The sequence below is a fragment of the Bacillus sp. ISO11 genome (assembly GCF_003458115.1).
GTDB classification, from domain to species: domain Bacteria; phylum Bacillota; class Bacilli; order Bacillales; family Bacillaceae_G; genus Bacillus_A; species Bacillus_A cereus.
In genome coordinates this window covers 1-57,671 of sequence record NZ_QXCO01000005.1, presented here as the reverse complement: position 1 = coordinate 57,671, position 57,671 = coordinate 1, and the positions used below count along the sequence as shown (strand labels likewise).

The window sequence follows — 57,671 nt, the reverse complement described above, 5'->3', positions numbered from 1 at the left end:
AGGTGCAAATAAATGAAACAAAGTATGGTATTCAGTCCTACATTACGTGAAGTTCCAGCTGATGCTGAAATTAAGAGTCATCAGCTATTACTTCGTGCAGGTTTTATGCGTCAAAATGCTTCTGGTATTTATAGCTTTCTACCATTTGGATTAAAAGTATTACACAAAGTAGAACGTATCGTTCGAGAAGAAATGGAGCGCGCAGGAGCTGTAGAATTATTAATGCCAGCTATGCAAGCTGCAGAATTATGGCAAGAATCAGGTCGTTGGTATTCTTACGGATCTGAATTAATGCGTATGAAAGATCGTAACGCTCGTGAATTCGCATTAGGAGCGACACATGAGGAAGTAATTACGGATCTTGTGCGTGATGAAGTGAAATCATATAAAAAATTACCGTTAACATTATACCAAATTCAAACAAAATTCCGTGATGAGCAAAGACCTCGTTTCGGCTTATTACGTGGAAGAGAGTTTCTAATGAAAGATGCATACTCTTTCCATGCTACACAAGAGAGCTTAGATGAAGTATACGATCGCTTATATAAAGCATACTCTAACATTTTTACTCGCTGTGGCTTGAATTTCCGTGCAGTTATTGCTGATTCTGGAGCAATGGGCGGAAAAGATACACATGAATTTATGGTATTATCTGATGTTGGTGAAGATACAATTGCATACTCTGACACATCTGATTATGCAGCAAACATCGAAATGGCTCCTGTTGTAGCTACGTATACGAAGAGTGACGAAGCAGAAAAAGCACTTGAAAAAGTAGCAACACCAGACCAAAAAGCAATTGAAGAAGTATCTGCATTCTTAAACATTGCAGCTGACAAGTGCATTAAGTCTATGGTGCTTAAAGTAGATGAGAAATTAGTAGTTGTACTTGTTCGTGGTGATCACGAAGTAAACGATGTGAAAGTGAAAAATGTATACGGCGCTTCAGTTGTTGAGCTTGCTTCTCATGAAGAAGTAAAAGCATTATTAAATTGTGAAGTTGGTTCATTAGGACCGATTAATGTAACAGGTGATATCGAAATTATTGCTGATCACGCTGTAGCATCAATTGTTAACGGATGTTCAGGAGCGAATGAAGAAGGGTTCCATTATGTAAATGTAAATCCAGAACGTGACTTTAAAGTAAGTCAATATACAGATTTACGCTTTATTCAAGAAGGAGACCAATCTCCAGATGGAAACGGAACAATTCTTTTCGCACGCGGAATTGAAGTTGGTCATGTATTCAAATTAGGAACTCGTTATAGTGAAGCAATGAACGCAACATTCCTAGATGAAAATGGAAAAACACAACCACTTATTATGGGTTGTTACGGTATCGGTGTATCTCGTACAGTAGCAGCAATTGCAGAGCAATTTAACGATGAGAACGGCTTAGTTTGGCCAAAAGCGGTAGCACCGTTCCATGTGCATGTAATTCCAGTAAATATGAAATCTGATGCACAACGTGAAATGGGTGAAAATATCTACAACTCATTACAAGAACAAGGCTATGAAGTGTTATTAGACGATCGTGCAGAACGTGCAGGTGTTAAATTTGCAGATGCAGATTTATTCGGTCTTCCAGTTCGTGTTACAGTTGGTAAAAAAGCAGACGAAGGTATTGTAGAAGTGAAAGTACGTGCTACAGGTGAGTCTGAAGAAGTAAAAGTAGAAGAACTTCAAACATATATTGCAAATATTTTAAAATAAGAAGAGGTACCTCGTAATGGGGTACCTTCTCTTTCTTTGTAAACGTATTTTGTAAAAGAAGAGGTGAGAAATCTTTCTTTGTGGTACGTTTCAATTTATAATAGCAAATGGAAGGAGAGTGCTTATGTCTTTAACAAATGAACAACAAGAGCGATTTCAAATTTTGCTCCAGCAGTTGCAAATACCAGACGACCTTATAAATCAATATTTACAAGGCGGTGGTATTGAAAGGCTCGTTATTGATAAAGCGAATAAAAGTTGGCATTTTGATTTACAAGTGCCACGTATTTTGCCTACAGAATTATATGAATTGCTAGAAACAAAGCTTAAGCAATCATTTTCTCATATTGCAAGAACAACATTTGCATTAGAAACAGAGAATAAACAATTTACAGAAGAAGAAGTGAGGGCGTATTGGCCGCTTTGTACGGAACGAATTACATTTTCACCTATGTTCGCATACTTAAAGAAGCAGCTTCCACAGGTGAATGGAGTGAAGTTGTTAATAAATGTAAATAACGAGCTGGAGTCTACGGCTTTAAAGAAAAACGTTGCGAAACCAGTAGGGGATCAATACGAAGTTTTTGGATTCCCGCGTTTTCAGTTAGACACACATATACAGCAAAATACAGAAGAAATGCAAAAGTTTCGTGAACAAACGCAGCAAGAAGACCGTGAGCGTGTTATACAAGCTATGGAAGAAATGGCGAAGAAGCAAGCTGAAGAAAGCAGCGTTGTGTATGAAGGACCGATTACACTCGGGTATCTTATTAAGCCAGATGAAGAGATTACACCGATGCGAGAAATTCAAGATGAAGAAAGAAGAAAAACGGTTCAAGGATATGTCTTCCATGTAGAAACAAAAGAGCTTCGTAGTGGGCGTACGTTATTAACTTTAAAAATAACGGATTATACGGATTCTATTATGATCAAAATGTTCTCGCGTGACAAAGAAGATATTCCAATGCTGCAATCCTTGAAAAAAGGAATGTGGGTGAAAGCGCGTGGTTCTGTTCAAAACGATACATTCGTTCGAGATTTAGTAATGATTGCAAATGATATTAATGAAATAACAGGACCGTCTCGTAAAGATAAAGCACCAGAAGGCGAAAAACGAGTAGAGCTGCATCTCCATACTCCGATGAGTCAAATGGACGCTGTCACTCCAGTTTCTAAGCTTGTTGCTCAAGCTGGTAAATGGGGACATGAGGCTATCGCGGTTACAGATCATGCCGTGGCTCAGTCCTTCCCAGAGGCGTATTCTGCAGGGAAGAAGGCTGGTGTTAAAGTTATATATGGTGTAGAAGCAAATCTAGTTAATGATGGTGTACCGATAGCGTATAACGAAGCGCATCGTTTACTTGCAGAGGAAACGTATGTTGTTTTCGACGTTGAGACGACAGGTTTATCAGCTGTATACGATACAGTCATTGAGTTGGCTGCCGTAAAAGTAAAGGGTGGCGAAATTATTGATCGCTTTGAATCTTTCGCAAATCCACATCAACCATTATCAGCGACGATTATTGAATTGACAGGTATTACGGATGATATGTTAACTGATGCACCTGAAGTGGACGAAGTGTTTAAAAAGTTTGAGGAATGGATGGGCGACCATACACTTGTTGCCCATAACGCGAGCTTTGATATGGGCTTTATTAACGTAGGTTTTAAAAAGGCTGGACTAGAAAAAACGAATAATCCAGTTATTGATACGTTAGAACTTGCACGATTTTTATTCCCAGAAATGAAAAATCATCGATTAAATACGATGTGTAAAAAACTTGATATTGAATTAACACAACATCACCGTGCGATTTATGATACAGAAGCGACGGGATATTTACTTGTGAAAATGTTGAAAGACGTAATTGAAAAGGGATTTGAATATCACGATCAATTAAATGATAGCATGGGACAAGGGGATGCGTATAAGCGTGGCCGTCCAAGTCATATGACGTTACTTGCCACATCAGATGTTGGATTGAAAAATTTATATAAACTTGTTTCATATTCTCACCTTAATTACTTTTACCGTGTACCACGTGTGCCGAGATCACTATTAAAAAAATATCGTGAAGGGATTTTAGTAGGAACGGCTTGTGATAAAGGTGAAGTGTTCGAGGCAATGATGCAAAAGGCACCTGAAGAGGTAGAAGAAATTGCCCAGTTCTATGATTACATTGAAGTAATGCCTCCAGAGGTGTTGCGTCATTTAGTAGAACGTGAGCTTGTTCGAGACGAAGGTCAATTAAAAACAATTATTTCTAACTTAGTAAAACTAGGTGAGACGTTAGATAAACCAGTTGTTGCTACAGGAAACGTGCATTATTTAGACCCTGAGGATGCGATGTATCGTAAAATTTTAGTCAGTTCGCAGGGCGGAGCCAATCCGTTAAATCGACATTCATTACCGCCAGTACATTTCCGTACAACTGATGAGATGTTAGAATGTTTTTCATTCTTAGGTGAAGACAAAGCGAAAGAAGTTGTTGTAACAAATACACAAAAGATTGCGTCATTAATTGGTGATGTGCATCCAGTAAAAGACGATCTATACACACCGAAAATTGAAGGTGCTGATGATGAAACGCGTGATATGAGTTATAAAATGGCGCGTAGCATTTATGGTGAAGAGCTACCGGAAATTGTAGAAGCACGTTTAGAAAAAGAATTAAAAAGTATTATTGGGCATGGATTCGCCGTAATTTATTTAATTTCACATAAGCTTGTGAAGAAATCGTTAGTAGACGGATATCTAGTAGGTTCGCGTGGATCGGTAGGGTCATCATTTGTTGCAACGATGATGGAAATTACAGAAGTAAACCCATTACCACCACACTATGTATGTCCGAAGTGTAAGCAATCAGAATTCTTTAATGATGGTTCTGTAGGTTCTGGTTTTGACTTACCAGATAAAGAATGTCCTGCTTGTAATATTCCATATGTAAAAGATGGACATGACATTCCTTTCGAAACGTTCCTTGGATTTAAAGGAGATAAGGTGCCCGATATCGATTTGAACTTCTCCGGGGAATACCAACCACGTGCCCATAACTATACGAAAGTACTGTTCGGTGAAGACTATGTATATCGTGCAGGAACGATTGGTACAGTTGCGGAAAAAACTGCTTACGGATATGTAAAAGGTTATGCAAATGATCATAACTTAACGATTCGAAATGCAGAGATTGATCGCTTAGTAGCAGGGTGTACCGGTGTAAAACGTACAACAGGACAGCATCCAGGCGGTATTATCGTTGTGCCAGATTACATGGATATCTTTGATTTCTCACCAATACAGTACCCAGCTGATTCAATTGGTGCTGAATGGAGAACAACGCATTTTGATTTCCACTCGATTCATGATAATTTATTAAAACTTGATATACTAGGACACGATGATCCGACCGTTATTCGTATGTTACAAGATTTAAGTGGTATTGATCCGAAAACAATCCCAACGGATGATCCAGAAGTAATGAAAATTTTCTCTGGTCCAGAATCGTTAGGGGTAACGGAAGAGCAAATTAACTGTAAAACAGGTACACTTGGTATACCAGAGTTTGGTACAAAATTCGTAAGACAGATGTTAGAAGAGACAAAACCGACGACATTCTCAGAGTTAGTCCAAATTTCTGGACTATCACATGGTACTGACGTATGGCTTGGTAATGCAAACGAGTTAATTTATAACGGTACATGTACGCTGAGCGAAGTTATCGGTTGTCGTGATGACATCATGGTATATTTAATCTATCAAGGTCTAGATCCATCATTAGCCTTCAAAATCATGGAGTCGGTTCGTAAAGGTAAAGGTGTACCGGAAGAATGGGAAGAAGACATGAAAAATAATAATGTACCAGGTTGGTATATTGATTCATGTAAGAAGATTAAATACATGTTCCCTAAAGCCCATGCGGCTGCTTACGTACTTATGGCTGTACGTATCGCATACTTTAAAGTACATTTTGCACTGTTATTCTATGCCGCATATTTTACAGTTCGTGCAGATGATTTTGATGTAGAGGCAATGGCGAAAGGTTCAGCATCTATACGTGCAAGAATTGATGAAATTGCTCAAAAAGGATTGGATGCAGCGCCGAAAGAGAAAAGTTTATTAACAGTACTAGAAATGACACTTGAAATGTGTGAGCGTGGATACTCATTCCAAAAGGTGGATTTATACCGCTCACATGCAACAGAATTTATTATTGATGGAGACACATTAATTCCTCCATTTAATGCGGTACCTGGTCTTGGTACAAACGCAGCTTTAAGTATTGTGGAAGCACGTAAAAATGGAGACTTCTTATCAAAAGAGGACTTGCAGCAGCGTAGTAAGGTTTCGAAAACAATTATTGAGTATTTAGATAGTCAAGGTTGTTTAGGAGATTTACCGGATCAAAACCAGTTATCACTGTTCTAGTAGGTAGGAAAAGTCTTTGCAAATCAACATTTCCTATGATATACTATTAACCGAGATAACCATGTCATGTATATTGTGTAAAGAAAAGAGTGGGGAAACCCACTCTTTCGTGTTACTATCTATGTTTTCTCTACGTAGATAGGTAAAAGATTTCTGTCGTATATACATATTTTGTTACAAGTTTTACTTCTTAAATTTGGTAATACTAAGACAGATAATCCCTGCTGAACAGCAGGGGCTTTTGTTAGCTAACGAGAAAGAATAAGATAGACCGTTTTTAAAGTGGCGGGGTCTTCTTCTTTTAAATGGTACATGACGGCAGGAAGGAGGCTGTTTATGGATAAGAAAGTCACAGAAGTTGTAGAAGCATTTGCGCAGCCGATCGTTGAAGAGTTAAATCTTGAACTTGTAGATGTAGAGTATGTGAAAGAAGGACAAGACTGGTTCTTACGCGTATTCATCGATTCTGAAAAGGGAGTCGACATTGAAGAATGCGGTGCGGTAAGTGAACGTTTAAGCGAAGCTTTAGATAAAGAGGATCCAATTCCTCATCTTTACTTTTTGGATGTATCATCTCCTGGAGCGGAACGCCCATTAAAGAAAGAAAAAGACTTCCAGCAAGCGGTAGGAAAACAAGTGGCAATTAAAACATATGAGCCGATTGATGGTGAAAAGATGTTTGAAGGAAAACTGCTTTCTTACGATGGTACAACAATAACATTATTATTAACAATTAAAACACGTAAAAAAGAAATCCAAATTTCGATGGATAAAGTCGCAAATGCGCGACTTGCTGTTACGTTTTAGTTAGAAGGGGGATCTTCATGAGCACTGAGTTATTAGATGCTTTGCTCGTATTAGAATCTGAAAAAGGCATTAGCAAAGACATTATTATTGATGCGATTGAAGCAGCTTTAATCTCTGCTTATAAGCGCAATTTTAATCAAGCACAAAACGTTCGTGTGAGCTTTAACCCAGAAGTGGGAACAATTCAAGTTTTAGCACGTAAAGACGTAGTAGACAATGTGTTTGATCCACGTCTTGAAATTTCTGTAGAGGAAGCAAGACAAATTAATCCAAACTACCAAGATGGTGACGTACTAGAAATTGAAGTAACACCAAAAGACTTTGGTCGTATTGCAGCACAAACTGCAAAACAAGTTGTCACACAACGAGTGCGTGAAGCAGAGCGCGGTGTTATTTACTCTGAGTTTAGTGACCGTGAAGAAGATATTATGGTAGGTATTGTACAACGTCAAGATGCTCGTTTCATTTATGTAAGCTTAGGAAAAGTAGAAGCTTTATTACCTGTAAGTGAGCAAATGCCTAATGAGCAATACAAACCACATGATCGTATTCGCGTATTCATTACGAAAGTAGAAAAAACGACAAAAGGACCACAAATTTACGTATCACGTACACATCCTGGTCTTTTAAAACGTTTATTCGAAATGGAAGTTCCTGAAATCTATGATGGAACTGTAGAAATTCGTTCTGTAGCACGTGAAGCTGGCGATCGCTCTAAGATCTCTGTATATGCAGAGAACACTGATGTTGATCCAGTTGGTTCTTGTGTAGGACCAAAAGGGCAACGTGTACAACGCATTGTAGACGAATTAAAAGGTGAAAAAATTGACATCGTCCGCTGGTCAAATGATCCAGTTGAATATGTTGCAAATGCATTAAGCCCATCACAAGTTGTTAAAGTACTTGTAGATGAAGAAGAAAAAGCGACAACAGTAGTTGTTCCAGACCACCAGTTATCATTAGCTATCGGTAAGCGTGGACAAAATGCACGTCTTGCAGCTAAATTAACAGGCTGGAAAATTGATATTAAGAGTGAGTCTGATGCGAAACAACTTGGTATTGTAACAGAAGAAGATAGCGTAATCGCATTTGGATTCGATTCAGTGGAAGACGAAATCGAATAGAGGTGATGAGTATGAGCAATCGAAAAGTTCCGTTACGAAAATGTGTTGCAACGCAAGAAATGAAATCAAAACGAGAGCTCGTTCGCATTGTTCGTTCCAAAGAGGGAGAAGTGTCCATTGATTTAACTGGGAAAAAATCAGGACGAGGTGCTTACTTGTCGAAGGACAAGGAGAGCATTCTTCAAGCTCAAAAGAAAAATGTTTTGGAACATCATCTAAAAGCGAAAATCGACGGTTCTTTATATGAAGAGCTTCTTGAGCTTGTTGAGAAGGAGTCGAAATAAGTGTCCGATTGGAAATCGTTTTTAGGACTAGCAAACCGGGCTCGGAAAATTATTTCGGGTGAAGAACTCGTTTTAAAAGAAGTACGAAGTGGCAAAGCAAAACTTGTATTGCTATCTGAAGATGCGTCAGTAAATACTACAAAACGCATCACAGATAAAACTACGTACTACAACGTACCAATGAGAAAGGTCGAAAATCGACAACAATTAGGGCATGCGATTGGGAGAGATGAGCGAGTCGTTGTAGCTGTGTTAGATGTAGGCTTTGCGAAAAAGCTGCGTAGCATGCTCGATACAAATTACCGGGGGTGAAGGTATGAGTAAAATTCGAGTGCATGAATATGCAAAAAAACATAATATCTCAAGTAAAGATCTTATGACAAAACTAAAAGAAATGAATATCGAGGTTTCGAATCATATGACAATGTTAGACGATGAAGTAGTAAATAAATTAGATAATGAATATCAAACTGAAAAACCTTCTGTTGCAGATGAGTTTGAAGTAGAAGAAAAAGTTGTTCGCAGTAAAAAGAACAGCAATAAGAAAAAGAAAAAAGGCAAAGGAAACGAAGACAAACGTCAAGAGAACTTTGCTGGTAGACAACAAACTCAAATTGTAGAAACACCAGATAAAATTACTTTCTCTGGAAGCCTTACAGTAGGAGATCTTGCTAAAAAATTAAGCAAAGAGCCATCTGAAATTATTAAGAAGCTCTTCATGCTTGGAATTATGGCAACAATTAACCAAGACTTGGATAAAGATACAATTGAGTTAATTGCTAACGACTACGGTATTGAAGTAGAAGAAGAAGTAATTGTAAGCGAGACTGAGTTTGAAACATTCATTGATGAGCAAGATGATGAAGAGAACTTAAAAGAACGTCCAGCTGTAGTTACAATCATGGGACACGTTGACCATGGTAAAACAACATTACTGGATTCTATTCGTAACTCAAAAGTAACTGCAGGCGAAGCGGGTGGAATTACTCAGCATATCGGTGCATATCAAGTTGAAGTAAACGATAAGAAGATTACATTCTTAGATACACCTGGTCACGCAGCATTTACAACGATGCGTGCTCGTGGGGCACAAGTAACGGATATTACAATCCTTGTTGTTGCAGCGGATGACGGTGTTATGCCACAAACGGTTGAAGCAATTAACCATGCGAAGGCAGCAGGAGTACCAATTATTGTTGCTGTGAATAAAATGGATAAACCAGCTGCAAACCCTGATCGCGTAATGCAAGAACTAACTGAATATGAATTAGTTCCAGAAGCTTGGGGCGGAGATACTATTTTCGTACCAATTTCTGCAATTCAAGGCGAAGGCATTGACAACTTACTAGAAATGATCCTTCTTGTAAGTGAAGTAGAAGAATATAAAGCAAATCCAAACCGCTATGCAACTGGTACAGTAATCGAAGCACAGCTTGATAAAGGTAAAGGAACTATCGCGACATTACTTGTTCAAAATGGTACGCTTCGAGTTGGAGATCCAATCGTTGTTGGAACTTCATTCGGACGTGTTCGTGCAATGGTAAGTGATATTGGTCGTCGTGTAAAAGTTGCTGGTCCATCAACTCCTGTTGAAATTACTGGTTTAAACGAAGTACCACAGGCTGGAGATCGTTTCATGGCATTTGCTGATGAGAAGAAAGCTCGTCAAATTGGTGAATCACGTGCACAAGAAGCGTTAGTTGCACAACGTGGTGAGAAATCTAAATTAAGCCTTGAAGATTTATTCCAACAAATCCAAGAGGGCGATGTAAAAGAAATTAACTTAATCGTAAAAGCAGACGTACAAGGTTCTGTTGAAGCGATGGCAGCATCACTTCGTAAAATTGATGTTGAAGGCGTAAAAGTTAAAATCATTCACACTGGTGTAGGTGCGATTACAGAATCTGATATCATTTTAGCTTCTGCATCTAATGCAATTGTAATTGGATTTAACGTACGTCCAGATGTGAACGCGAAGCGTACAGCTGAATTAGAGAACGTTGATATTCGTTTACACCGTATTATTTATAAAGTAATCGAGGAGATTGAAGCAGCTATGCAAGGTATGCTTGATCCAGAATTCGAAGAAAAAGTAATCGGTCAAGCAGAAGTTCGTCAAACGTTTAAAGTAACAAAAGTTGGAACAATCGCAGGTTGTTACGTAACAGACGGTAAAATTACGCGTGATAGTGGCGTACGTATTATCCGTGACGGCGTAGTAATTTTCGAAGGACAACTTGATACGTTAAAACGTTTCAAAGACGACGTAAAAGAAGTTGCACAAAACTATGAGTGTGGTATTACAATTGAGAGATATAATGATCTTAAAGAAGGGGACATCATTGAAGCGTACATTATGGAAGAAGTGAAGCGATGATTATCGCTTCACTCTCATTCGAGTGTATGATTTACGATGTGCATTCTTTAAAAGAGAAACGTGCAATTTTACAACGTGTGTTAACTCGTGTAAAACAGCGCTATAATGTAGCTGTTTCTGAAGTTGGGCACCAAGATGTATGGCAACGTACAGAAATTGCAGTTGTTTCCGTATCCTCAAATCGTGTTATCTGTGAGAAAGAAATGAATCGTGTACTTGAGTACATCGATTCATTTCCTGAAATTGAACGTACAATAACACATTTGGAATGGTATTGAATGAGGTGAAGAGTTATGAAATTACGTGCGAACCGTGTGGGCGAGCAAATGAAAAAAGAATTAGGCGACATTATCAGTCGTAAAATTAAAGACCCACGTATTGGATTTGTTACAGTAACTGATGTACAAGTGAGTGGTGATTTACAAATTGCTAAAGTATATATTTCTGTTTTAGGTGATGAAGAACAGAAAGAAAATACTTTAAAAGGTTTAGCGAAGGCAAAAGGCTTTATTCGTTCAGAAATTGGCCAACGTATTCGTCTTCGTAAAACACCAGAAATTACCTTTGAGTTTGATGAGTCTATCGGATATGGTCATCGAATTGATACACTTTTACATGAAATTAATAAAGACGGTAAACGTGAAGAATAATGGATAGACATTTGTCTATCCATTTTTTCAATGCAAAATAAGTTTTGGATATTTACTACGAGAGAATTATGATGAGGTGAACATATATGGAAGGTGTAGTATTATTACATAAGCCAAAAGGCATGACATCACATGATTGTGTATTTAAATTAAGAAAGATATTGCGAGAAAAGAGAATTGGTCATACGGGAACATTAGACCCTGATGTAACAGGAGTATTACCAATTTGCGTTGGAAGAGCAACGAAAATTGCACAATTTTTAACAAGTGAAACGAAAACATATGAAGGTGAAGTAACATTAGGGTTTTCAACGACAACTGAAGATGCTTCTGGTGAGGTTGTTGAAACGAAAAATGTAGATCGTACTATTACTCGTAAGGAAGTAGAGAAAGTCCTTGCGGAATTAACAGGCACGATTGAACAAATGCCACCAATGTTCTCGGCTGTAAAAGTAAACGGGAAAAAATTATACGAATATGCAAGAGCAGGGCAAGAGGTGGAACGTCCAGTTCGTACAATTACAATTCATGAATTCATATTACTTGATGATCGTGAAGTTTTTGAAGGAGAAAATATTTCATTCCGTTTCCGTGTAACGTGTAGTAAAGGAACATATGTAAGAACGTTAGCTGTAATGATCGGGGAAAAACTTGGTTTCCCATCACATATGTCGCACCTTATAAGAACGGCATCTGGTGAATTTTTATTAGAAGATTGCATATCATTTGAAGAAATTGAAGAAAACGTGCAAAATGGAACAGTAGAGTCTATCTTCATTTCAATTGATGAAGCATTAAGTAAGTTTCCAAAAATGGTTGTAGATGAAAAGCAAGCAGAGAAAATAAAGAATGGTATGTTCTTAAAAAATGAATTAGAAATAACAGCACCATTTATTACAGTGTTTGATAAAAATGATCGTTGCTTAGCAATTTATGAACATCATCCGAAACATCCTGGTATGTTAAAGCCGATGAAAGTACTTGTGAATAATCAAGAACTAAAGCTATAATGAATTATTGGAAGGATTATTACAGAAAAAGGTGAATTCAAGCGTGAAACTTATTCATTTAACTCATCCACATGAACAAAATAAATTAGAATTACCACCTACTGTAATGGCATTAGGATTTTTTGATGGCATTCATTTAGGACATCAATGTGTAATTCGAACTGCGAAAAAAATAGCGGACGACCGAGGATATAAAAGTGCAGTTATGACATTTCATCCTCATCCATCTGTTGTTTTAGGAAAAAAGGATGCGCATGTGGAGTATATTACACCGATGCGCGATAAAGAAAAAATAGTCGAAAGCTTAGGAATCGATATATTATATGTAATTAAATTTGATGAATCATTTGCAGGGTTATTACCGCAACAATTTGTAGATGATTATATTATTGGTTTAAATGTAAAGCATGTAGTAGCAGGGTTTGATTATTCATATGGACGTTTAGGAAAAGGAAAGATGGAGACTTTACCATTTCATGCAAGAGGGGAGTTTACACAGACTGTGATTGAAAAAGTTGAATTTCAAGAAGAGAAAGTAAGTTCTACAGCATTACGAAAGTTAATTCGAAATGGCGAAATGGAGCAAATTCCATCTATTTTAGGTAGAGCCTATACTGTAGCGGGAACAGTTATACACGGCGACAAACGTGGACGTCAAATTGGTTTTCCAACAGCTAATGTAGGTTTAAGTGATGAGTATTTATTGCCACCTGTAGGTGTTTATGCAGTGAGATTAAAAGTTCACGGTGAATGGTACGATGGTGTATGTAATATTGGATATAAACCGACTTTTAAAGAAGATGAGCGTCAATTATCAATTGAAGTGCATTTATTTGAATTTAACAAAGATATATACGATCAAAATGTTACAGTAGAGTGGCATATGCGTATAAGAGCAGAAAAGAAATTCAACGGTATTGATGAGTTAGTTGAACAAATCGCAAAAGATAAGAAAACAGCCCAAGAATATTTTGTGAGCGAAAAGAATATACTTGCTTTTTCAAATGAAAAGTAGTATTCTATGTTATGTACTTTATGACAACCATTGCTTGGCATTGCGACTCACCGACGCTTGCTAGGTAATTGGGGGTTTAATTAATAGGAGGTGAAATAGGATGGCTTTAACACAAGAGCGTAAAAATGAAATCATTGCACAATTTAGAACTCATGAGACTGATACTGGTTCTCCAGAGGTTCAAATTGCTGTCCTAACGGAGCAAATTAACACTCTAAACGAGCACTTACGTACTCACAAGAAAGATCATCATTCACGTCGTGGTCTATTAAAGATGGTTGGTAAACGTCGTAACTTACTAACTTACCTTCGTAATAGCGATATCACACGTTACCGTGAATTAATCACAAAGCTTGGCTTACGTCGATAGTCAAAGAAGCGGGAATATTCCCGCTTTTTTGTTAGGTAAAAATATATCTTCTACGCTTTATAGCTTACTTAATTTTAGGCAATACTAGAGGTAGAATATTGTGATATACTATCCATTTACATAGAAGAATTGAATACTTTAAATTGAGAGGGGTACTTAAATGAGTCAAGAAAAGCAAGTCTTCTCGATAGATTTAGCTGGTCGCCAGCTAACAGTTGAAACTGGTCAGCTTGCAAAACAAGCGAACGGAGCAGTATTAGTAAGATATGGCGATACAGCGGTTCTATCTACAGCAACTGCATCAAAAGAAGCAAAAAATGTAGATTTCTTCCCACTTACAGTAAACTATGAAGAGCGTTTATATGCAGTCGGAAAAATTCCTGGCGGTTTCATTAAACGTGAAGGTCGTCCAAGTGAAAAAGCAATTTTGGCAAGTCGTTTAATCGACCGTCCAATCCGTCCACTTTTCGCAGATGGTTTCCGTAACGAAGTACAAGTTGTCAGCATCGTAATGAGTGTTGATCAAGATTGTTCTTCTGAAATGGCAGCTATGCTTGGTTCTTCATTAGCGTTATCGATTTCAGATATTCCATTTGAAGGTCCAATCGCGGGTGCAACAGTTGGTCGTATTAACGGCGAATTCGTTATCAACCCAACAGTAGAACAGCAAGAACAAAGTGATATTCACCTTGTTGTAGCTGGTACGAAAGATGCAATTAACATGGTTGAAGCAGGAGCAGATCAAGTGCCTGAGGAAACAATGTTAGAAGCAATTATGTTTGGTCATGACGAAATTAAACGTCTAATTGCATTCCAAGAAGAGATTGTACAAGCTGTAGGTAAAGAGAAATCAGAAGTGAAACTTTATGAAGTTGACGCTGATCTTAACCAAGCTGTACGTGAAATGGCTGAAGAAGATATGCATTCAGCAATTCAAGTACATGAGAAACATGCACGTGAAGATGCAATTAACGAAGTGAAAAAGCGTGTTATTGAGCATTACGAAGCGCAGGAAGCTGACGCTGATACATTAGGACAAGTAAATGAGATTTTATATAAAATTGTAAAAGAAGAAGTACGTCGTCTTATTACAGTTGAAAAAATCCGCCCAGATGGCCGTAAAGGTGACGAAATCCGTCCATTAGCATCAGAGGTTGGCATTTTATCTCGTACACACGGTTCTGGTTTGTTCACTCGTGGACAAACACAAGCATTAAGTATTTGTACATTAGGTGCATTAGGCGATGTGCAAATTTTAGATGGTCTTGGTGTAGAAGAATCAAAACGCTTTATGCACCATTACAATTTCCCATCATTTAGTGTTGGTGAAACTAGACCAATGCGTGGACCAGGTCGTCGTGAAATCGGTCACGGTGCACTAGGAGAACGCGCACTTGAGCCTGTAATTCCATCTGAAAAAGATTTCCCATACACAGTACGTCTTGTATCTGAAGTTTTAGAATCAAATGGTTCTACTTCACAAGCAAGTATTTGTGGTAGTACTTTAGCAATGATGGATGCTGGTGTTCCACTTAAAGCTCCAGTTGCAGGTATTGCAATGGGTCTAGTTAAAACTGGTGAGCATTACACAATTTTATCTGATATTCAAGGTATGGAAGATCATTTAGGTGATATGGACTTTAAAGTAGCAGGTACAGCACAAGGTGTAACTGCACTACAAATGGACATTAAAATCGATGGTCTATCTCGTGAAATTTTAGAAGAGGCATTACAACAAGCGAAAGTTGGTCGTGTGCACATTCTAAATCATATGTTATCTGTTATTCCAGAGCCACGCACTGAATTATCAGCGTACGCTCCAAAGATTATTACAATGACAATTAATCCAGATAAAATCCGTGACGTTATCGGACCGAGCGGTAAACAAATCAATAAAATTATTGAAGAAACTGGCGTTAAAATTGACATCGAGCAAGATGGCACAGTATTCATTTCTTCAATAAACCAAGAAATGAACGACAAAGCTAAGAAAATTATCGAAGATATCGTTCGCGAAGTACAAGTAGGTGAAATCTACGAAGGAAAAGTGAAACGTGTTGAGAAATTCGGTGCTTTCGTTGAATTATTCAGCGGTAAAGATGGATTAGTTCACATTTCTGAACTTGCACTTGAGCGTGTAGGTAAAGTAGAAGACGTTGTAAAAATCGGTGACGTAATTACGGTTAAAGTTATCGAGATTGACAAGCAAGGTCGTGTTAATCTATCTAGAAAAGTATTGCTAAAAGAAGAGCAAGAAAAAGAAGCTGCTAAAGAAGAAAACAAACAAGAGCAGCAATAAGCGAAAGCCAGTTTAACTGGCTTTTTTTGTTATGTAAAAATATGATTTATATATATTTTTATGTCAGTATAGGTATAGTTTTCATTATAACGCTCAAATTAACAAAGATAAGAAGAAAAATGTTTTTTTATATAGTTAATTTGGGAGGGTTTATATGAAAGTTCGTATATTGGCATACATATGTATATTTTCTTTATATGTCAGTTTAGGCTCTTATTCTGTTTTTGCACAGGATAACTTATATGAAGAAATTCAAAAGCATGCAAAACAATATGAGATTGCACCTCAAAATGCGATGATTGATAAGATATGGAAAGCAACACCAGGATATAATGGAAGACAAGTTGATATGGAAGCATCCTATAACAATATGAAGAAGCTAAAGGAATTTGATCAAAAACACCTTGAATTTAAGGAAGTATCACCGAGTGTCCACTTAGAAGATTTATCACCTGCTCCAATTTATAGGGGGCATCCGAATAAAAAGATGGTGGGATTAACAATAAATGTGGCATGGGGAAACGAGTATTTGCCTCGTATATTAGAAATATTGAAAAAGCATGATGTGAAGGCGACTTTCTTTTTAGAAGGACGTTGGGTGAAAGAAAATTTACGATTTGCAAAAATGATTGTCGATGCAAATCAAGAAGTCGGAAATCATTCTTATACGCACCCTAATATGAAAACGCTATCGTCTGATGAAATACGAGAGCAGTTACAAAAAACAAATCGAATGATTGAAGCTGCTACGAATCAAAAGGTGAGATGGTTTGCCCCGCCGAGTGGAAGTTTTCGGGATGAAGTCGTGAAAATCGCTGATGATTTCCAAATGGGAACGATTATGTGGACTGTCGATACAATCGATTGGAAGCGACCTGAGCCAGATGTACTATTGCAGAGAGTAATGAGAAAAATACACCCAGGTGCTATCGTATTAATGCATCCTACTTCGTCAACGGCAGAAGCATTAGATACAATGATTAAAAAATTGAAGGAACAAGGATATAAAGTAGGGAATATAACAGAATTACTGGATGAAAAACGTGTGGATTAAATACATTTGCATGACATTCATCCTTAAACTTGTTATCATTAAATAATAGCACTTATTTAGAGAAACTGGCAGTAGGAGGAAAGTTTTTGATTAAAAAATATACTTGTAAAAATGGTGTAAGAATAGTTATGGAGAATATACCAACTGTAAGATCGGTTGCGATTGGTATTTGGATCCATGCGGGATCAAGAAATGAAAATGAAAAAAATAACGGGATTTCTCACTTTTTAGAGCATATGTTCTTTAAAGGGACAGAAACACGTAGTGCACGCGAAATTGCAGAATCATTTGATAGTATTGGTGGGCAAGTGAATGCTTTTACTTCAAAAGAGTACACTTGTTACTATGCAAAAGTGCTAGATGAACATGCTAAATATGCTTTAGATGTATTAGCTGACATGTTCTTTAATTCAACATTTGATGAAGAAGAATTGAAAAAAGAGAAGAATGTCGTATGTGAAGAAATTAAAATGTACGAAGATGCTCCAGACGATATTGTGCATGATATGTTAACGAAAGCAACATATGAAACGCATCCGCTTGGATATCCTATTTTAGGAACAGAAGAAACACTTGATACGTTTACAGGTGATACGCTACGCCAATATATTAAGGATCATTATACACCTGAAAATGTAGTTGTTTCAGTTGCAGGAAATATTGATGAAGCCTTCTTACAAACGGTAGAGCAATATTTCGGTAGTTATGAAGGAACAACAAACCGTGAACAAGTACATAGTCCAATTTTCCATTTTAACAAAGTAGCACGTAAAAAGGAAACAGAACAAGCTCATTTATGTTTAGGATATAAAGGCTTACAAATGGGACACGAAGATATTTATAACTTAATTGTATTAAATAACGTTTTAGGCGGTAGTATGAGTAGCCGTTTATTCCAAGAAGTACGTGAGCAACGTGGGTTAGCTTACTCAGTATTTTCTTACCATTCTTCTTATGAAGATACAGGTATGTTAACACTGTATGGTGGAACAGGTAGTCAACAATTAGATACACTGTATGAAACAATGCAAGAAACATTAGAAACATTGAAAAATACAGGTATTACAGAAAAAGAGCTTATTAATAGTAAAGAGCAATTAAAAGGAAACTTAATGTTAAGTTTAGAAAGTACGAATAGTCGTATGAGCCGTAATGGTAAAAATGAATTGCTACTTCGTAAGCATCGTTCACTTGATGAGATTATCGAAAGTGTAAACACTGTAACAAAAGAAAATGTAGATGGGTTAATTCGTAACATGTTTACAGATGAATTCTCTGCAGCATTAATTAGTCCAGATGGAAAACTTCCAAAAGGAATAAAACTATAATCAACTTTTACGATGTATCTGAAAATAACCTTCTCTCTTTTTAAATGAGAGAAGGTTATTTTTTTTATACATATAGAATAGGTACTAATTATAGACAATGCAAATGAAAAATTTAGTAGGGGAGTGGAGTGAGTATGCGATTAAGTGAATTAAGCGGTAAAGAGGTTGTAGATATAGAAAAAGCGGAAAAAATGGGAGCCTTAGGTTATATGGATTTAGAGATTAATGAGAAAGACGGACAAATACAAACACTTATAATACCTGTAGGGAAGTGGGGAGGTTTTAAAAAGGAACCACAAGAAGTAAGAGTGGCATGGAGTCAAATAAAGAAAGTCGGACACGATATGCTTCTTTGTGATAGTATAGATCGTTCAAATTCGGAGTGAAGGATGGCCATTTTGGTCATCTTTTTTTGTATCTACATAGAAACCTGATAAATCATATGTGTATTTGGATTTTCAATCACCATAAACTCGTACATTACATATGATGTGGAGGAAAAAGAAAAAGTAGGCACTTTTCTTATAAATGACAGAAAAAGAAGGTGAATTAGGGAATGTTGACTGAGATGCATATTGCTGTCATAGGAGGAGATGCAAGGCAGCTAGAAGTAATTCGTAAGCTAGTTGAATTGGATGCGAAACTTTCTTTGATAGGTTTTGATCAGTTAGATCATGGTTTCACAGGGGCAGCAAAAGAAAGTATACAAAATTTAGATTTCACTTCTGTAGACGCAATTATTTTGCCGGTTGCCGGTACAAATGCCAAAGGAGAAGTAGATACTATTTTTTCAAATGAAAAAGTTTCAATAACGAAAGAACAAATTGAAAATACACCAGAACACTTTACTATATATTCAGGTATTGGTACACCTTACTTGGAAAATCTCGTATCTACTACGAATCGAAAACTTGTTAAATTATTTGATCGTGATGATGTAGCAATATACAATTCTATTCCAACGGTAGAAGGTACATTAATGATGGTAATTCAACATACCGACTATACAATTCATGGGTCCAATGTAATGGTTCTAGGATTTGGGAGAACAGGAATGAGTGTTGCGAGAGCATTTCAATCATTAGGAGCCCATGTCAAAGTTGGAGCAAGACGATCTGAACATATTGCACGTATTACAGAAATGATGTTTTCTCCTTTTCATATGCAAGACATAGAGAAAGAAGTAGGAAATATCGATATTGTAATTAATACGATTCCGCATCTCGTTGTAACAGCGAATGTTATTGCAAAAATGCCAGCTCATACGTTAGTGATTGATTTAGCTTCTAAACCAGGCGGTACCGACTTTAGATATGCGGAAAAAAGAGGAGTCAAAGCATTGCTAGCACCTGGATTACCAGGTATTGTTGCCCCAAAAACGGCTGGGCAAATTTTAGCAAATGTTCTTTCTCAGTTATTAGCAGCAGATGCAATTGCAAAGGAGGAGGAAAAGAAATGAGTTTGAAGGGGAAACGAATTGGTTTCGGATTTACAGGTTCACATTGTACGTACGAAGAAGTAATGCCTCATTTAGAAAAATTAATTGCTGAGGGAGCAGAAGTACGTCCTGTTGTTTCTTACACTGTTCAATCAACAAATACTAGATTTGGAGAAGGAGCAGAGTGGATTAAGAAGATTGAAGAAATAACAGGTTTTAAAGCAATTAATTCAATCGTTGGTGCAGAACCACTAGGACCTAAAATTCCACTAGATTGTATGGTAATTGCACCACTAACAGGGAATTCTATGAGTAAATTTGCAAATGCAATGACAGACTCTCCAGTATTAATGGCAGCGAAAGCGACGTTAAGAAATGGCAAGCCTGTCGTATTGGCTGTTTCGACGAATGATGCTCTAGGGCTTAATGGAGTAAATCTAATTACACCAACAAGGTGACGACAAAGCATAAACGCTTATATGTCGCCATCTTGAGGGAGCTTAGGGTAAAGCACAAGTTCGAAATCATCAAGCCTTTGCCACTTTTCCTTTTTATAAACAGCCTTTTCTAAAACTGACTTTAGGAGGCTGTTTTTCTTTTTGGGATCATCTGTTTTAAAGTACAGATCAAGAACATGCTCCACTTGAGGTATTGTGTCTTTCTTGACTTTTTCCTTCTTAATTTCGGTTTTAATTTCTTTCTTTAAGTTTTCCATAGTGGAAGTAATTTCAGTTATACGGTCAGAAACTACATTCGAGCGTTCTAAAAACATATCGACAGTATAAACGCCGCGTTCTAATAAATCATGTAAATTATTTTTTTGTTTTTGGACATCCACTAATTCTTTTTCAAGCTTGCGTAATGCAGCTTCATTCATTTGAATAACTTGTGTTTCTTTTAATTTGTCATCTTGCTTATGTTTTTCAAAATCAGCTTTATAATTGATGTACCATTCTTTTAATGCCTCGAGTAAACGCTTCTCAATTAATTCAGTATAACTTGATTTGTTTTCACAACCACGGTGTTTACAATCCATCGTTTCTTTTCGATTCTTTGGATAACGTTGTACCATGCTATAACCACATTTACTACATTTAATAATGCCAGCTAGAGGATTTTTAATTCCATTCGTATTATAAGGAACGTGATATCTTGAGTTTAATTTCTCTTGTACTTGTTCAAATAAACTTTCAGGTATGATTGGCTCATGTTTGCCATCAGCAATAATCCAATCTGATTTTTCTTGTCTTGCACAACTACGTTTCACAGCGTCAGGACGTTTTACTTCTTTTCTCTTTTGCCAAGTCACCTTTCCGATGTATACATTGTTTTTTAATATATCTAAGATGCTGTAGGGGTTCCATTCATTACCTAGCTTACTTTTGTAGCCAAGGTCATTTAACTTGCTTCTAATTGCATTTGCTCCCATATCCTCATTTGCATACCAATCAAATATCATTCTTACAACTGAAGCTTCTTCTGGATTAATCGTTAAAGTACGTTCTCGCTTATTTAAGCGATGGATATCATATCCGAATGGTGCATGTGTACCAAGGTAATTCCCAGCCTCTACACTGGCGACACGACCTCGTTGCATACGGCGTGTAATAATCTTTAACTCCTTACGAGCCATAAAAGCTTCAAATTCGCTGTATTCTTCATCCCACTCATCATTAAGGTCATAAGTCTTCCTAGGTGTCATAATCTTCGTATTCGAGCGTTTAAACGTCTCTAAAATGATTCCTTGCTCTTTCATACCACCACGACCTAAACGATCCATATCCATACAAAGAACAACATCATATTTGTTATCTTCAATTTCTTCAAGCAGCGCTAACATCTCAGGGCGTTTTACTAAGCTCTCACCAGATACGATTTCCTCACGGACAGATAAAACATTTAAGTTCATTTCCTTGGCAATTTTCAGCAGGGTAGTGCGGTGCTTTGCTAATGTTTCTCCTTCGCCTCGCGCTTCGGCTTCGAGATCGGCACGGGATTTTCGTAAGTAAATTGCGGTTTTCATAGCATATCCTCCTTTTAATAGTTATTATAAGCTTTAATGATGAATATAGAAGCGTTGTTTTCTATGAAGGAAAAAGAACATTTGTTCTTTTTGACTTGAAAAAGAAAAGCCTATAAAGGCTTTCAAGTATTTTATTTGGTAGTTAATGTACCTCAAGCGAGTTTTGTATCTTATAATGCCATTCTGAAGTTTCTGCAGCTATTGTAAATTTGTATTCTCCAGATGTAGTAAAGAGACAATTTCGTTTAGGGCGTTATTTACATTATGTAGATTTATTTATTAGATAGATCAATTTTTTTGTATAAGCGCCATTGATCTTTGTCAGGGTTATATAAATAAGCCTCATTTAGAGTAACTGTATAATCTGGTTCTACTAATACCCATTGATTATCTTTTCGAGTGTATAGATGTATTAATGTTAAATCTTGAATTTTAGTATAATCTATAGGAGTCATTGTATAAAATGATTTTTGTTGTTTGTTAAGATTATAAAGGAATAGTATAGAAGCAGATAAGACTGCATATAGAGCGGGCTCACCTATTAAGATAGACAAGTTATTTTCTATTATTTCAACCTTACTTTGACTTTGACTTTGTTTAAATAAATTACTAATTACAATACAATGGAAGTACGAGCAATTAAAGATTAATATAAGGAAAATTGGCATAAGAAAAGTTTTTTCAATTTTCGATACGAAAGGAAAGAATATTTTATATTTTATTTTCTGAGTGTTTACTCTGTTTTTTTCCTCCAATGTTATTGACCAGGAAAATACATAGGCAATGTATATAATAAATACTACACCTACTAAAATAAGCATTATTAACATGAATAAGTTAGAGTGGAATCCTCCCCACATATTGGAGAGAATGTACCATACTAACATAGAAATATTAAATAAGATATAAGTTAGAAAGAATAAAAATATGTCTTTAACACATCTCTTTATAAATCTGTTTTGTTTTGGTTCAAAGGCTATATCTAAGTCGTTTTTACTGATATATCTGAAGATAAACGACAAAATAACTGGTATTGGGATGATTTTTAGGACAGTGTTAAATAGGTCTAAATATTTATTCATAGTTATAGTCTCCTATTTTTCAACTATCAAGTATTGATAGTTAACTTTTGTAATTCATTTAATTTCACCAACTACGTTCTAACCATTTAAATCATTTTCATAGGTGCTTACTAATAAAACAAATTGGATAATTTAATAGAATTTCGTGTTTTACTTTAACCATGGTAAATTTTCAAACGAGCGAATCCACCTGGAACCCCATGAATCTCCGCAACTTCTTGAATAGATAAACGAGTATCTTCGTATTCAGAAACCATTTCATCAGTTAGTAACAACTCCACAGCAAATGTATTTGCTTCAATTTCTAAACGATCTACCGAAAAGAATGTTTGGTTACGTAAGAAAGGGGTGTTTGCTTTAGGATGAAGTACAGCATGCCCTAATTCATGTGCACAAACAAATCGTTGAGTGGTTTCGTTAATTTGATTATTAATATGAATAAATTTAAATCGTTTATAAGTGTTGTAAAAACCAAGGGTATTCCCTAAGTCTTCAAACAACACAATGATATTTTTTTGCCTAGCAATTTCAAATGGATCTATTGTTTGATATTTTGCTACGATGTTTAATACGTACTTTTTGATGTCCATAAATTCACTCCACTCAATCTTTTTTATATTTGTTTGGAGTGAATTTTTGTTTTGCTAATTGTTTTGCCATGCGCATTGAGTTTTCCAGTGAAATGCGAATCATTTCTTTTGTGTGTTCATCAATTGGTTCTCCATCAAACATTAATGCTTCTTCACTGTTTTCTAATTGTTCTAATGTTTTTTCTAAATCTTTCGCAATATCACGCTCTTCCTTTTCCGATAAGCCTGGTGTCATGTTAGACAATAATTCCTTTTTTTCAGTTCTACCTAATAGGTAATCAGTTGAAACTTCAAAGAAATCAGCAATTTTTTTTAAAGTATCGTAATCGGGTTCACGTTGTCCTTGTTCATAATTGGCCAACTTTCCTCTTGAAAATCCCAACCTATCAGCAAGATCATATTGGCTTAGTTTCTGATTTTTCCTGAGCTCAGCAATCTTCTTTCCAAGCATAAATTTTCCTTCTTTCTAAATAAGAGTAGAAGCTTTTTTCTTAATTATAGAAACGTATAGTTTCTAAATCCACAAAGGAAACGAAAAGTTTCTAATAAATATTGACAGAAACGAAATGTTTCTATATATTGGAGGTGTAAGGAAACAAAATGTTTCTTAAAGGAGGGGGTATTATGGATAATAAAAGAATTAAAATGATTAAATTAAGAAATGGTCAATCGAGAATAGAAGTTGCACAAAAGCTTTCAATTACACCTCAGATGTTAGGTGCTATTGAAAGGGGTGATAGGACACCTTCTTTAGAATTGGCTAAAAAAATAGCGGAGCTCTATAAAACAACAATTGATGATCTTTTTTTTAATTAAAAAGGAAACAAAACGTTTCCTTGGAGGTGATTAAATGCCATCAACTAACATGGCAGTACCAACAGAGCCGTCGCATAAACATATAAAAAGCACTTCAAGAGGTGATACCATGAGCCAACAAGAAGAATATGCGGCGACTTATGAATTTGGAAAAACGAAAGTCCATGTTGTGGCTCCTGAGCCAAAATCACAAAAGGATATTGATAAAATCCGTCAAGCATATTATAAGGCTGGTTGGGCCATCATCAAAGAAATACAAGTAAAAGAAAATGTTGAGGAATAGTTCCTCTCTTTTTATACGAAAAGTAGACAAGTTACATATGTACTAAGTTCATTGTAACCATTTGAAAACTAAATATGGAGGCGAACAGATATGGGAACAAGTATATACTGCAATTCAGCAATAGGAGAATTATTACAGAATGCTAGGGAATGTTGTGACAATGTTCAGCTGAAAACGAAGAAAGGGCTATCTAAGTACCTTGGTATTACACACGAAAGATTAACCCGTATTGAATCTGGACTTTCTAAACCAGAATTTGAACTTGCGATGGATTGGTGCCATGCAACAGGAGCAAAGTTAAATCAACAAGCAATCAAACATATTTATGGTGTTGGATTGCCGCCTACCGATCCACGATTAACTCAAGATGTAAATCTACAATTAATGAACTACATTAAGCAAGCTGAAGAGGGAATTGCGGCAGCAAAGGAAATCATGAACTTACAAGTTACAACAAGGTCATGGAAGCATGATGAAAAAAAGAAACATGAATACGCAGTTCATGCAAAAGAAATTTTCGATACAATCCAAGCTACTCAATGTGTAGTACAAGCTCTTGAGCAAGTTCATTTTGGCATTATGGAGCAAATACAAAGAAGTTGGTTGCAAAAGGCTATGGCGGAGAACGTTATTATTCAATCGGTGGATAGCTTAATGAATTTAACAAAGGTGCTGTAAAGGAGGAAGGAAAATGACAGTAGATTATAAGAAACCTAGCTTAAAAGAATATAAGGAATTAATTCGATATGACGCAAAACTAACTGGTGAAATAAAAATAGCAGAATTACTTAATGAGGATTCAAAAACAGTTGAGTTAAAGCAAGAGAAGAAATTGTTGGGGATTCGAATCAAAATTATTGAAGCATCATTTATTTTGAAACATAAATGGGTAAATAAAAAAGCTACCGCCTAGACAACAGTAGCTCTGAAAAATATCGTAAAGCAATTATAACATTATATAAATCATTTGGACAAGCCACTGTGCTTGTCGTTATGACCAGAAAGGGATTTTTCCTCCCACACCTCTACAATGTTCCTTTCTGGTTGTAACGATGCGTACAGCATTAATTTAAATAGAAAGGAGATGTAATTCATGAACGATAAAAACAATCGTCTTCATGATCTAGTTCTTCCTGGAGATTTTTCATTTGCGAATAAACTTCGTAACTGTATGAGTGAATGTATTCATAACATGTTTAATGCAGAATCAACCGAAGAATCAAATCACTGGGAAGAAGAGCTGGAGCGATGTATAAGGGAATTTAAAATGCTGCGTGATACAAAAGAGGAACATGAGGCATCGATGAGTTATCGTGTAGTGATTAAAGATTTAAGAGCAAGAGGAGTTAACGCTTCGTTAGTAACACGTAGAAAATAAAAAGATCTATCACTTGGCAGAGTGATAGACAAACGGTCTTGCAAAAGATCTTAGGATTAATTATATCAAATTAGCATTCGTATAACAACGGAGTGTGCTACATGTTTTTAGACAAATCATTACATAGGGTGTTGCTGAACCCTAAAGTGTTTCAACAAGCAACATCAGAGCAACACCTAATTTACTTAGTAAAACAATATCTCAAAATAGGATACAAGAATTATCGCTTATTACGTGTAGAGGGCGGATTCGCGATATGTAAACGGGAGGATGAATAATATGGCAGTTTATAGACCAGTACATGTTTCATTTTGGCAGGATTCATTTGTTTTAGATCTTACACCGGAGGAGAAGTATTTCTACTTATATTTGATGACAAACAGTAAGACGTCTCAATCAGGAATCTATGAGCTTCCACTTCGTATCATTGAAACTGATACAGGATATAACCGTGAAACTGTTATGAAGCTATTAGAACGTTTTGCTGAGTATGGAAAAATTAATTACAACCAAAAAACAAAAGAGTTGTTCTTAATCAACTGGTTGAAATTCAATCCAATTAAAAATGTAAACATTGAAAAGTGTGTTTTAAAAGAGATTCAATCTGTGAAGGACCAGGATTTTTTAGTTGATTTCTATGAAACTTGCTTGCAATTAGAACGAGAACAAGATTTTAAAATCCCTCGTATTAAGGAGTATTTATCGGTCCGTTTGGAGGGGCTTATAAGGGGCTTCCAAGACCCTAGCAAGGAAGAAGAAAAAGAAAAAGAAGAAGAAAAAGAACAACAACAAGAACGCGCAGGCGCGGAAGAAGTTATTGAGGTTAATCCAATTTCTTTTTACGAGCAAAACTTCGGATTCATTACACCTTTTATCGCAGATGGTATTTATGCTTGGATAGATGATTTAAATGCAGAGCTAGTTATTAAGGCTATGGAGATTGCTTTAGAGAAAAATACGAGAAACATGTCTTACGTAAATACGATTTTAAGAGATTGGCATCTTAAAGGATTTAAAACAGTAACTGATGTTGAGGCAGCTGATAAAGCATTTCGTGCTCAGCGATTAACAAAATCTCAGCAACAGACAAAAGCACCTTATCAACAAAAAGGCTTATCGGAAACTACTAAAAACGTAATACAGCAGCAACAAGCATGGGAGCAGAACATTCCAACAGAAGAAGAACTTGCAGTACTTAACCAACAGAATGCGTGGTTGGCCAAATGAGTAACGATATGATTCGCAATGTTGAAGCTGAACAAAGTGTTTTAGGTAGCATAATCCAAGAAGGCGATTTAATTAAAGATTGTCAGCTAAAGGTAAAACAGTTTTCTTTACCAACACACCAAGTAATTTTCAAGGCAATGAGAGAATTAGAGGATGCTGAGGTTCCGATAGATCTTGTTGCTCTCATTGGAAAATTTGATGAAAGCTTTATGCATCAAATTGGCGGAATCGAATTCTTTGTAAACTTAACAGAAGTTGTAACAACAACTAAGAACTTCTCGTATCACGAAGGTTTAGTGATTGAAGCTTGGAAGATGAGACATGCTCAGGAGGTTGCTGGTAACTTATATAACCGCCTTCAGCAAGATAGGGATATGAGTGCTATTAGTACATCAATTGATGAATTAAGCGCCATTGAAGAAACGGGTTACTCAGATGAATTTAACTTGAAAGATACGCTGGTTGATCTGTATAAAAAAATGCAAATTGATGTCGGGGATTTAACCGGTATTCCAACTGGTTATGACGACTTGAATAGAATGACAGCAGGGTTACAAGAAGGTGATTTAATTATTGTTGGGGCCCGACCTTCAATGGGGAAAACAGCATTTGTATTAAACGTTGCTTTTCATGCAGCAAGTGCTCATACAGCAACAGGAATCTTTTCAATAGAGATGGGAGAAGAGCAGCTACTAAAGAGAATGATCTCAAGTACTGGAAATATAGATGCTACGAAATTAAAGAATCCTAAGAAGCTATGTAATTTAAAGGATTGGGAAAAGATTAGTCAAGCGATGGGATTAATTAATGATTTGCCATTAGAAATTTACGATAAAGCAAATGTAACGATGCAAGAGATTTATGCAAAGGCTAGGAAATTAAAGCGTAAGTACCCTGATAAAAAGGTGTTAATCGCAATTGATTATTTGCAGCTTATTGTAGGGGATCCAAAGCATAGAGGGAACCGTATGCAAGAAATCGGTGAGATTAGTCGTAAGTTAAAACTGATGGCAAGGGAATTAAATGTATGTGTAGTTGCATTATCACAGTTAAGTCGTGCTGTAGAAAGTAGGCAAGATAAGAGACCGTTGCTATCAGATTTACGTGAAAATGGTCAAATTGAGCAAGATGCCGATTTAATCGCATTCTTATACCGCGAAGATTATTATGATCGTGAAACGGAAAATAAAAACATAACGGAAATTATTTTAGCGAAACAGCGAAATGGTCCAGTTGGTGTTGTTGAACTAGCATTCATTAAAGAATTTAGCAAGTTTGTAAATTTAGAGAGAAAGTTCAATCATCAACAGGAGGCTTAATCATGTTGTTACGTCAGGAAGTAGAACGTAGAAAACTAATAATCATTCGTAAATTATTGGGGTTAGGATTAACTGAAATTAATGGACAAACATTAGATCAACTAACGTTAACGCAGCTTGAAGGTATTGGAGGGGAAAAACAATGCCAAAGCAATTAACAATTTTTGATGTAGAAGCAGTTGTATCATTTGATCCTAAGAAAGCTCATATTCACCGTTTGAATTCAAAATTACGGTATGCAGATGTGGTTGTACAAATACCACGTCAGGCCAAAGCGATTGATGAATTAAAACCAACGACAGCGCCTGATGAACGTTATGAGTTGTTTGAAGATTACACAATTGGGATTTGGCGTTATAAGCGAGTGGAGGATAAGCAATTTGTATGGGAAGAAGCAGAAAAATTGTGTAAGCAAGCAAGGGATGAAAAAAAGCCGATTCCAATTCGGCTCCATTTATCACTGGAACAATTATTTGTTCCAGAAAATGTTGTGCAATATCTATAGACAAATAAAAAAAAGCTGAGATCACTCTCAACTTACTCCGACAAAGTAATTATAACATATGGGAGTGATCTTGGTGGGAATTAGAAAAGAAAATCTTGTTGAAATGACAGCTGAAATAGATTTAAAAACAAACGGAATATATATTGTTAAAAATGGTCAGGTTCAGCTAATAGAACCACCTCAAGGTGGATTTGGTGAACAATCATTTGTATATCAAAGTGGAAAAGTAATTCGTATGGAAGAGCGAAAAACACAGCTACTTTAATAAAATTTGAATTTTGTATAAAAACCGAACTATAAAATTGTGGCCATTAAAAATTTGAAAGCGAAAAACGAACGAAATCATGAGTATGGATCACTATATGTCCGTAGTTTGAAAAGGTGGGGCGAAAATGGAAAGTAAACAATATCAATACGAATACCTGCAAGGGCAATTAGATGAGGCAGAAGCGACTTATAGAAATATAGTTTCAATTATGGATGACATGATTGAAGAACCAACTAAATTTACTTTAGATTGGATCAGTGAGCTGGAAGAGTTTTTGAAGGAACATGGCAGATTATAAAACAAGCCAAAAGCGTTATTTGGTTGAAAAGTAAATTGACAAAGGGTGAAAGATCTAGGGTTTTGCATGGATGATAGAAGGTGAAAAAAATCAACATAAAAGACACTCTATTATGTATAAGAGATTATCTTTTATGTTGATTGGATAACTATTTAATATGTAATTTTTCTTTTACTTTTGAAGGTAAATCGTCTTTTTGAACTTCTTCGTAGGATTTTATCTCTCTATGATTTATCTCTGTATTGTTGTTATCTTTTTGATCGACATAAAGGCGTATGAAGGCATTTTCTTTAAGTGGTTTATTTTCGGATTTTACACTTCCAAATGTAACTGTTTTTTCTACCCCATCCTTATTATAAGTAGATAAAGTATAGAATCGTTGGTTCCTTTTTATTTCACCATTGTTTGTAATTTGTACATAGTATTGTTCTGTTCCCATTCTATTTATAGTAGGTGATCTTTCACATCCAATAGCAAAACTAGAAAACAGTGCGAGTAATACAGATATAACTAATGATTTTTTCATATAACTCTCTCCTTGTTTTTGTATATAGAAAATTATAGTAAAGAGTTTATAGTGAAAAAATTGATTTTAGTGACATTAATATTACAAAACTGTAAGGAGTAGCTCATTAAGGATTTTTAATAAAATAGTTATTTAATAGAATTTTGATAAAAAGCGATGATTATTAAATCGCTCCATGATTAATGACCATCGCTTATGTATTGAAAAGTTATTCAGTTATTTGAAATATAGTTTCATCAGGTCTGGAGAATCCATACAATTTTCTTGCGAACTTTAAAATACCTTCTTCGCTCTCTGTTAAAGTTTTAATATCGTTTTCAAAATAACGTCCTATAAGTTCTAATTCAGACATTTTTTTCTTTTCTTTATTAAGTGTAATTTGTTTTTCTTGAATCATTTGTTCTTGCTTGTAAATAGAGATTTGAATGGAAATAGCCATAGGTAGCATAAAAGCAAGCGCTAATAAAAGACGACGTCTTAACTTTTTATTCGCTTGTGGATTCTTGTTAGGATTAATTTGTTTTTTTGTTATGAATTGTTGTGGTGGTGAATTTGGAACACTCCCCATTTTAATGCCTCCATTACTTATGTATAGAATTTAAATTGCTTAAAAGTATTATATATGCTAAATAAATACTTTTGAACCTATTTGGGTAAAGAGAAGTTTTATGAGATTTAATTAAAATTCTTATTTAATTAAAAAATCGCGTACAAAAAATGTACACGATTATATAAAAACTATGTCTTGTCTGCTCTTTGCATTTTATGTTTATTGTATGTAAAACGTGATACATCTAAATAAATTAAAAGAGCACTTTTAAAAGTGCTCTCTGACTAAAAATAAGGTTGAAAAAGAACACCCAAGATATTATATGTATGTTTTTTAGATAGGTGTAATTTAAGAATGAAATCTTTGTTTAAATAAAAAGAGCGCTAATCGAGAGCGCTCCTTATGCCTCATTATAACGACAGTGACGAACTCACATTATATAGAAAGGCACTATTATTGTATGTCAAAGTCTGAGATTAGTGAATGGATTTAGATAAAATCGTTATTTGAGAGAAAGGGATTATCTGAGATGAGTTTCAGCTAATCCCGAACCAATCATAGAAAGGAGAATGTATATGCAAGCGAAGACAATGCCTAGAATTATTAAACTAATAAAAGCAAATGTTTTGGCTGTACCTTTCGGAGCCAAAATAGCCAAAACAATTGAGATAGGTATCAAAATTAGAGGAGGACCGGCAAAATACAGATTGAAAAATAAGAACGCAGTTAAAAACATTGAAATGAAACCAAAGTATTCTCTCATTACGTTATCCCTTCTCGAAAAGTAAATAATACAGATTATACCATAGAGAAAATGAATCAAAGTGATTTTTCAATAAAAACGCTATTTGATATGTAAATGTAAGAGCACTTCGGAAAGTGCCCTTCTGTAACGACTATCCACTCTAAAAAGAAATGATGCAATATATCATATGAAGTTATGTTTGTTTAATTGTGTGTCTTTTGTATAAAAACTTCATTTTAAAACAAAGGGGAATAGGAAATGAAAATGTTGGATCTATGTTCGGGAATTGCAGGAATAAGCATGGCAGCGGATTGGGCTGGAATTGGAACGGCAGCCTTTTGCGAAATAGAAGAGTTCAATCAGAAAGTGCTCAGAAAGAACTATCCTAACATTCCTATTTTCCCGGATTTATATAAACTTACGAAACAATCATTAATAGATGGAGGTGTAGACGTTGATTCAATTGGAGTTATTTCAGCAGGATATCCCTGTCAGGGAGAAAGCATGGCAGGAAAGAGAAAAGGTGCAGAAGACGAAAGATGGTTATGGCCAGAAGTCTTCCGACTCATTAGAGAACTCGGACCCACTTGGTTTGTTGGAGAAAATGTTGCTGGACACGTCACAATGGGCTTGGACACCGTGCTCTCCGACTTGGAAGAAGAAAACTACTCGACAAGGACGTTTGTATTACCGGCTGTCAGTGTCGGCGCGCCACATCAAAGATACCGGACATTTATTATTGGCCACTCCAACGACAAGTCAAAATTACAAGCCGATCCGAGAGTTGTGCCCTTCAGAAGCAAACGGGAAACACGGAAAGACACTACCAGGATCAATAGGGGAACATATATTGGGAAGAAAATCAACCCGCAGTTTGTGGAATGGATGATGGGACTGCCACAAGATTGGACGAAGATAGATTAAGATTTTTAGGGAATGCGGTTGTTCCCCAGCAGATTTATCCGATATTTGAAGCGATAGCAAAGATTGAAGGTTTATTATAAAAATTTCATTTTGTATTAAGTTGGAATATAAAAAGAGCACTTAGTAAAGTGCTCTCGTGACGAGCCTCATTTTATAAAGAAAGGAACTCAGGATATTATATGCGCGTTCAGTTAATTAAGCGCTTTTTACAAACAAAGAGCAGTTAGCAAAAGCTAACTGCTCGGCTCTCGACCAAGAAAGCTAGAGTGGGAAGAACTTAAAGCTGACTTTATAAAGTCTTATATAGTATTGGAAAAACTTAGAATTTTATTATTAACGGAATGTTGAGTTTTATTCGGTTGAGCCTAAAAAAGAACTATATATTAGTGCTCTACAGACCTAGTCTCTTATAGTAACAGTTACTGGCGTTATGTGTAAGAACTACACGTTTATCTCGAAAATAATGATTATTTATTCACATGTAAATTCACAATTAAAGCACAATCGCATCAATACGCTCACAGTTAACTACAGTGATATCTCCGCTTTCATCTATAAATGTAGCAAGGCCGGATCTATTATGGAATCCTACAAATATAGAAGCTTTTAATATTGTGCCGTTAACTAACAGCTGTTTTATTTTTTTTCCTAAGTAAAATGTTTCTAAAAGATAGCAAATATTTTTAGAACTCTCTTTTGGGGTTGGGATAAAAGAAAGTCGGTTATTTGGAAGAGATGTTAGATTAGGATTGAATACTTTGGGAGTAATAGCATAGTTGATGAAAACTGACATTTTTCCGGCTCCTCTATTTTAAAATTTATATTGAAATATGTTGTATGAAATAGGGCTTTTTTCAAAGCCCCATTTTTACTCTACTCAGCTTCAATTCTAAGCGCTTGAATATCACGACAGTCCAAAACAATTATAGAGCCAGGTTCTGTTGTGTTATCTACAAATGTTACACAAAAATTATCTGGATTAAAGTTAGTAAAAATAAGATCCTCTAGTGTTGTTCCTGTAAGGAAAACATCTACTTCTGTACCTAACTGTAATCTTTCTAATTGTTCACATACACATTTTGTATGCTCAGCCATATAAAAACCTCCTTTCCTCGGTTTACTATTAATATATGTATAAATTAAATAGAACGATTGGAGTAATAGCTTAATAATACTAATTATTTTGCTAGTTAATATGTTTATAAAATAATCCTTTGAATAGAAAGTTACTAAAATATGAGGAAATGATATAATAATACCAATTAAACATTTAGTCCTACTGGAAGAACCAGCGGACATCAAACTATAAGAGCATTATTGATATTGCTCTGTAGTTTGGTGTCCGCTTTTTTGTTTTTATTAACAAAAAATATATAAGGGGTGTTTATATATGACGCAATTAACTTTCTTACCTAAAATTGATCGCAAAGCAACGCAGGTTCGTGTAGAAGAGATTCTTGAAAACGTTCGTATTTATAGACAATTTGGGATGATTAGACATGAGATGAAGGTTACAGCATCTAGCGAGGTAAGATATCACGGTCCAACAAATATAGTAGGGAAGCCAGCTGAAGATATTGCTTTAGCAAATGTTGCTATGAGTGATAGAGAAGTGAAATTACAACGTTTATCTTTTCAAATTGATAAAGCATTAAGTCGTTTTAGTAAAAAACAAAGGGATATTATTGTAAAACGATATTTAGAAGATGAAGAAGTCTTTGATTACATGGTTTATAACGAAATTGGTATGAGTGAGCGTACGTATAGACGAAATAAATCTAATGCTTTTTATAAATTAGCTTTTGCTCTTAGATTAGAAGTATATGAGGTAGAAGAAACGGGAGGTAATGAATAATGAATTTTGTTCAACCAATACGTGATCCAGAGCAAATACAGCAGTTAAAAGAGTATTTTAAGGAAAAGAGCTTACGTAATTACATTCTCTTCATTATGGGTATTAATACAGGGCTCAGAATCTCAGATATTTTGAAATTGAAAGTAGGAGATGTCAAAGGTAGTCATATATCTATGCGGGAAAAGAAAACAGGGAAACAGAAGCGAATACAAATTACTGCAGCACTGAAAAGAGAGCTTAAATGGTTTATCGAAGAAAGGGAAGATAATGAGTACCTATTGAAAAGTAGACAAGGTAGAAATCGTCCAATCGGTCGTAGCATGGCATATAAGATATTAAGTGGAGCAGCGGCAGAGTTTGGATTAGATGAAATCGGAACGCATACCCTAAGAAAGACGTACGGGTACCATATGTACATGCAAACAAAAAACATAGCATTACTCATGGAGATATTCAATCACTCGTCAGAGAAGGTCACGTTACGTTATATAGGTGTTAACCAAGATGCAATGGATAAAGCAATGACTAGGTTTAAAATCTAATTATTGCTTATTTCTTTTTCATTAAAAGTTAAGCACCCCAAATCCCCTTAAAAAAGTTGTATTCGGAATATTGTAACAAAATAAAAAAAGACCCTACAAGAGAGTCTTTCATCAGCTAATATTAAGCTTTTTGAACATTAGTAGCTTGTAGGCCACGTTGTCCTTGTTCTACTTCAAACGTTACACTTTGTCCTTCGTCTAAAGATTTGTAACCGTCGATTTGGATAGCTGAGAAATGTACGAATACGTCTTCTCCACCTTCACGCTCGATGAATCCAAAACCTTTTTCTGCATTAAACCATTTTACTTTACCTTGTTCCATAATTGTTGCCTCCTAGTGTGGATACCCACACATATGTTACTACCCTTGCTCAAATACCTTAGACGAAAAACAAAATTTATTCTTAATCTCAAGCCAAACAAAAATAGGTCTTTCTTAAATTAACACACTTTCTAAAAAATAGCAAATTTCAAAAATAAGTCCTTATGGTAATTAGCTACTAATAGTTGTTGCTGAAGAAAAAGTCACTATGATAGTCATCACAGCAAGAAATTGCCAAAGGATCTCAACAATATCATTGGTTTGATTTTTTTTAGACATTCAACAACTGATAAAATTAGCTATTTTCGAGTTAAATGTTACTTTTGATAACGATAATTATGTAAATAAGCTGTCATATGGGCAGCTTATTTTATTTTTCCGCATAGCTTAGGTTATTTTGCAAAATGCTGGTGGTATCCCTATACAGTTACTCATAAATCTTGTACTGTGTAACTCAAAAGAGAAAGTGAAACGAAATCAATGATATCAAGGGATTTGGCGAAGGGGTCAGTTACACACAATATAAGATATGGGTAAGTGGTAGTATCAAGGAATTGAATGGTGTATATACATAAATATAAAATGTAAGGGGGAGGTAATGGTGATTCATGTTAAATGAAGAACTATTAGAAGTAATAATTAGATACAAAAGGAATACTGGAAAAAATCCTGATGTGTTAAAGCTAAATCCAACTTATTTTAGAAATATTTTAGAAGAATTGAATTATCCAAAGTGGATTATTAAAAAGAAAATGACAGAAATGAAAAAAAGTATATTTGGTGTACCAGTGGAATTAACAGATGCAGTGGAAAAATTTGAGCTATGAAAAGGGTGGCAGAGTCGTGACCGCTTTTTGGCAGGAAATGTGTCGGTTATTTGGGAATTAACGTGTTATATTTGTATTGTGGGAAGTGGCGGGAAACACAACTCACTATGTTGTTTCTAAAATTCTAAACGGTTCGTAATGATGGCACATAAAATCCGAAGCCAGCAGATGGTAACGATTGAATGATACCGTTATTAAGGAGAGCTTTTGCTCTTCTTCCAGCTACTTAATAATGTTGGTGCAGAGAAACGTAACAACATTAGGTGGTTGGAAGAAGAATAAAACTTCAATTACCGTAGTTAAAGTACAAATTAATACTTAATGAAAAAAGCATCCGAATAGGTGCTTTTTATTTTGGAGGAGGATGAATGATGGATTTAACATTAGAAGGTTTAGAAAAGTGTTTTAATGAAGCAGTGGATGGAGGGGCGGAGTATGTTGCTGTTGTAATTGAAGTGACCGGATTCCTAAGTGATTATTAATAGTAAGCATAATATCGCTGCAGAATTAGAGTATTATAAGAAAACATATAATGATGATTTAGAACATAGATATGCTTCAGGTATTCGTATTATAGGATTTGTACATGGATATTCATTTTCAGGAATTCAACGTGATTTAGGATTATCAGTGGAATAATGATTAAACCAGTAGCAATTATCGTAGGCGCTGCCGTGATCGGTTTAGCGTCTTATTTATTGTTAAGTAAAGATAGGTAGAAAATATAGACTAGTAAACAAGCTGTTTTTGACTTTTAAACATAGAATATGATGAAGTTCTATTTTTAAGAGGAGGTAATCAGATTCATGGGATGTAATGGTAATTTCAGACATTTTCGAGATTGTGATAGATTTTGGGATGATTTAATGTTCTGTAGACGCAGACGTAGGGATTTTGACGATTGTCGTTGCAGACGTGATCGTGACTGCGATTGTGATGAATGTCGTCGCAGACGTAATCAGCATCATGACTGTGATCATGATAAGCGTCGAGATTGGTAAATTCCTTTGGAAGAGTGCTTTGAAGAAAAGCACTCTTTTTTTGTTCAAGAATTTTCTGGTCCTATTTGTTAAGGGATGATAAGGGGTAAGGGTAATGTGTGAGCATAAGTATCAAGTGTTAGGGAGTGAAACGCAAACATTCTTTGCTGATGGTGGGCAAGTAGCTATTGATGTATCTGCTACATTCTTTTATGAAAAGTGTCTTGATATTCAATATCGTGAGGAAAGAATTAATCCAGGAGTGATTGAAGTCAATGACTAGACATTACTTAATCAATACATTAGTTAATTGGCGTGAGAGTAATGAAAAATTCCATATGAATTACTCATTACAACATTTGAAGGATCATTTGCAAACGAGTGATGAAGAAGCTTTAGAAACATATCAAGAAGAACTCGTACCACTATTATCAATGGGTTATAACTGGTATGAATATAAACATCCGAAGTTACGTGAGTTATTAGGAGAATGGTAAGGAGTGAAGATAGATGAGTAAGGTTTCTAGATGTTGTTTAGTTTGTGACTATCAAATTAAAACGTATCATTCGCCAGAAGATGAATATCAAGAAGTAACTGTTTGTCCGAAATGTAATGGTGCTTTTGTAGATATGTTTAAGCTAGGGAAGTACAAACAATCTAACGAGAGTGTAGAACCCTTATTACAAATTGTACAATCAGGTATCAATGCTGTTCCTGTTGTGCTGTACAAAGGTAAAGAGATAAAGGGAAGAGTAAGGGTTAGCTTTGATTGGAAGACAAACTACAATCGTAGATCAGGTACTTACATTCACATCGAACATGTAGAAGATACTGAGGAACGTATTAACACAAAGATCATACAGCACAATCATCCTATTGTGGAAGAAGAAATGGAACTGATATATGCGGACGGAAGAATATAAAACCAAACAACAGAAGCGTAAGTTCTATGACAGTGGTGAGTGGAAGAGTATACGAGAGCAAGTAAAGAAGCGTGACAACTATGAATGCCAGGAATGTAAACGTAATGGTCGAGTACAAACAGACACGAATGAATACAGTGAGAGTGCAAAGCGTAAGAAGATACAACTAGTTGTCCATCATATAAAAGAACTAGAATATCATCCAGAACTTGCATTAGAAATGGACAATCTCGAAACAGTCTGTGTGGATTGCCACAATAAAGAACACGGTAGAACATTCAAAAAGAAACCGAATAAATGGGAAAACGATGAAAAGTGGTAAAAATGGTTCGATAATAATACCCCCCCTTAAAAAAATTCATCAAAAATTGCTCTAAGGGGCACCGGAGGAGGGGGTTAACTATCAGGTTTTTTCGATTTTACGCACGTAAGGGGGGTGGGTAGATGGCTGTTAGTATTGTGAGGTTAAAAGAACAGCTCATGAACAGTATTGATATTACAGATTTAGTCGAAGTTGAAAAGGTAGAAAGATATATTGATCTTGTAAAAGCATTTAGAAAAATAAATAAAACTATTAATAAAGAAGGCGAGTCCGTAACGATAAAAAACGGTTCTCAAGTTTTTGTTAAAGCCCACCCTCTTATAAGTGAGAGGAATAAAATTAACAGTTCATTAATTGCTTTGGGAAGAGATATAAAACTTTCTCCTAAAGTTGGTGCTTCTAATTCGGGTTACAGTCCAAGTGATTTAGTATGATTAGGCAAAAATATGTAGATGAATACATTGAACTTTATAGAAGTGGTAAAGTAAAGTTCAACAATGAAAGAGAACTGTTAATTAAATACCTGGAAAAATACGTTTTAAACAGAGACGACTTGTATTTTGATGATGAAATGATCGAGAAGTGTATCCGCTTTGGTGAAAAGTGGTACTTTCCATTACAATCATTTCAAAAATTCTTAATAGCATTCGTCTTTTTATTTTATAAGAAAAATGACCGTGTATTTTATCGTAAATTCTTGTGGATGCTTGGCCGTGGTGGCGGTAAAAATGGTTTAATGACAGTTATTCTTCACTTTTTAATAAGCGAATTACATGGAATTCCTGAATATAACATTTCTGTTGTTGCAAACAGTGAAGAGCAAGCAAAAACAAGCCCAGATGAAATTCATAAATGTATTAAGAGAAATGAAGTTTTACAAAGAGCTTTTAAAACAACATTAACACAAACCATTTCGAAATCGACTGGAAGTGTAGTGAAGTTTAGAACATCAAACGGGGATACAAAAGATGGTCTTCGCGATGGGGCTGTAATGTTTGATGAAGTCCATCAATATGAAAGCAATAAAGATGTCCGTGTTCACATCAGTGGTTTGGGAAAAAAGAAAAATCCGCGTGAATTTTACATTGGTACAGATGGATATGTAAGAGATGGATTCTTAGATAAATTAAAAGAAAAGGCTATGAAAGTTTTAAATGGTGAAGCCCGTCCGAATGCGCTGTTCCCTTTCATCTGTAAATTAAATGATGAAAAAGAAGTTGATGACATCGATAATTGGGAAATGGCGAATCCAATGTTATCTCAGCCGTTAAGTGAGTATGCTGAAGGCTTACTTGAAACAATAAAAGAAGAGTATGAGGATTTAGAGGACGATCCAAGTAACCGAGAAGAATTCATGACAAAGCGAATGAACTTGCCTGTTACAAATTTAGAAAGGTCGGTTGCAAAATGGTCAGAGATCCTTGCTACAAATCGTCCTTTTCCTGATTTATATGCTCAAGAATGCATAGGGGCGTTAGACTTTGCAAGTATTCGGGACTTTGCAGCATGTGGTCTTTTATTTAGACAAAATGGGGAATACATTTTTAAAACTCATTCCTTCGTACGAAAAGAATTTGTTGATATCTATTACGGATATTCTAAAAAAGCAGGTGAATTTAAAAAACAGAAATTTGCTCCTATAAAAGAGTGGGAAGAGCAAGGATTACTAACAGTTGTTGATGAACCGACTATTAATCCTCAACACATTGTTGATTGGTTTGTAGAAATGCGAGAACAATATGGGATTAAAAAAATTATAGCTGATAACTTCCGTATGGAAGCAATAAGACCACTATTAGTAGCAGAAGGGTTTGAAATAGAAGTTATACGAAACCCAAAAGCAATTCATAGTTTGTTAGCTCCACGTATTGAAATGGCGTTTGCAAATAAACAAATTATTTTTGAGGATAATCCACTAATGCGTTGGTATACGCAAAATGTGTTGGTTGTTATTAAAGCTGATGGAAATAAAATATACGAAAAGAAAGAGCCTGTTCGTCGAAAAACAGATGGGTTTCAGTGTTTTGTTCATGCTCTTTATCGGGCGGATGAGATACAAGAAGCTACTGATTTTGTTATAGGCAATATTAAATTCTAATAAAGGGGGTGATAACCATTGGATGGTTAGGTTCAGTATTTAAAAGAAATAAAGAACTAGAATTCATGTTGGATCTGGACATAATAACTGATACAGCAAACAGGCTTCATATGAAACGATTGGCAATTGATACATGCGTTTCATTTTTAGGAAGGACGATTAGTCAATCTGAATTTAGAATAAGAAATGGTAAAGCATTTAAGAAGAATGAGCTTTATTATCGATTAAACGTAAGACCAAACAAGAATATGACCGCAAGTACCTTTTGAGAACGGTTTGTTCGAAAACTTATTTATGATAATGAGTGTTTAGTTATACAAGCAGATGATGGTGATTTACTTATTGCAGATGGATTTCAACATAATGAGTACGCTGTGTTTGAAGATACTTTTACGGATGTAAGGGTAAAAGAATATACGTTTAAGAGAAGTTTTAAGCAAAGCGAAGTTATTCATTTGAAGTATCGGAATGATAAATTAACCCCACTTATTGATGGATTATTTGCAGATTATGGGGATTTGTTCGGCAGAATATTAAACTCTCAAAAACGTAAAAATCAAGTTCGTGGAACAGTTGATATGGATATGATTGGTGCTAAAACTGAGGAACAAATAGCAAAGTTACAAGAGTTTATAGACAACATGTATAAGTCAATTGGTTCGAAAGATATAGCTATTGTTCCACAGCAAAAAGGTATTAATTATAACGAGATATACAATGGTGTTGCAAATGGCCCAAGTGTGGAAGAAATCAATAAAGTAACAAATGGTTTTTTAAATCAAGTAGCTATGGCAATCGGTATTCCTATAGCTTTGATATATGGAGAAATGGCTGATGTAGAAAAGCAAACGAAAAATTATATGCTTTTCACAGTACGACCATTATTAAAAAAACTATCTGATGAAGCGAACGTTAAATTCTTTGAAATGAGTGAATATCTTTTGGGACAAAAAATTGAGGTTAAAGCTGTTTCCTATCAAAGTATATTTGATCTTGCGACAAGTATTGATAAGCTCATTTCTTCAAGCGCATTTACAGGAAATGAAATTCGTTCAGAAGTAGATTATGAAGAGTCAGATGATGCAAACCTAAATGTCCATCATATTACGAAGAACTATACAAAATTAAATGAATCTGAAGGGGGTGAGAAATGATGGAACATGTGAATATGAGTAAGCTTTTGAATTTGAAACGAGACATTCGTTTTGAAGCTAAAGGTGAAAATGAATACAAATTAACTGTTTATGGATCAATTGGTGGATGGTTTAGTGAAAATAATGCTGAAGCAGTAAGAAGAAAAATTCAAGATGTTAAAGCGGAAAAAATTCACGTTCATATTAATTCGGGTGGAGGTTCCGCATTCGATGGTGTAGCAATTTGTAATCAGTTAAAGCAGCATAGTGCAGAAATTATAGTTCATATTGATGGTTGGGCAGCTAGTGCCGCATCTGTAATTGCAATGGCAGGAGACAGAATTATTATGCCTAGTAATACTATGATGATGATTCACCAAGCAAGTACCTTTGAATATGGAAACGCAGATCTTTTTGAAAAAACAGCAAGAGATTTACGAAAGATTGATTCAGCTTTAGCAGGATCTTATAAGAAACGTTTTGTTGGAACAGATGAAGAATTAAAACAACTTTTAAAAGATGAAACTTGGCTAACAGCAGAGGAAGCAGTAGCTCTTGGTTTAGCTGATGAAATTGCTGATGAAATTGAAATTGATGATACGCAAGAGGATGAAGAAGAGGAAGTTGTAGAAAATTTAAAAGAAAGTTTAGTAGCTAAGTATACGAAACAACAAAATAATCAAAATCCAAAAGAGCTTATTCAAGAGCCTGTTAATACAAAACAGAATCTGAGTAGGCTCTTTTTAACTTTAGGAGGAAAATAAAATATGGTTATCAAGTTTAATAATTTTGAAGAAAAGAAACTAGCATTTGCAAAAGCTACACAGGAAGGTACAGCAGAAGAACAATCAGTAGCATTGAACTCCATGATTGAAGCACTTGCTACAGATGTAAGAGCAGATATTTTAAATCAAGTGAATGAATCAATGGTAGATCGTTCTATTATGCAATCTCGCGGTGCTAATGTATTAACAAGTGAAGAAATGAAGTTCTTTAATGCAGTTGTGGAAGAAGGCGGCTTTAAGTCTACTGAAACTTTACCTAAGACAACTCAAGAACGTATTTTTGATGATTTAGTTGAAGATCATCCTTTCCTACAACATATCGGTCTTGAAAATCTGGGTGCAGTAACAGAATTTATTTACGGGGATCCAGAAGGTGCAGCGGTATGGGGACCATTATTTGATGATATTAAAGGGCAATTAAATGCTACATTCCGTAAAGATAGCATTTCCCAACTTAAATTAACGGCATTTATTCCATTAGCAAATGACATGTTGAAACTTGGGCCTGTATGGGTAGAACGTTATGTTCGTACAATGATTACAGAAGCGATGAAAGTAGGTTTAGAGCGTGGATTTGTAGCTGGTACAGGTAAAAATGAACCTATCGGGTTATTAAAAGATCCAAGTGGAAGTGTTGTGAATGGAGTATATCCAGATAAAAAGCCAGTAGGCACTTTAACGTTCGAACCAGGCCGCAAAACAATCAATGAATTAAAAGATGTTGTTAAACTACTAGCTAAAAAATTGAATGCTGATGGTTCAGACGCAGATCGACCAAAAAATATTGCTGGTAAAGTAGTTATGGTAACTAATCCGTTTGATACTTTTGATATTCAAGCAAACGCGACAATTCAAAATGCGGCTGGAGTATATGTAACTAGTTTGCCATTTAATCCAATTCTTACAGAGTCAGTGTTTGTACCTCAAGGAAAAGTATTATTCTTTGTTAAAGGTCAATATGTTGCAGCAATGGGTGGAACAGAGCCAATCAAGAAGTATGAAGAAACATTAGCTTTAGAAGATGCAACTGTTTATATTGCTAAACAATATGCTACAGGTAAACCGAAGGATAAATACACTTCACAAGTTTACACATTAAAGCTTGAAGAAGTAACACCACCGACTGAAGGGTGATGTAAATGGAAACAGTAATTTCAGACGAAATAATACAGCAGTTCAAAGATAGGATGCACTTGGGTGATGATGAAGACGATAACCTAAAGCGCATCCTTTTTGCATCCAATGAAGCTTTATTAAAAGTATGTGGATTGTATGACATAAACAAAGATGAGACGTTCAAAGAATTAGTTTTTGAACGTTCTCGTTATGCTTATAATGATGCACTTGAGTATTTTACTAAAAACTTTTTAACCGAAATTAATAGTTTTGGTATTGCAAAAGCATTGGAAGAAATCAAATTGGATGGTGAGTAAAATGCGTCCTTTTCAGTATAAAAAACCACTGAATACAGGTGACTTTAGAAATCGAATTAGCATTGAACAACCTGAAATAATAAAAGATGAATTGAATCAAGCAATTGAAACAGGTAATTGGGAAGAAGTTAAAAGTGCATGGGCAATGATAAAAACGGTGAAAGGCTCTGAGTATATTGAAGCTTCAGCTTCACAGTCTACACGAATTTATCGGTTTGTAATTCCTTATAAAACAGGTATTACAGAATTAATGCGAATTAATATGAAGAATCGTATCTTTGACATTATCGAACCGCCAATGAATGATGATGAAATGTATCAAACATTGACTATTATCGCAAAGGAGCATGTTTAATATGAGTAATTTTGCGAGTGATCTTGCTAGAGAATTGCAAAGGTATGCAAATGTTGTGGAAGAAGAATTAACAAATGCACAAGAAGATGTAGCTGATATTGCTGTAAACAAGTTAAGACAAAATAGTCCTAAAAAAACAGGTGGTTATCGTAAAGGTTGGCGTAAGAAAAAAGTAGATAAAGCCGTTGTTATCCATAATACAAAAGGGCAATTAACGCATCTTTTAGAAAATGGCCATGCGAAAGCTAGTGGTGGCCGAGTACCGGAGAAAGTGCATATTCGTCCCGTTGAAGAGTATGTAATTGATGAATTGCCAAAACGTATTGAAAGGGCAATTGAATCATGACATTAACATTAGGAGAATTTATAAAAATTCTTGAAGCTACAGGCTATCCTGTGGCTTATTCGCATTTCATAGCAACACCAGGTAATCCAGTTCCGGCGCCACCGTATATCTGTTTTCTTGTGGATGGGTCAGCAAATTTAATGGCTGATAACAAAGTGTATCACAAGATAAATGATGTAAATATAGAGCTTTATACAACTAAGAAAGATGTAGTTGCGGAAGCCAAGCTAGAACAAGTTCTAGATGATCACGAGATTCCTTATGACTCGTATGGGACTTTTATTGAATCTGAAAATATGTATCAAAAATTTTATGAAACGAGGTTGATATAAATGAATGAAAATAAAGTAGCATTTGGTTTAAAGAATGTCCATTATGCGCTTTTCGATATTAAAGATGGTGTAGTTACATTTAATACACCAATTCCATTACCTGGTGCGGTTGAATTAACGTTTGATCCACGAGGGGATTTAATTGAATTCTACGCTGATGACATGCTTTATTACGCTGCAAGTAATAACCAAGGGTATGATGGAACGCTTTCTATTGCGACTATTCCGGAACAATTTGCAATTGATGCACTAGGAGAGGAATTAGACCAAGAAGATGGTGTGTTAAATGAGTTAGCGGATGCTAAAGGAAAATCATTTGCATTATTATTTGAATTTGATGGCGATGTACGAGCAACTCGACACGTTATGTTTAACTGTTCTGCAAGTCGTCCAACACTTGCATCTAAAACGAAAACAAATTCAGCGGAGCCAAATACAAATGAACTTAAATTTGTATCCAGCCCTATTGATATTAATGGAAAACGTATGGTTAAAACGAAAACTACTACTAAATCAAAAACAGATATTTATAATAATTGGTACAAAAAAGTGTATACAAAAGTACCTGCATTACCAAAAGGAGCGTAAGTAGATGGAAAAGACAATTACAATAGACGGAAAACAGGTCAAATTAAAAGCTAATGCAGCATCAGCCAAGCGATATAAGGCGCAATTTAGACGGGATTTATTTGCCGATATGTTTAAATTAGGAGCTATAGGTACATTCGCTTCGCAAGATGCAACAGAAGGCACTATTGATTTTTCTAACTTAGATTTCGATAAAGTAGATTTTGAAGTTTGTTACGATTTAGTTTGGTTATACGCTAAAACAGCTGATCCTGAAATTCCAGACCCGATGACTTGGTTAGAAGGGTTTGATGAGTTTCCTATTTACGATATAATGCCGGAAATTAATGAGATGGTTCAAAAAACAATGGGAGCAAAAAAAAAGTAAAGAAAATTAATGAAGAGCAAGGGACTTTCAGTGATGAAGAATTAAGCACTGAATTGTTCCTTGCTCTTTGCTATGAAGCAAAGCTTACATATTGGGACTTAGAAGTGATGACGATTGGTGATTGTTTTGATTATATCGCTGAGTATGCTGAAATGAAAAATCCAGGAAAAGAAAAAGTTCGAAAAGCAACTCAAGAAGACTTTAATGCTTTCTAAGAAAAAGGGGTGAGATAATGGCAGGAGGAAAAATTAAAGGAATTACGATTGAAATTGGAGGGAATACGCAGCCGTTACAAAATGCCTTAAAAGACGTGAATAAGCAAAGTGATTCTTTGACTAAAGAGTTAAAAGATGTTGAACGTTTATTAAAGTTTGATCCCAGTAACGTTGAGGCACTTGCTCAAAAGCAACAGTTGCTTACACAACAAATTGAAAAAACTACACAAAAGCTCGATAAATTAAAAGAAGCGGAGCAACAGGTTCAAGAGCAATTTCAAAATGGGAAAATCTCAGAAGAGCAGTACCGCGCATTTAGGCGTGAAATTGAATTTACACAAGGGTCACTTGATGGTCTGAAAAACAAGCTCGGTAATATGAAAGCCGAACAAGAAAATGTAGCAAGTTCAACACGACAATTAGAAACTTTATTTAGTGCTACAGGAAAAAGTGTTGATGATTTTGCGAGGGCATTAGGTAATCGTCTTGTAAATGCAATTAAAAGTGGATCGGCTACAAGTCGACAGTTAGAACAAGCAATTGGTCTTATTGGTCGTGAAGCATTAGGAACTGAAGCTGATATTGAAAAATTACAACGTGCCCTTCGATCTGTGGATGCCGGAAACTCTATACAACAAGTACAAAATGAGTTAAGAGATTTACAACAAGAAGCTGGCAGAACCGAGAAGAAGTTTGAAGGACTCAAAGTAGGACTCGAAAACGTCATTGGTGGTATAGCGGCTGGTGGTGGTATTGCAAGCGCAGTAGAACAAGCGATGGATATGTCAAAGTTAAAGACAAAGATTGATATTACTTTTGAGGTCCCAGAGTCTTCGAAAAAATCAGTTGAAGAAGCTGTAAGAGGAATTACGGCATATGGTGTGGATGGAGCAGCGGCTTTAGAAGGTATTAGAAGACAATGGGCTTTAAATAAAGATATAAGTGACCAAGCAAATGCATCAATGGCAAAAAGTGCAGCAGTTATAGCTCAATCCTATGAAGGGATTGATTTTACTGAATTAATTCAAGAAACCTATGAAATAGGTAATGAATTAGGAATATCTCAAGAACACGCTCTATCTATGACAGATGCGTTGTTAAAAATGGGATTTCCACCGGAACAATTAGATATCATTGCCGAATATGGGAGTCAGTTGACTCGTGCAGGATTTAAAGCTGAAGAAGTCCAAGCAATTATGGAAGCTGGTGTTGAAACTGGTAGTTGGAATTAGATTATAGTTCCCTTGTATGGTGACGTACAATGAAAAACTCCTTTAATTCAGTGAAACTCTCAAATGAGACAATACTGAGCGAAGCCTTTTTATTAAGGAACGTGCAACGACTAGTCGGAAGACGTAGGGTGTAAGCAAATGACACTCGAAACGGGGAGCAACTCAAGTAGTTGAAGATATAGTCTAATCTATACGGTGACGTATAGCAGTTCATAAGAGAACGTGCGTGACGTTGCGCATCACGTTGAATATAAATGATTGATAATCTTTTAGATGGGCTTAAAGAAGGTAGGATTCAATTAAATGAATTCGCACAAGGAGCTGACAAAGCTTTAAAAGAAGCACTTGATGGTTCTGGTATTGCAACTGAACAAATAGAAAAATGGGGTGCAGCTGTCGCTAAAGGTGGAAGTGATGGTTCAAAAGCTATGGTAGAAGTAGCTAAAGCGATAGAAGGAATAGAAGATCCTGTTAAAAAGAATCAAGTAGGAGTTAAAGTTCTAGCCACTATGTTTGAGGACCAAGGGCAAAATTTAACTAATACTTTAATAAGAGCTTCGGAAAAAACCGTAGACTTCCAAAAGAATCAGGAGAAATTGAATGAATCCATAAAAAAAATGGATGCAAATCCAGCAGTTAAGTTTCAAAAGGCAATGGAAGATTTAAAAATGGCTCTTGAACCTATACTAGGAGTGATTGCTGATGTTGTTGCTAGTATTGCTGATTGGATTTCTAATAATCCAGAATTAGCAGCGACATTAGCAGCAGTTGCAACGGCTATTGGGGTAATTTCAGGGGCACTTATGGCAATTGCGCCAATAGTTATGGCGGTCATGGGTGTATTTGAAATCGGAGCCGCCGCCGCACTAGGCATAGTTGCAATAGTTCCTATTATCATAGCGGCTATAGTTGCTCTAGGAGTGGCTATTTATAAAAACTGGGATGATATTAAAAATTGGACAATAGAAGCATGGGATTCTATTAAAGAGTACTTAGTAGAGCTTTGGGACGGGATATCCCAGTCCTGTAGTGAAGCATGGTCTTCATTTTTAGAAGCAATGCATGAATTTTTTGATCCGATAGGTCAATTTTTTAGTGATTTATGGGAGGGTGTGAAGCAGGCGTGTAGCGATGCATGGAATTCTACTGTTGAATTCTTTTCTGAAGCATGGTCTTCTTTCATAGAAATGATGCATAGTTTCTTTGATCCGATAGGTGAATTCTTTAGTAGTTTATGGTCTGGGATTGTTGAAACTGCTTCCTCTTGGTGGTCCTCTTTAGTTGAAACAGCATCTGAATTGTGGGGAACATTAACGCAAGCATGGCAAGAAACATGGGATACAATTCTTACTGTTTTAGATCCAATTATTTCGGCAGTTTCTACCGTTTTAGAAGCTGGTTGGTTGTTAATACAGGCAGGTGCACAAATTGCATGGGCGGCAATCTGTCAATATATTATTCAACCGATTCAGGAAGCTTACGACTGGGTAAGTACACAAATCGGTGAAATGGTCACTTGGCTTGGTACACAATGGGAAATTGCAAAAGCAATGGCGCAAATTGCTTGGGGACTATTTAAGCAATATATTATTCAACCTGTTCTAGATACATGGAACTTAGTAAAAGAAAAGTTCAGTGATTTAGTTTCTTGGCTAAATTCACAATGGGAGACAGTTAAATCATATACATCAGCAGCATGGGGTTTATTTAAACAATATATTATAAAACCTGTACAAGATACTTGGAATTTAGTAAAAGAAAAGTTTAGTGATTTATCCAATTGGATGTTAGGAATTTGGGCGAAAATAAAAGGGTATACACTTGAAGCATGGAAGATGGTTTACACATACATCGTTGAACCAGTTATTTCAGCTTATAATTCTGCAAAAGAGAAATTTAATGATATGTACAACACAGCACGGGAAAAATTTGATTCTGTTAAGAATGCAGCTCAAGAAAAATTTGAAGCGGCAAAACATTTCATTATAGATCCAATTAAAGATGCAGTTGACAGTATAGAAAAATTCATTGGAAAGATTAAAGGATTCTTTAGTGACTTGAAGTTGAAAATTCCAAAACCAGAAATGCCGCCTCTTCCACACTTCAGCTTACAAACTAGTACGAAAAACATTTTAGGAAAAGATATTACATTTCCGTCCGGCCTCAATATAGATTGGCGTGCAAAAGGTGGTATCTTCACTAAACCGACTATCTTTGGAATGAATGGCGGAAACTTGCAAGGTGCAGGAGAAGCCGGAAAAGAAGCGGTTTTACCATTGAATAAAAAGACACTTGGAGATATTGGTGCAGGAATTGTAGCAGCCATGCCACGACAACAATTTGCTATGCCGAGAGAAATAAATCAACTAATGGGTGACATGAGCCGTATAATGGCTAGTTCTGTGAGTCAATTATCAGGATTAAAGAGTGTCATGAGTGGTGTGTATGGAAGCATGTCAAATAGTAGACAAGCTATGGCAAGCAGCGTATCAAATCAAGTGATTAATTACGGATCTAGTTCATCTTCTAGTGGTGAAGTTATTCCAATGCTTGGTGGAGATTTAGTTATTGAAGTGCCTGTTAATTTAGAAGGAAGAGACGTGGCACGCGGTACTTATCGCTATACAACCGAGTATCAAGAAAGAGAAGCAAAAAGAAACTCAGCCTTTTAGGTTTGGGTTTCTTTTATTTTATAAAGAAATGAGGTGTTGGCATGAGTTCTTTTACTTTTAACAACCAACGAAAGGAGTACATTCAAATAGAAAAGGGATGGAGTCCACCAGCATGGGCACCTCTAAAACGTAATTTCTTAAAAACACCTGGATATCCAGGTGCAAGATTATTAGGAACGGATACAGACCCTCGTCCACTTCCTGTCCCTGTAGGAATTATCGTTCCAGATGGAACAGATTTAGAAACGTTAAAAGAAGAAATAGCAGCATGGTTAATTACAGAAGAAGCAGTTGAGCTAGTATTTGATGCAACTCCTGATCGAACATATTTAGCTATAATTGATGAAGATTTTAATCTTGATGATTTCGTTACGTTAGGTAAAGGTACTTTGAAGTTTATTTGTCCGATGCCTTATAAATTAGGACCTACCCGAACAGTAGAATTTCAAACAGGTGCACTGGGGTTAATGGCAAACGTTCAAAATAAAGGAACTGTTCATTCTAATCCTATTATTGAGATCGACATTACGAAACCAAACACTTTTTTAGATGTATGGTTTGAAGATAAATATTCAAAGGAACCGGATTATTTCCGTATCGGAGAGCCATTAAAAATGGAACAATTGCCTGTAGAAAGAAATCAACGTCTTATATGGGATGAAATGTCCACAACTGTAGGGTGGAGTAAGGTTAGTTCTATGGAAGATGGTAATCCAGTTGGTGAAATGAAAACAGATAGTTACCAATTCTATTGTTCGGACTATGGCTCGGGTAATGGATGGCATGGCGCAGCTGTTAAGAAGAGTATCCCTGGTGGGCCAGTACAAGATTTTATTATGCAAGCCCACGTTACATGTAAAAGTAAAAAGATCAATGAAATGGGACGAGTTGAGATAGCAATACTCGATGAAAACAGCAAAGTTCTTTCAAAAATTGCTATGAATGACCTCTATTGGCAAGCTGAACAAAATTTTGGAACGATGGTAATTGGATATGATAATAAGCCTGGAAAAACAGGTTTAATTTATGAGAGTGGTGATTATCCGAATACATGGAATCAGTATTATGGTAGGTTGTGGATTGCTAGAACCGGTAATGATTGGGAAGCTTATATTTCAAAATTTCTTCCTGGAACAGAAAAAGATGATTCAGAACGCTTTGCAAGATGGACCGATAAAGACAATAAACATATGGAAAAAGCGGCTCAAATACAGATTAGTATCATGCAGTGGCAAGATGTTCCGCCAGTAGAAGCCATGACAGTTTCGGATTTGAAATTTTGGAAAGTGAATTTAAATAATCAAAATACACCGCCTTATATAGTCGATGTTGGTGACAAAGTCGTAATTGATACAGAAAATAGTCATGTAATGATTGAAGGGAAGGATGCGATTAATATTAAGGACATTTTCAGTAATTTTCCTATCATTAATAAAGGTATGAATACACTAGAAATCATGCCTTCTGATATCGGAACAGCAAAGGTTAAATATAGGGAGCGGTTTAGATGAGAACACCAAGTGGAGTCTTACATATTATTGATTTTAAAACCAGTCAAATCGTTTCAGCTATACAACCAAAAGATTATTGGGATGATAAACGTCATTGGGAAATCAAGAATAATATCGATACTTTAGAGTTTAAAGTATTTGATAACACGAAATATGCAGCAACACTTATGCAACAGAACTTAGTATTAAAAGAAGTAAGGGATGGGCGTATTGTTCCGTATGTAATCACTGAAGTAGAAAAAGACCCTGACGATAGATCCGTAATTACTTATGCATCAGGTGCATGGATTAATCTTGCTAAAGATGACTATATTTGTCCGCAGAAAATTGAAGGTAAGACAGTAAATGAATTTATGGATATTGCTCTTGTAGGTACAAAATGGAAGCGTGGTAAAACGGAGTATGCTGGATTTCATTCTATGACTATTGATGAATTTATAGATCCATTGAGTCTCTTAAAAAAGATTGCTTCCCTATTTGAACTAGAAATTATATACCGTGTTGAAGTGGTTGGTTCTCGAATTGCAGGTTGGTATGTAGACATGGTGAAAAAAAGAGGAAGAGAAACAGGAAAGGAAGTCACGTTAGGTAAAGATTTAGTTGGAATTAAACGTATTGAAAACTCACAAAACATTTGTACAGCTTTAATTGGCTTTATCAAAAAAGAAGGTGGAGAAGTTCTCACTATCTCAGATATAAATAAGGGTATTCCATATATTGTGGATAACGATGCATTTCAACGTTGGAATGAAAAAGGTAAACACAAATTTGGATTTTATACTCCAGAAACAGAAGAAGATATAACACCAGAACGCTTATTGACTCTTATGAAAATAGAGTTAGCAAAACGTGTGAATACCTCTGTCTCTTATGATGTTCAAGCACAAAGTATAGGGCGTGTATTTGGACTAGCTCACGAGTTAATCAATGAGGGAGATACAATTCGAATTAAAGATATTGGATTCACACCTAAGCTTTATTTAGAAGCAAGGGCAATCGCTGGTGATGAATCACATACTGATCCTTCGCAAGATAAATACGCATTTGGTGATTACCGTGAGATTACAGATCCAAATGAAGAACTACGAAAGATTTACAATCGTATCCTTAGTTCACTAGGTAGTAAGCAAGAACTGATAAATCAGTTAGATAAATTAGTGAAAGATGCAAATGAAACAGCTAATAATGCTAAGAAAGAATCAGAAGTAGCAAAAACACTGGCTGAAAAAGTTCAAGAGAATCTTAAAAATAATACGGTAAATATAATTGAAGCTAAAAATCCACCGACCGATAATCTTATAGTAGGTAAAACATTATGGCGAGATATTAGCAATGGTAAACCTGGTATTTTAAAAGTGTGGAACGGTAAAGGTTGGGAGCTTCTTATTCCTGATATGGAAACTATCAAGAAAGAAACAATGGAGCAGGTTAATAAGGATATTAAACTTACAAAAGAAGAATTAAATAAAAAAGTGGAAGAAGCGCAAAAAGAAGCTTCGGGACAATTCAAGGAAGTTAAAAATAGTCTCCAAGAAGTTTCGCAAACTATTAAAAATGTACAAAACTCTCAAGGTGAAATTAATAAAACTGTCTCTGAAATGAAACAAACCAACGAAGGTTTTACTAAATCTATTGAGTTATTAACAAAAAAAGATGGTGAAATCACTGGAAAGTTAAATACAGTAGAAGAGACTTTTGAAGGTACAAAAAAGACAATCTCTGAGGTGCAGCAAACAACAAATGCTTTAAAGAAAACTACAACTGAAATTACAGAAAAGGCTGGTCAGATTAGTGAGAAGTTGGAGAGTGTAGAAAAGAAAGTTAATAACGATAAAGCTGGAGGACGTAATCTGTTATTAGATTCAAATGCTAAATACGAAAAAACAGATTATCTAATCAATCCATATTCTCTAACCGAAAATTTCTCTACAGGTGAAGAATATACATTTGTAATTAAAGGTAGCGTTCCGAAGGGGCAGAAGTTCGGGATTTGGCAAAATGGCGGTTCGAATAATGTTGGATATGCAACAAGTGTTTATGCGAATGGAATTACCTATGTAACTTTTAAAGCTGTAGCAGCAACGAGTGGAAATGAAAGGAAGTTGAGTCTGTATAACTTTCCAAGTAACACTACAAAAGCCATTGTAGAATGGGTTGCTTTATATAAAGGGAATAAGCCACAGGATTGGACACCAGCTCCAGAAAATCAAGTAACGAATGATGAATTCAGTAAGAAAACAACCGAGATTGAAAAAAGCGTGGATGGTATTAAAGAAAGTATTAAAATGGCAGAAAAAACACAAACCTCTTTTAATGAACGTGTTAACACTGTAGAAAAGAATGCAGAAGGAACAACTGCAAGCGTTAAAAAATTACAGGAAACACAAACTCAGCAAGGGAAAACATTAACTCAGGCTGCCACAACGATACAGCAACACTCTGAAGCATTGAAATTAACAATGAAAAAGAAAGATGTTGAGGATTATGTAGGCGGTTTAGGTACTGTCAACGAGTTGCGTGATGCGGATTTTAAGTTAGGACCGAAATATTGGTTTTGGAATAGTGGTAATGGGGCTACTGGTTCTGTTGATACGAATTTAAAATACAAAGGCATGAATACATTTGCAATTACCGTTACTGGCCAGACTCAAGATCGTTGGTGGGGACTTACAAGTCAATTCATTGAGTGTCAGGTTAACGAAGCCTTTGTTGCATCGGGTTATTTCAATACTGATGGGAAAACACCTATTGATAGTGGCGGCGCATTTATTGAAATTGAATGGTGGACTGCTGACAAAAAAACTCGCATTAAAACAGCTAGAACGAATATCAAGGTTGTAAATCATACATGGGTTCCTGCTGTATGTTCAGATAAAGCACCAGCCAATGCATCGTTTGTGAGATGGCGTTATTACGTTACAAGAAATGGGCGTTTGTGGTGTGCTGCACCTATGTTACAACGTGGCACCATAGCTACAGAATTTTGGTTACATCCGAAAGATCAAACGGATGTTGATAAAATGCTAGAAGATATAGCTAATAGAGTAGCTACTGAGAAATACAATCAGAAAGTTACAGAGTTAGAAAGAAGTATTGGCGCAAATGAAAAAGGTATTACAATCGTTTCTAGAAAACAAGAAACGTTTATAAATGAGACTTATAATGCCTATGCAAGGAAAACGGAATCTAGGTTAGAAGTGTTAGATGAAGGGATTTTAGCGCAGATTTTAAAGGACGGAATTGTCACTGCCATCAATATGTCCCCTGGGAAAATTACAATCAATGCTGCAAAACTGGATATTAATGCAGATACAATGGTCAAATGGCTAACAGCAAAAGGCATTGATACGAATCTTATTAGAATTAACGGTGACAAAATAACCATTGATAAAGATGGTGTAACTGTTAAAATGCTAGACTTCCTATTCCAAGACGAATGGGGAACAAAAACAACTGCGGTATCAAGACGAAACCTAATAGCAGATCCCGACTTTTCTAGTGTTACAAAGAAAAACATTGGACATAACGATTATTATGGGTTTGAAGGTGGATACGGCCTTACTTGGAGGTCATGGGGAAATGTCGTAATAGAAAAGAATACACATATATTCGATTACGAGCAAATGGTGAATGCTACAAGGGTAGACATGTATAACTATCCAGAAGCAATCGTGAATAATGGCATACATCCCGGAAATGAATACACAGTATCTGCTCACTTTAGAGCATCTATGATAAATGGTGTACGTAAAACAGGGAAACCACGCTTACATGTATGTTGTGTTAAATTCCGAGACAATGTAAGTTACGATATATGGAATGAACAAAAAATGGACTTTCCTGAGCCGTCTACATTTTATGGAGAAATCAGAAGATATTCATTTACCTTCAAAGTCCCGAAAAACTATATTCCGCAACAACACGCATTGATTATTAAAGTTTGTTCTGGAAGTGCTGACATGAGACAAGGGACTGCGATTTGTGTAAGTGGTGTAACGCTATATAGTGGCAAATATGCATCTATGTATAATTGGGATCGTGCTGCAGCAGAAAGAGCGGATGGTATTCAGCCGTTTAACGCACTTGCTGTAGGTGGTGTGAATAATAATATAAAACCAGCAGCAGACGGACAAACATTTGATATAAGTACAGAAAAGGATGTAAAAGTTTTTTCTAATATAAGGGCGATGCAAGGAATTAATTTAGGCGGCGGTGGATTCCAACAATGGGGACATATTCGTTTTGTAGAAGGAAACCGGGGATTAGGATTCTATGTCTGTAACTCAAATGGATGGCACTTTAATAGTTTAGGATAAAGAAGAAAGGAGTAATAGTATATGAATCAGAATTCAGCTGTTACACCTCCACAACGTGGGGATGTAACACCGTTTATGGGATATTTAGTAGAGTTGGAAAGATCTGAAGCTGGAATTTTTGTAAACATCCCTATTAATGTATTAAATAATGCAGGGCTTTCAAATGGCATGAATAAAGTCGAGGTATGGAGGGAACTTGATGGAACTATAAGTTTTAGAATCGCAACAAGATGCGAAATCTGTAAACGTGGGGCACGTCTATATGAACTAGATATGGGATTTGCGAAAAAGCATATTTGTATAGAATGTTATACATCGCTTACGGGGAATTATCCATCACAGCAACCACCAACTAATGAAAATACAATGCAATCAATGTAAGGGCAGCAATTGCTGGTCTTTTTTATATTTCTGTTTATATTAGTTTTTTAGTATTTAAATTATTAATTATAATATATAATAAATATGATTTTGTTTTCATACAATTTAATATCGCATTTAGGAGGTATATTATGAAAAAAAAGTTTATGTTAACGATGCTTCTGCTTGCATTGGTGGTAGGATTACATCCTAATTCAATGACAAAAGCAGAAACCACAAGTACACAAGGTGAGCAATTTGAACAAGGTAAATATGATTTGAAAGCTGATTTTCCTTTTGGACAAAACTGGAATAGGAATTCACCTTATGCTGGAACAGAAACAACTAAAGTTAAATGGGAATACAAGCTCTATCACGAAAATGGTGTTAATCAACTGTTTTACACTCAACCAACAATCGGAAATGATGGGACGATTTATATAGGAAATTCTAACCGTAAATTGTATGCATTTAATAAAGATGGTTCAGTTAAATGGATTAAAGATGGTGTTACAAATTTATACACCTCACCAGTTGTAGCAGCAGATGGAACGATTTATGTTGCAGGAGGAAAACTAACAGCTTTAAATCCAGATGGTTCAGTTAAATGGCAATCTAAAGATACTGGTTATTATGATACTCCTATTCTAGACAGTGAAGGTACAGTTTATGTACGTTATGCTGGTAATAAAAGAACAATAGACGCGTATAATTCAGATGGATCAAAGAAGTGGGTATCAAGTGAACTGTCTAAAAATGCTAATGCAAATGGAACAAACTCTATGATTATATCAAAAGATGGAACAATTTATACTTTAGCTTCAAGTGGTGAGTATTATCATCTCTATGCTCATGATAAAAACGGTAAGGAATTATGGAATAAAAAGCTTAATGGAAATGGGGGTAACCCTGGTTTTTCTCTAGGATTAAATAGTGAATTATATATAAATGGTGGATCTATTTTATATGTTTTTGATAAAGATGGAAATCCAATAAAGCAGTGGAGGAATGATGATTTACTTTCAAGATCTGCTCCTACAATATATTCGAAAGATGGAACGATTTATATATCTAAAACTGGTGGTGTGTATGCATATAATCCGGACTACACATTAAAATGGAAATATTCAACAGGTACTCAAGTTATTAAAAATTCACCAGTAATAGATAAAAATGGTGTAGTATATGTTACTACAAGTCGTGAACTGCACGCTATAAATCCAGATGGATCACTAAAATGGAAAATGGCATCGTCAACCCTTAAATTACATGGTGGTACTTCAAACAATTCTATAAGCATTGATAAAGATGGCACCTTATATCTTTTAGGTCAGGGATCAAATAATAGTGTGGATTCTATCTATTATTCCCTAATAGCGATTGGAGACTCTTATACAGACACTGTGTGTACTAAAGATAGTACATACATGGAAGTACTTAAATCGCTGGAAGCAAAAAGTAAGACTGCTAAGTTAACAGATGAAGAGAAAAAAGAAGCACGTGATATTTTGAAGAAATTATCCGATGATCTTGATAAAACAGATAAATAAACTTAATTTGATTAATACAATTGTATGTTTTTTAGAAAAGAGGGACAAGCTGGTATTATCCCCTATAGGTAGACAGTAAAAAAAGAGTCCATCTGATATGATGGACTCAATACTGTTTTATCTGGAGGGGATTTTTTTATGGCAAGAAAAGGACAATCATTTCAAAAATATACAGAA

General features: G+C 35.6%; 60 protein-coding genes and 6 pseudogenes. 57 read left to right on the top strand and 9 right to left on the bottom strand.

Features of this window, described 5'->3' with window-relative positions:
- The first annotated feature begins 12 nt into the window (after positions 1 to 12).
- The 18 genes and pseudogenes from D1166_RS06805 to dpaB all read left to right on the top strand — a co-directional run.
- Complete coding sequence (locus D1166_RS06805; RefSeq protein ID WP_097856245.1) at positions 13 to 1,713, top strand: proline--tRNA ligase; 1,701 nt, start codon at positions 13 to 15, stop codon at positions 1,711 to 1,713.
- 124 nt (positions 1,714 to 1,837) lie between these two features.
- A complete protein-coding gene (locus D1166_RS06800; RefSeq protein WP_000060005.1) occupies positions 1,838 to 6,139 on the top strand; it encodes a PolC-type DNA polymerase III in 4,302 nt (1,433 codons plus the stop codon).
- A gap of 336 nt (positions 6,140 to 6,475) precedes the next feature.
- On the top strand, positions 6,476 to 6,946 hold the full coding sequence (gene rimP, locus D1166_RS06795) for a ribosome maturation factor RimP (protein ID WP_000359096.1): 471 nt from the start codon (positions 6,476 to 6,478) through the stop codon (positions 6,944 to 6,946).
- Between the two features lie 17 nt (positions 6,947 to 6,963).
- Positions 6,964 to 8,070 carry a transcription termination factor NusA gene (gene nusA, locus D1166_RS06790; protein WP_000102604.1) on the top strand — a complete coding sequence of 369 codons (1,107 nt, stop codon included), beginning with the start codon at positions 6,964 to 6,966 and terminating at the stop codon, positions 8,068 to 8,070.
- Between the two features lie 11 nt (positions 8,071 to 8,081).
- Complete coding sequence (rnpM, locus tag D1166_RS06785; protein ID WP_000071127.1) at positions 8,082 to 8,354, top strand: RNase P modulator RnpM; 273 nt, start codon at positions 8,082 to 8,084, stop codon at positions 8,352 to 8,354.
- A complete protein-coding gene (locus D1166_RS06780; RefSeq protein ID WP_001286524.1) occupies positions 8,355 to 8,666 on the top strand; it encodes a YlxQ family RNA-binding protein in 312 nt (103 codons plus the stop codon).
- A 4-nt stretch (positions 8,667 to 8,670) separates the two neighbouring features.
- Positions 8,671 to 10,731: a translation initiation factor IF-2 gene (gene infB / locus D1166_RS06775; RefSeq protein WP_000036343.1), complete on the top strand. Its 2,061-nt coding sequence runs from the start codon at positions 8,671 to 8,673 to the stop codon at positions 10,729 to 10,731.
- Positions 10,728 to 11,009, top strand: coding sequence for a DUF503 domain-containing protein (locus tag D1166_RS06770; RefSeq protein ID WP_000582367.1), 282 nt, complete (start codon positions 10,728 to 10,730; stop codon positions 11,007 to 11,009). Before infB ends, D1166_RS06770 begins: the two co-directional genes overlap by 4 nt.
- 15 nt (positions 11,010 to 11,024) lie before the next feature.
- Positions 11,025 to 11,381, top strand: a complete 357-nt coding sequence (rbfA, locus tag D1166_RS06765) for a 30S ribosome-binding factor RbfA (RefSeq protein WP_000776437.1) — start codon at positions 11,025 to 11,027, stop codon at positions 11,379 to 11,381.
- An 86-nt stretch (positions 11,382 to 11,467) separates the two neighbouring features.
- Positions 11,468 to 12,391, top strand: a complete 924-nt coding sequence (gene truB, locus D1166_RS06760) for a tRNA pseudouridine(55) synthase TruB (protein WP_000399348.1) — start codon at positions 11,468 to 11,470, stop codon at positions 12,389 to 12,391.
- Positions 12,392 to 12,434: 43 nt separating this feature from the next.
- Positions 12,435 to 13,406, top strand: coding sequence for a bifunctional riboflavin kinase/FAD synthetase (gene ribF / locus D1166_RS06755; protein WP_000766704.1), 972 nt, complete (start codon positions 12,435 to 12,437; stop codon positions 13,404 to 13,406).
- A gap of 100 nt (positions 13,407 to 13,506) precedes the next feature.
- A complete protein-coding gene (rpsO, locus tag D1166_RS06750) occupies positions 13,507 to 13,776 on the top strand; it encodes a 30S ribosomal protein S15 (RefSeq protein WP_001229392.1) in 270 nt (89 codons plus the stop codon).
- A gap of 160 nt (positions 13,777 to 13,936) precedes the next feature.
- Complete coding sequence (pnp, locus tag D1166_RS06745) at positions 13,937 to 16,075, top strand: polyribonucleotide nucleotidyltransferase (RefSeq protein ID WP_000076737.1); 2,139 nt, start codon at positions 13,937 to 13,939, stop codon at positions 16,073 to 16,075.
- A 154-nt stretch (positions 16,076 to 16,229) separates the two neighbouring features.
- Positions 16,230 to 17,129 carry a polysaccharide deacetylase family protein gene (locus D1166_RS06740; protein ID WP_000868232.1) on the top strand — a complete coding sequence of 300 codons (900 nt, stop codon included), beginning with the start codon at positions 16,230 to 16,232 and terminating at the stop codon, positions 17,127 to 17,129.
- Positions 17,130 to 17,215: 86 nt separating this feature from the next.
- A complete protein-coding gene (locus D1166_RS06735) occupies positions 17,216 to 18,457 on the top strand; it encodes a M16 family metallopeptidase (RefSeq protein ID WP_000592989.1) in 1,242 nt (413 codons plus the stop codon).
- Positions 18,458 to 18,591: 134 nt separating this feature from the next.
- Complete coding sequence (locus tag D1166_RS06730) at positions 18,592 to 18,843, top strand: YlmC/YmxH family sporulation protein (RefSeq protein ID WP_001239756.1); 252 nt, start codon at positions 18,592 to 18,594, stop codon at positions 18,841 to 18,843.
- Positions 18,844 to 19,013: 170 nt separating this feature from the next.
- Positions 19,014 to 19,916 carry a dipicolinic acid synthetase subunit A gene (dpaA, locus tag D1166_RS06725; protein ID WP_000954735.1) on the top strand — a complete coding sequence of 301 codons (903 nt, stop codon included), beginning with the start codon at positions 19,014 to 19,016 and terminating at the stop codon, positions 19,914 to 19,916.
- Positions 19,913 to 20,338 (top strand): annotated as a pseudogene (gene dpaB, locus D1166_RS06720) (dipicolinate synthase subunit B); the annotation flags it as partial. The gene dpaA and the pseudogene dpaB, both read left to right, overlap by 4 nt.
- Before the next feature lie 32 nt (positions 20,339 to 20,370).
- On the opposite strand, the gene D1166_RS06715 reads toward dpaB, so the two are convergent.
- The 4 genes from D1166_RS06715 to D1166_RS06700 form a co-directional block, all read right to left on the bottom strand.
- Positions 20,371 to 21,918, bottom strand: coding sequence for a recombinase family protein (locus D1166_RS06715; RefSeq protein WP_097814028.1), 1,548 nt, complete (start codon positions 21,916 to 21,918; stop codon positions 20,371 to 20,373).
- Positions 21,919 to 22,190: 272 nt separating this feature from the next.
- The gene (locus D1166_RS06710) at positions 22,191 to 23,000 is read right to left on the bottom strand and encodes a hypothetical protein (protein WP_098367369.1); all 810 of its coding nucleotides are present in this window, start codon (positions 22,998 to 23,000) and stop codon (positions 22,191 to 22,193) included.
- A 155-nt stretch (positions 23,001 to 23,155) separates the two neighbouring features.
- The gene (locus tag D1166_RS06705; protein WP_000351864.1) at positions 23,156 to 23,590 is read right to left on the bottom strand and encodes an ImmA/IrrE family metallo-endopeptidase; all 435 of its coding nucleotides are present in this window, start codon (positions 23,588 to 23,590) and stop codon (positions 23,156 to 23,158) included.
- A 13-nt stretch (positions 23,591 to 23,603) separates the two neighbouring features.
- The gene (locus D1166_RS06700) at positions 23,604 to 24,041 is read right to left on the bottom strand and encodes a helix-turn-helix domain-containing protein (RefSeq protein ID WP_000900757.1); all 438 of its coding nucleotides are present in this window, start codon (positions 24,039 to 24,041) and stop codon (positions 23,604 to 23,606) included.
- Between the two features lie 173 nt (positions 24,042 to 24,214).
- Here D1166_RS06700 and D1166_RS06695 point away from each other — a divergent pair, with 173 nt between their 5' ends.
- The 11 genes from D1166_RS06695 (at position 24,215) to D1166_RS31195 (ending at position 29,684) form a co-directional block, all read left to right on the top strand.
- Entirely contained in the window at positions 24,215 to 24,406 is a 192-nt protein-coding gene (locus D1166_RS06695) for a helix-turn-helix transcriptional regulator (protein ID WP_097814030.1), read from the top strand.
- 34 nt (positions 24,407 to 24,440) lie between these two features.
- Positions 24,441 to 24,689, top strand: coding sequence for a hypothetical protein (locus D1166_RS06690; RefSeq protein WP_002082295.1), 249 nt, complete (start codon positions 24,441 to 24,443; stop codon positions 24,687 to 24,689).
- A 90-nt stretch (positions 24,690 to 24,779) separates the two neighbouring features.
- Positions 24,780 to 25,367, top strand: coding sequence for a hypothetical protein (locus D1166_RS06685; RefSeq protein ID WP_000537277.1), 588 nt, complete (start codon positions 24,780 to 24,782; stop codon positions 25,365 to 25,367).
- A 13-nt stretch (positions 25,368 to 25,380) separates the two neighbouring features.
- Positions 25,381 to 25,602, top strand: coding sequence for a hypothetical protein (locus D1166_RS06680; RefSeq protein ID WP_033693368.1), 222 nt, complete (start codon positions 25,381 to 25,383; stop codon positions 25,600 to 25,602).
- A gap of 180 nt (positions 25,603 to 25,782) precedes the next feature.
- Positions 25,783 to 26,067 carry a hypothetical protein gene (locus D1166_RS06675; RefSeq protein ID WP_000998370.1) on the top strand — a complete coding sequence of 95 codons (285 nt, stop codon included), beginning with the start codon at positions 25,783 to 25,785 and terminating at the stop codon, positions 26,065 to 26,067.
- Between the two features lie 279 nt (positions 26,068 to 26,346).
- Positions 26,347 to 27,294, top strand: a complete 948-nt coding sequence (locus tag D1166_RS06670) for a DnaD domain-containing protein (RefSeq protein ID WP_097814031.1) — start codon at positions 26,347 to 26,349, stop codon at positions 27,292 to 27,294.
- Positions 27,291 to 28,613 carry a replicative DNA helicase gene (gene dnaB / locus D1166_RS06665; RefSeq protein WP_097856738.1) on the top strand — a complete coding sequence of 441 codons (1,323 nt, stop codon included), beginning with the start codon at positions 27,291 to 27,293 and terminating at the stop codon, positions 28,611 to 28,613. The genes D1166_RS06670 and dnaB overlap by 4 nt, the downstream gene beginning before the upstream one ends.
- Before the next feature lie 2 nt (positions 28,614 to 28,615).
- Entirely contained in the window at positions 28,616 to 28,771 is a 156-nt protein-coding gene (locus D1166_RS31200) for a hypothetical protein (protein ID WP_165851659.1), read from the top strand.
- Positions 28,756 to 29,118 carry a cell division protein SepF gene (locus D1166_RS06660; RefSeq protein ID WP_097814033.1) on the top strand — a complete coding sequence of 121 codons (363 nt, stop codon included), beginning with the start codon at positions 28,756 to 28,758 and terminating at the stop codon, positions 29,116 to 29,118. The genes D1166_RS31200 and D1166_RS06660 overlap by 16 nt, the downstream gene beginning before the upstream one ends.
- Positions 29,119 to 29,191: 73 nt before the next feature.
- Positions 29,192 to 29,383 (top strand): DUF3954 domain-containing protein, encoded by a 192-nt coding sequence (locus D1166_RS06655; RefSeq protein ID WP_016077319.1) that lies wholly within the window; start codon positions 29,192 to 29,194, stop codon positions 29,381 to 29,383.
- Between the two features lie 127 nt (positions 29,384 to 29,510).
- A complete protein-coding gene (locus tag D1166_RS31195; protein WP_165851658.1) occupies positions 29,511 to 29,684 on the top strand; it encodes a hypothetical protein in 174 nt (57 codons plus the stop codon).
- A gap of 148 nt (positions 29,685 to 29,832) precedes the next feature.
- Here D1166_RS31195 and D1166_RS06650 read toward each other — a convergent pair whose 3' ends face one another.
- Positions 29,833 to 30,210, bottom strand: coding sequence for a YxeA family protein (locus tag D1166_RS06650; RefSeq protein ID WP_097814034.1), 378 nt, complete (start codon positions 30,208 to 30,210; stop codon positions 29,833 to 29,835).
- A gap of 208 nt (positions 30,211 to 30,418) precedes the next feature.
- A complete protein-coding gene (locus D1166_RS06645; protein ID WP_097814035.1) occupies positions 30,419 to 30,778 on the bottom strand; it encodes an FtsB family cell division protein in 360 nt (119 codons plus the stop codon).
- A 557-nt stretch (positions 30,779 to 31,335) separates the two neighbouring features.
- On the opposite strand from D1166_RS06645, the gene D1166_RS06640 reads away from it, so the two are divergent.
- Together D1166_RS06640 and D1166_RS06635 are read left to right on the top strand one after the other, a co-directional pair.
- Positions 31,336 to 31,548, top strand: a complete 213-nt coding sequence (locus tag D1166_RS06640; protein ID WP_061113336.1) for a hypothetical protein — start codon at positions 31,336 to 31,338, stop codon at positions 31,546 to 31,548.
- A gap of 215 nt (positions 31,549 to 31,763) precedes the next feature.
- Positions 31,764 to 32,509, top strand: a pseudogene (locus D1166_RS06635) (DNA cytosine methyltransferase).
- Between the two features lie 413 nt (positions 32,510 to 32,922).
- Here D1166_RS06635 and D1166_RS06630 read toward each other — a convergent pair.
- Both D1166_RS06630 and D1166_RS06625 read right to left on the bottom strand, forming a co-directional pair.
- Complete coding sequence (locus D1166_RS06630) at positions 32,923 to 33,222, bottom strand: hypothetical protein (RefSeq protein ID WP_097814036.1); 300 nt, start codon at positions 33,220 to 33,222, stop codon at positions 32,923 to 32,925.
- A gap of 80 nt (positions 33,223 to 33,302) precedes the next feature.
- Entirely contained in the window at positions 33,303 to 33,524 is a 222-nt protein-coding gene (locus D1166_RS06625) for a hypothetical protein (protein ID WP_000807684.1), read from the bottom strand.
- Positions 33,525 to 33,819: 295 nt separating this feature from the next.
- Here D1166_RS06625 and D1166_RS06620 point away from each other — a divergent pair, with 295 nt between their 5' ends.
- Both D1166_RS06620 and D1166_RS06615 read left to right on the top strand, forming a co-directional pair.
- Positions 33,820 to 34,284, top strand: a complete 465-nt coding sequence (locus D1166_RS06620; RefSeq protein WP_097814037.1) for an ArpU family phage packaging/lysis transcriptional regulator — start codon at positions 33,820 to 33,822, stop codon at positions 34,282 to 34,284.
- A complete protein-coding gene (locus D1166_RS06615; RefSeq protein WP_044795331.1) occupies positions 34,284 to 34,826 on the top strand; it encodes a site-specific integrase in 543 nt (180 codons plus the stop codon). The genes D1166_RS06620 and D1166_RS06615 overlap by 1 nt, the downstream gene beginning before the upstream one ends.
- Positions 34,827 to 34,947: 121 nt before the next feature.
- On the opposite strand, the gene D1166_RS06610 is transcribed toward D1166_RS06615, so the two are convergent.
- Positions 34,948 to 35,148 carry a cold-shock protein gene (locus D1166_RS06610; RefSeq protein WP_000434821.1) on the bottom strand — a complete coding sequence of 67 codons (201 nt, stop codon included), beginning with the start codon at positions 35,146 to 35,148 and terminating at the stop codon, positions 34,948 to 34,950.
- A gap of 608 nt (positions 35,149 to 35,756) precedes the next feature.
- On the opposite strand from D1166_RS06610, the gene D1166_RS06605 reads away from it, so the two are divergent.
- The 24 genes and pseudogenes from D1166_RS06605 to D1166_RS06495 all read left to right on the top strand — a co-directional run bounded on the left by D1166_RS06605 (position 35,757) and on the right by D1166_RS06495 (position 57,494).
- The gene (locus D1166_RS06605; RefSeq protein ID WP_000930971.1) at positions 35,757 to 35,975 is read left to right on the top strand and encodes a hypothetical protein; all 219 of its coding nucleotides are present in this window, start codon (positions 35,757 to 35,759) and stop codon (positions 35,973 to 35,975) included.
- 371 nt (positions 35,976 to 36,346) lie between these two features.
- Positions 36,347 to 36,614 (top strand): annotated as a pseudogene (locus D1166_RS06600) (hypothetical protein).
- Between the two features lie 456 nt (positions 36,615 to 37,070).
- A complete protein-coding gene (locus D1166_RS31190; protein ID WP_000333210.1) occupies positions 37,071 to 37,238 on the top strand; it encodes a hypothetical protein in 168 nt (55 codons plus the stop codon).
- Positions 37,231 to 37,452 carry a hypothetical protein gene (locus D1166_RS06590; protein WP_087967795.1) on the top strand — a complete coding sequence of 74 codons (222 nt, stop codon included), beginning with the start codon at positions 37,231 to 37,233 and terminating at the stop codon, positions 37,450 to 37,452. Before D1166_RS31190 ends, D1166_RS06590 begins: the two co-directional genes overlap by 8 nt.
- A 13-nt stretch (positions 37,453 to 37,465) precedes the next feature.
- Positions 37,466 to 37,879: a hypothetical protein gene (locus tag D1166_RS06585; RefSeq protein ID WP_087967793.1), complete on the top strand. Its 414-nt coding sequence runs from the start codon at positions 37,466 to 37,468 to the stop codon at positions 37,877 to 37,879.
- Positions 37,860 to 38,201 carry an HNH endonuclease gene (locus tag D1166_RS06580; protein WP_089171108.1) on the top strand — a complete coding sequence of 114 codons (342 nt, stop codon included), beginning with the start codon at positions 37,860 to 37,862 and terminating at the stop codon, positions 38,199 to 38,201. The genes D1166_RS06585 and D1166_RS06580 overlap by 20 nt, the downstream gene beginning before the upstream one ends.
- Before the next feature lie 122 nt (positions 38,202 to 38,323).
- A complete protein-coding gene (locus tag D1166_RS06575) occupies positions 38,324 to 38,635 on the top strand; it encodes a P27 family phage terminase small subunit (protein ID WP_000301142.1) in 312 nt (103 codons plus the stop codon).
- Positions 38,632 to 40,299: a terminase TerL endonuclease subunit gene (locus D1166_RS06570; protein WP_097814038.1), complete on the top strand. Its 1,668-nt coding sequence runs from the start codon at positions 38,632 to 38,634 to the stop codon at positions 40,297 to 40,299. The genes D1166_RS06575 and D1166_RS06570 overlap by 4 nt, the downstream gene beginning before the upstream one ends.
- A gap of 8 nt (positions 40,300 to 40,307) precedes the next feature.
- Positions 40,308 to 41,453: pseudogene (locus tag D1166_RS06565) on the top strand (phage portal protein).
- On the top strand, positions 41,453 to 42,196 hold the full coding sequence (locus D1166_RS06560; RefSeq protein WP_097814063.1) for a head maturation protease, ClpP-related: 744 nt from the start codon (positions 41,453 to 41,455) through the stop codon (positions 42,194 to 42,196). Before D1166_RS06565 ends, D1166_RS06560 begins: the two are co-directional and overlap by 1 nt.
- Positions 42,197 to 42,199: 3 nt before the next feature.
- Positions 42,200 to 43,351, top strand: a complete 1,152-nt coding sequence (locus tag D1166_RS06555; protein WP_097814040.1) for a phage major capsid protein — start codon at positions 42,200 to 42,202, stop codon at positions 43,349 to 43,351.
- Positions 43,352 to 43,356: 5 nt separating this feature from the next.
- The gene (locus D1166_RS06550; RefSeq protein ID WP_000450783.1) at positions 43,357 to 43,650 is read left to right on the top strand and encodes a hypothetical protein; all 294 of its coding nucleotides are present in this window, start codon (positions 43,357 to 43,359) and stop codon (positions 43,648 to 43,650) included.
- Between the two features lies 1 nt (position 43,651).
- Entirely contained in the window at positions 43,652 to 44,005 is a 354-nt protein-coding gene (locus tag D1166_RS06545) for a phage head closure protein (protein ID WP_001247295.1), read from the top strand.
- A gap of 1 nt (position 44,006) precedes the next feature.
- A complete protein-coding gene (locus tag D1166_RS06540; RefSeq protein WP_000064421.1) occupies positions 44,007 to 44,351 on the top strand; it encodes an HK97 gp10 family phage protein in 345 nt (114 codons plus the stop codon).
- Entirely contained in the window at positions 44,348 to 44,683 is a 336-nt protein-coding gene (locus D1166_RS06535; RefSeq protein ID WP_000176452.1) for a hypothetical protein, read from the top strand. Before D1166_RS06540 ends, D1166_RS06535 begins: the two co-directional genes overlap by 4 nt.
- Positions 44,684 to 45,271, top strand: a complete 588-nt coding sequence (locus tag D1166_RS06530) for a major tail protein (RefSeq protein WP_097814041.1) — start codon at positions 44,684 to 44,686, stop codon at positions 45,269 to 45,271. It begins immediately after the preceding gene.
- A gap of 4 nt (positions 45,272 to 45,275) precedes the next feature.
- Positions 45,276 to 45,638 (top strand): hypothetical protein, encoded by a 363-nt coding sequence (locus D1166_RS06525; RefSeq protein ID WP_000415912.1) that lies wholly within the window; start codon positions 45,276 to 45,278, stop codon positions 45,636 to 45,638.
- A 53-nt stretch (positions 45,639 to 45,691) separates the two neighbouring features.
- Positions 45,692 to 45,853 (top strand): hypothetical protein, encoded by a 162-nt coding sequence (locus tag D1166_RS31185; protein ID WP_000477703.1) that lies wholly within the window; start codon positions 45,692 to 45,694, stop codon positions 45,851 to 45,853.
- A 17-nt stretch (positions 45,854 to 45,870) separates the two neighbouring features.
- Positions 45,871 to 47,082, top strand: a pseudogene (locus tag D1166_RS06520) (hypothetical protein); the annotation flags it as partial.
- Between the two features lie 260 nt (positions 47,083 to 47,342).
- Positions 47,343 to 49,757: pseudogene (locus D1166_RS06515) on the top strand (phage tail tape measure protein); the annotation flags it as partial.
- A gap of 41 nt (positions 49,758 to 49,798) precedes the next feature.
- The gene (locus D1166_RS06510) at positions 49,799 to 51,268 is read left to right on the top strand and encodes a distal tail protein Dit (RefSeq protein WP_097814044.1); all 1,470 of its coding nucleotides are present in this window, start codon (positions 49,799 to 49,801) and stop codon (positions 51,266 to 51,268) included.
- Positions 51,265 to 55,584, top strand: coding sequence for a phage tail spike protein (locus tag D1166_RS06505; protein ID WP_097814045.1), 4,320 nt, complete (start codon positions 51,265 to 51,267; stop codon positions 55,582 to 55,584). The genes D1166_RS06510 and D1166_RS06505 overlap by 4 nt, the downstream gene beginning before the upstream one ends.
- A gap of 21 nt (positions 55,585 to 55,605) precedes the next feature.
- Positions 55,606 to 55,965, top strand: a complete 360-nt coding sequence (locus D1166_RS06500; protein WP_097856642.1) for a hypothetical protein — start codon at positions 55,606 to 55,608, stop codon at positions 55,963 to 55,965.
- A gap of 131 nt (positions 55,966 to 56,096) precedes the next feature.
- Complete coding sequence (locus tag D1166_RS06495) at positions 56,097 to 57,494, top strand: outer membrane protein assembly factor BamB family protein (RefSeq protein WP_097814047.1); 1,398 nt, start codon at positions 56,097 to 56,099, stop codon at positions 57,492 to 57,494.
- Positions 57,495 to 57,671 lie beyond the last annotated feature (177 nt).

Excerpts from the sequence above, each read along its gene's own strand:
- D1166_RS06675 (WP_000998370.1), top strand. The coding sequence starts at position 25,783 with ATGAACGATAAAAACAATCGTCTTCATGATCTAGTTCTTCCTGGAGAT.
- D1166_RS06605 (WP_000930971.1), top strand. The coding sequence starts at position 35,757 with ATGTTAAATGAAGAACTATTAGAAGTAATAATTAGATACAAAAGGAAT.
- D1166_RS06545 (WP_001247295.1), top strand. The coding sequence starts at position 43,652 with ATGCGTCCTTTTCAGTATAAAAAACCACTGAATACAGGTGACTTTAGA.
- D1166_RS06650 (WP_097814034.1), bottom strand. The coding sequence starts at position 30,210 with ATGAAAAAATCATTAGTTATATCTGTATTACTCGCACTGTTTTCTAGT.
- nusA (WP_000102604.1), top strand. The coding sequence starts at position 6,964 with ATGAGCACTGAGTTATTAGATGCTTTGCTCGTATTAGAATCTGAAAAA.
- D1166_RS06685 (WP_000537277.1), top strand. The coding sequence starts at position 24,780 with ATGGGAACAAGTATATACTGCAATTCAGCAATAGGAGAATTATTACAG.
- dpaA (WP_000954735.1), top strand. The coding sequence starts at position 19,014 with ATGTTGACTGAGATGCATATTGCTGTCATAGGAGGAGATGCAAGGCAG.
- D1166_RS06645 (WP_097814035.1), bottom strand. The coding sequence starts at position 30,778 with ATGGGGAGTGTTCCAAATTCACCACCACAACAATTCATAACAAAAAAA.
- D1166_RS06690 (WP_002082295.1), top strand. The coding sequence starts at position 24,441 with ATGCCATCAACTAACATGGCAGTACCAACAGAGCCGTCGCATAAACAT.
- D1166_RS06585 (WP_087967793.1), top strand. The coding sequence starts at position 37,466 with ATGAGTAAGGTTTCTAGATGTTGTTTAGTTTGTGACTATCAAATTAAA.
- D1166_RS06660 (WP_097814033.1), top strand. The coding sequence starts at position 28,756 with ATGCCAAAGCAATTAACAATTTTTGATGTAGAAGCAGTTGTATCATTT.
- rimP (WP_000359096.1), top strand. The coding sequence starts at position 6,476 with ATGGATAAGAAAGTCACAGAAGTTGTAGAAGCATTTGCGCAGCCGATC.
- D1166_RS06695 (WP_097814030.1), top strand. The coding sequence starts at position 24,215 with ATGGATAATAAAAGAATTAAAATGATTAAATTAAGAAATGGTCAATCG.
- D1166_RS06705 (WP_000351864.1), bottom strand. The coding sequence starts at position 23,590 with ATGGACATCAAAAAGTACGTATTAAACATCGTAGCAAAATATCAAACA.
- D1166_RS06535 (WP_000176452.1), top strand. The coding sequence starts at position 44,348 with ATGACATTAACATTAGGAGAATTTATAAAAATTCTTGAAGCTACAGGC.
- D1166_RS06510 (WP_097814044.1), top strand. The coding sequence starts at position 49,799 with ATGAGTTCTTTTACTTTTAACAACCAACGAAAGGAGTACATTCAAATA.
- D1166_RS06700 (WP_000900757.1), bottom strand. The coding sequence starts at position 24,041 with ATGCTTGGAAAGAAGATTGCTGAGCTCAGGAAAAATCAGAAACTAAGC.
- D1166_RS31195 (WP_165851658.1), top strand. The coding sequence starts at position 29,511 with ATGGAAAGTAAACAATATCAATACGAATACCTGCAAGGGCAATTAGAT.
- D1166_RS06590 (WP_087967795.1), top strand. The coding sequence starts at position 37,231 with ATGACTAGACATTACTTAATCAATACATTAGTTAATTGGCGTGAGAGT.
- D1166_RS06500 (WP_097856642.1), top strand. The coding sequence starts at position 55,606 with ATGAATCAGAATTCAGCTGTTACACCTCCACAACGTGGGGATGTAACA.
- pnp (WP_000076737.1), top strand. The coding sequence starts at position 13,937 with ATGAGTCAAGAAAAGCAAGTCTTCTCGATAGATTTAGCTGGTCGCCAG.
- D1166_RS06710 (WP_098367369.1), bottom strand. The coding sequence starts at position 23,000 with ATGAATAAATATTTAGACCTATTTAACACTGTCCTAAAAATCATCCCA.
- D1166_RS06505 (WP_097814045.1), top strand. The coding sequence starts at position 51,265 with ATGAGAACACCAAGTGGAGTCTTACATATTATTGATTTTAAAACCAGT.
- D1166_RS06630 (WP_097814036.1), bottom strand. The coding sequence starts at position 33,222 with ATGTCAGTTTTCATCAACTATGCTATTACTCCCAAAGTATTCAATCCT.
- D1166_RS06620 (WP_097814037.1), top strand. The coding sequence starts at position 33,820 with ATGACGCAATTAACTTTCTTACCTAAAATTGATCGCAAAGCAACGCAG.
- D1166_RS06715 (WP_097814028.1), bottom strand. The coding sequence starts at position 21,918 with ATGAAAACCGCAATTTACTTACGAAAATCCCGTGCCGATCTCGAAGCC.
- D1166_RS06580 (WP_089171108.1), top strand. The coding sequence starts at position 37,860 with ATGCGGACGGAAGAATATAAAACCAAACAACAGAAGCGTAAGTTCTAT.
- D1166_RS06805 (WP_097856245.1), top strand. The coding sequence starts at position 13 with ATGAAACAAAGTATGGTATTCAGTCCTACATTACGTGAAGTTCCAGCT.
- D1166_RS06560 (WP_097814063.1), top strand. The coding sequence starts at position 41,453 with ATGGAACATGTGAATATGAGTAAGCTTTTGAATTTGAAACGAGACATT.
- D1166_RS06540 (WP_000064421.1), top strand. The coding sequence starts at position 44,007 with ATGAGTAATTTTGCGAGTGATCTTGCTAGAGAATTGCAAAGGTATGCA.
- D1166_RS06800 (WP_000060005.1), top strand. The coding sequence starts at position 1,838 with ATGTCTTTAACAAATGAACAACAAGAGCGATTTCAAATTTTGCTCCAG.
- D1166_RS06525 (WP_000415912.1), top strand. The coding sequence starts at position 45,276 with ATGGAAAAGACAATTACAATAGACGGAAAACAGGTCAAATTAAAAGCT.
- D1166_RS06740 (WP_000868232.1), top strand. The coding sequence starts at position 16,230 with ATGAAAGTTCGTATATTGGCATACATATGTATATTTTCTTTATATGTC.
- D1166_RS06625 (WP_000807684.1), bottom strand. The coding sequence starts at position 33,524 with ATGGCTGAGCATACAAAATGTGTATGTGAACAATTAGAAAGATTACAG.
- D1166_RS06550 (WP_000450783.1), top strand. The coding sequence starts at position 43,357 with ATGGAAACAGTAATTTCAGACGAAATAATACAGCAGTTCAAAGATAGG.
- D1166_RS06530 (WP_097814041.1), top strand. The coding sequence starts at position 44,684 with ATGAATGAAAATAAAGTAGCATTTGGTTTAAAGAATGTCCATTATGCG.
- D1166_RS06495 (WP_097814047.1), top strand. The coding sequence starts at position 56,097 with ATGAAAAAAAAGTTTATGTTAACGATGCTTCTGCTTGCATTGGTGGTA.
- D1166_RS06770 (WP_000582367.1), top strand. The coding sequence starts at position 10,728 with ATGATTATCGCTTCACTCTCATTCGAGTGTATGATTTACGATGTGCAT.
- D1166_RS06730 (WP_001239756.1), top strand. The coding sequence starts at position 18,592 with ATGCGATTAAGTGAATTAAGCGGTAAAGAGGTTGTAGATATAGAAAAA.
- truB (WP_000399348.1), top strand. The coding sequence starts at position 11,468 with ATGGAAGGTGTAGTATTATTACATAAGCCAAAAGGCATGACATCACAT.
- D1166_RS31190 (WP_000333210.1), top strand. The coding sequence starts at position 37,071 with ATGTGTGAGCATAAGTATCAAGTGTTAGGGAGTGAAACGCAAACATTC.
- D1166_RS06680 (WP_033693368.1), top strand. The coding sequence starts at position 25,381 with ATGACAGTAGATTATAAGAAACCTAGCTTAAAAGAATATAAGGAATTA.
- D1166_RS31200 (WP_165851659.1), top strand. The coding sequence starts at position 28,616 with ATGTTGTTACGTCAGGAAGTAGAACGTAGAAAACTAATAATCATTCGT.
- infB (WP_000036343.1), top strand. The coding sequence starts at position 8,671 with ATGAGTAAAATTCGAGTGCATGAATATGCAAAAAAACATAATATCTCA.
- D1166_RS06615 (WP_044795331.1), top strand. The coding sequence starts at position 34,284 with ATGAATTTTGTTCAACCAATACGTGATCCAGAGCAAATACAGCAGTTA.
- D1166_RS06575 (WP_000301142.1), top strand. The coding sequence starts at position 38,324 with ATGGCTGTTAGTATTGTGAGGTTAAAAGAACAGCTCATGAACAGTATT.
- dnaB (WP_097856738.1), top strand. The coding sequence starts at position 27,291 with ATGAGTAACGATATGATTCGCAATGTTGAAGCTGAACAAAGTGTTTTA.
- D1166_RS06570 (WP_097814038.1), top strand. The coding sequence starts at position 38,632 with ATGATTAGGCAAAAATATGTAGATGAATACATTGAACTTTATAGAAGT.
- D1166_RS06670 (WP_097814031.1), top strand. The coding sequence starts at position 26,347 with ATGGCAGTTTATAGACCAGTACATGTTTCATTTTGGCAGGATTCATTT.
- D1166_RS06555 (WP_097814040.1), top strand. The coding sequence starts at position 42,200 with ATGGTTATCAAGTTTAATAATTTTGAAGAAAAGAAACTAGCATTTGCA.
- D1166_RS06610 (WP_000434821.1), bottom strand. The coding sequence starts at position 35,148 with ATGGAACAAGGTAAAGTAAAATGGTTTAATGCAGAAAAAGGTTTTGGA.
- rbfA (WP_000776437.1), top strand. The coding sequence starts at position 11,025 with ATGAAATTACGTGCGAACCGTGTGGGCGAGCAAATGAAAAAAGAATTA.
- rpsO (WP_001229392.1), top strand. The coding sequence starts at position 13,507 with ATGGCTTTAACACAAGAGCGTAAAAATGAAATCATTGCACAATTTAGA.
- rnpM (WP_000071127.1), top strand. The coding sequence starts at position 8,082 with ATGAGCAATCGAAAAGTTCCGTTACGAAAATGTGTTGCAACGCAAGAA.
- D1166_RS06640 (WP_061113336.1), top strand. The coding sequence starts at position 31,336 with ATGCAAGCGAAGACAATGCCTAGAATTATTAAACTAATAAAAGCAAAT.